Below are 57671 nucleotides of genomic sequence, written 5' to 3' on the forward strand. Positions count from 1 at the left end.
AATATGTTTCCAAAAGGAATCCTTACCCCCTCCAAAGGAAGAGGCACGGGATCAAATTGGCATTTGACATAGTGCACGCTGTTGAGTTCTCAAGAATCGGACGCTTCTCGTTTCCGGCCTATTCGACCATCTCCCGAGAGCAACCTCTCTAACCTACATCAGGTTTGGAACCTTGTCAACTTGGGCTGTGCGAGATTCGCAATTGCCACTGGACATTCCAGTTCCTGATGTTCAGTTTCGTTGTGCTCCTTCAAGCCGATTTCCCGGCCGCTCGGAAGCAACCTGTGTAACTTACCCTCGCGCCGATCCTGGGGTCAAACCAGGCCACACCCCGGGCGTGTCGCGCACCACACGAGTCACTGGCTCGGCCGTTGAGTGCCGAGCAGGAACGCCGAGCCAGCAGACGATGCCCGCATGACGGAGAGCGAGTCAGCCCCGAGAAGACGCATCCGCCCTCACGAGACCGTGGCGCGCAAATGCGTCGAAGATGCCGTTCTCCAGCACCGTTGACGTGACTTCATCCGCGAGCTCCTGCAGCTCAGGAGCAGCGTTGCCCATCGCGACTCCGACGCCGCACACCTCGAACATCTCGACGTCGTTCCAGCTGTCGCCGATGCCGATGGCATCAGCACGGTCGAGTCCGAGGTGCTCGAGCACCTTCTCGATTGCCGCGCCCTTCGTCGTTCCGCGCAACCCGATCTCGCCATCCGAACCACCAGGCAGGGGCATGCTCCCACGCACGATGTGGAACCGCTCGCCGAACTCCTGCCGCGCGCGCTCCACAGCACCGGCTTCCTCGGTGAAGAAGACGGCCTTCGCGATCTCGTCGAGCGGGGCGTCCTCGATCGGCTCTGCAGAAAAGCCGGCCTGCGGCGACGTCTGCGGCTCCGGCTTGTCGGCACGGGCAGCCGCGAGGTGCTCTTGGATTGCAGCTCGAGTACGGGCCGAGGCGTACACCCGCCGGTTGGTCTGCAGGAGGTAGTGGAGCTCGTGCTCCTCGAAGTGGGCGAGCAGCGCGTCGAGCTCTTCCCTCGGCATGGTCTCTCCGTGCACGAGCACGTCACCCACCATGGCGAACGCACCCCCGTTCGTCACGGCACCGTCGAAGCCGATCTCGAGAACCGACTCAGGGATGTGGCCCGCTGCTCGCCCCGTGCACAGGTAGACGAGATGGCCGGCGGCGCGAGCCTCCCGAATCGCTCGAACGGTGGAAGGCGCGATCCGGCGACCGTGGTCGAGGATCGTGCCGTCGACATCGAGGAAGGCGATCTTGGGAGTGGACGAGCGTTCTGGCATGTGACCTCACGATGATTCAGCGGAGAGGGGACTCGGCCACACAAGCCTATGCCGCCCGGAACGCAGAGGTTCCGGACGGAATGCCGAGGAGCGTGCCGGAACGCGACGCACTACGTCGGAATGCGGAAGTGCGGTCTCAATGCAGGAAGGCAACGAGTGCAGAAAGGCACCGGGAATGCAGAAGACGCGGAATGCAGAAGACCCGGCGGCCAGAAGGGCAACCGGGTCTTGATCTGTAGCTGGAGAGAGATTCGAACTCTCGACCTCACGATTATGAGTCGTGCGCTCTCACCAACTGAGCTACCCAGCCATGGGTGTCGAGGATGCTTTCGCACCCACGATCAGAGCCCCGAGTCGGGTTTGAACCGACGACCCCTTCCTTACCATGGAAGTGCTCTACCACTGAGCTATCGGGGCAAGATGCCAATCGAGCTTGTGGCTCGGAATGGCACCAGATGAGGATAGCACCTCACGGAACCCCGTGAGAACACCACCCCCGTGGTGTGCCGCGTGTTACGCGCCGGCGCTTTCGCCGGGCATCGTGACGACGGTGGAAACGTTGTTGAACTGCGTGAGGAACGCGATCGGGTCGATCTTGTTGCCGTCCGCCGTGTGCACCTCGAGGTGCAGGTGAGGGCCAGTCGATGCGCCCGTGTTCCCGACCTTGCCGAGCTCGTCGCCGACCTTGACGACGTCGCCGACCTTGACCCCGATGGAGCCGGTCAGCATGTGACCGTAGACGCTCTCGTAGCTCTGCCCGTTGATGACGTGCTGCACGATGACGTGCACGCCGAGGCCGCCGTTGTCGGTCGGGGTGACGCTCGTGACCGTGCCGCCGGCGATCGCGCCGATCGGCGTGCCCTGCGCAGGTGCGAAGTCGATGCCCATGTGGTTCGTGCTGCCGATGCCGCCGGGCGAGACGCGAGGACCGAAGTCGTCGGTGATGGCGACGCCGACCGGGAAGGGCCACTGGACCGTCGCGGACAGGTCGTTCTTGTAGGTGCCGCGGTCGACGAGGCTCATGAGGTTGGCCGCCGTGGCCGACCCCATGGTCGTGACGGCGTAGGCGTCTTCGCGCTCGACCGTGGTGGCTTCGCCGCCGGCGACCGTGAGGGTCTGGCCGGGGACCGAGGAGACGGCGTCGGCGAGCGCTGCTGAGCTGTCGCCTGCGACCTGGTCTTCCTGCGTGGAGGTGGCGTTCGCGGGCATCGTCGAGACGACGGCGATGGTTGCGGCGAAGCCGAGCGCCGTGACGCCAGCTGCACCGCGGAGGAGCGCGCCGCGCTTCTTGTGCGACTTCTCCGAGTTCTTGACGCGGACGAGTCCGCGACGGCCTGTCTTGCTGTCGACCTCGGGGCGGAGCGCCTCTTCGTTGCGAGCGAAGCTCAGCGGAACCTCGAGCACCGCGACCGAAGCCCGCTCGATGCGTGCCGTCGACTCGGTGTCGTCCGAACGGATCTGGGCAACCTCGGCGATGCTCGGCGTGGAGATGGATGCCGGGGCCGGAGCGGGTGCGGAGACGACCGGAGCAGTCTCGGCCTGGCCGGCCGAGACGATCTTCGGCGCGAGCGCTGCCGTGATGACTGGGGCCGACGCGACGGGAGCCGTCGTGCGCTCCGCCTCACGCCGAGCGCGGCGCGAGCTGAAGGCCTCTGGAGTTGCCGCCGGTGCGATGGTCGCGAGCGATGCGAGACGCTCTGCTTCGCGGAGTTCTCGACGGGTCATGGGCGCCGGCAGAGCCTGCTCCTGGCCCGATGTGAGAAGGGAAGTCAACGATTCATATCCTTACCGCGGTTTATAACGAACTGGTAAATAGTAACGCGCAGGTCACGGAAACTTCAAGGTCTCCAGGGAATCCTACGCGGTCATGGCCGACCGAGGCGACTGCACCCCGGGCCGTCTCGCCCGGAATCACGCGGGAGAGGAGCAGGACGGGACTCACCGGATCTCGTCCGAATTCACCCCGTACCCGGGCGAGCCGAGTTCAGTCTGGGCCGTTACCAACCATGCCGAGCCGTCAGGAGCCACGTGGAAGAGGGAGAGCTACTCGTCCGCCAGGACCGAGACGTAGCGCATCAGCTCCTGCTCCAACCCCGGCCTCGCGGCGATGATCAGCCGACGCCCTTCGCGCCCGAGCCCCTCACCCACGACGACCGCTCCAGCCTCACGGGCGACCAGAGCAGCTCCGGCGTGATCCCAGGAGTTCAGCCCCGACTCGTAGTACGCATCCAGCCGGTTGATCGCGATGTTGCAGAGGTCGAGGGAGGCGGCGCCCACGCGGCGCAGGTCGCGCACGCGTCCGGCCAGCGTCATCCACTGCTCCGCCTGCTGCACCCGGCGCTTGGCGGAGTAGCTGAACCCCGTGCCGACAAGCGCGAGCTCGAGAGGAGGGGCAGCATCCACGTGCAACCGCTCGCCGTTGCACCACGCACCCTGACCTCGCACGGCCGTGAAGGCTTCGCGCCCCTCAGGATTCACGACGGCCGCGGCGAGGGTCGTGAAGCTCGAGGGCTCCGACCCCGGGTCGCCGACGACCACGGCGACGCTCACCGCGTAGTTGGGGTACCCGTATAAGTAGTTGACGGTGCCATCGATGGGGTCGACCACCCAGGTGAGCCCCGTCGTGCTCGCAGACGCATCCGACTCCTCGCCGAAGAACCCGTCGCCGGGGCGCAGCCCCTCGAGACGACGACGGATGTGCGCCTCGGACTCCCTGTCGGAGGCGGTGACGATGTCGACCGACGACGACTTCGTGTCGGCGACGGCCACTCCCTCCCGACGGCGAACAGCGACGAGCTCGGCGGCCTCCGTCGCCACTGTCACCGCGATGTCGAGGAGCCCTCGGAGCTCTTCGGGAGTGAACTGGTCGGCGTCGTGAACGGTCTGAGCATCGTCGAGTTCTGGCACGCCCTGGAGCGTAGCAATGCCTGCCTCCCGTCCCATTTCTGTGTTTATCTTTGCTTCTCTTGTTTTACGTCCGTTTGCCGCGTACGCTCTCCACCAGAACCAACACCCGGATCGCACAGGAGCATCCATGTACGCAACGGAGCGGCACGCGCTCATCCTCGAACGCATCACGCAGCACGGGAAAGTCGCCGTGCGAGAACTCGCGAGCGACCTCGACGTCACCCCCGAGACAATCCGCCGAGATCTCGACCAGCTCGAGCTCGAGAGCCTCGTCAGGCGAGTCCACGGCGGCGCCGTCGGCAACTCCCTCGGCAGCCTCGCCGAGACCGCAGTCGCCGAACGCCAGCCCCTCAACCACGACGCCAAGGTCCGCATCGGCGAAGCCGCAGAGCGGCTCATCCCCCGCGGATTCAACGGATCCATCCTCATCGATGCCGGAACGACGACCGCCGAGATCGCCGCCGCCCTCGTCCGACGCCCCGCCGACGAACTCGCCAAGCTGCAGGTCATCAGCAACTCGCTCCCCATCCTCGCGCTCCTCGCCGCACGCAGCGAACTCACCACGATCGCCATCGGCGGTCGCGTGCGAGGCCTCACCAGCGCCGCCGTCGGCCCCAGTGCCCTCACGCAACTCGCCGCGCTCCGCCCGGACCTCGCCTTCATCGGCACCAACGGCATCAGCGCCGACTTCGGGCTCAGCACCCCGGACCCCGACGAAGCAGCCGTGAAATCCGCCATGTGCCGGGGCGCCAGACGCGTCGTCGTCGCCGTCGACGCCTCCAAGTTCGACCAAGACGCCCTCACCCACATCGCAGCGCTCTCCAGCGTCGATGCACTGGTCACGGACCAGCCCCCGCGAACGGCACTCGCCGCCGCGCTCACCGAGAACGACGTGGAAGCAGTGCTCGCATGATCGTCACCGTCACCGCCAACCCGGCAATCGACAGAACCCTCGCCCTCCCCCACGAGCTCGCTCGTGGGGACGTCCAGCGCCTCACCGGAAGCGAATCGCAGGCAGGCGGCAAGGGCATCAACGTGTCCCGCGCCCTCCGCGCCTCCAAGCTCGACAACCTCGCCGTCTTTCCGGCCTCCGCCGACGACGACTTCACGAACCTCGTCGAAGCCGAAGGCCTGCGGATGCTGCCCGTGCCCATCGAAGGCAGAGTGCGCACCAACTTCGCCATCACCGAGAGCGACGGAACCACCACCAAGCTCAACGAGCCAGGGCCCCACCTCAGCGCAGACGAAGCAGACGCCCTCGTCGCAGCTGTCATCGCAGCATCCCGCGACGCCGAATGGCTTGTCCTCGCAGGCTCGCTGCCACGTGGCCTCGACTCCTCCTTCTACGCAGCCCTCATCGAGGCCGTCCGCGCAGAGCTCGGCGAGGCCGCACCACGCGTCGCCGTCGACAGCTCCGACGCACCACTCAAGGCGCTCCTCGCATCCGGCACCCGCGTGCAGCTCATCAAGCCGAACGCCTTCGAGCTCGCCGAGCTGAGCGGCATCGCCGACGGAGACGCCCTCGAAGCCGACCCGCAGCTCGCCGCCGACGCGGCAGGCTGGGCCCTCGAGAACGGAGCCGACGCCGTCCTCGCCACCCTCGGCGGGGCAGGCGCCATCTACCGCGACGCAGCAACCAGCCTCTTCGCCGCCCCGCCACCCACTCGCGTGCGCAGCACCGTCGGAGCGGGCGACTCGTCGCTCGCCGGCTACCTGCTCGCGAGCGTCACCGGGGCACCCCCCGAACGCGCCCTCGCCCAAGCCGTCGCCCACGGAAGCGCCGCCGCTTCCCTGCCGGGCAGCGGAGTCCCCTCCCCAGAACAGACACGACCGGACCTCGTCCGCATCACCCACCTCGCAAGCAGCACCAAGGAGAACGCATCATGACCACCTACATCACGCCAGGGCTCGTCGCCCTCGACGTCGACCTGGGTGCGGACAAGACCGATGTCATCCGCAACCTGGCCGAACGCGTCGTCTCGCAAGGCCGCGCGACCGACGCAGCAGCGCTCGCCGCCGACGCCCTCGCCCGCGAGGAGCAGGGCGCCACGGGCGTCCCCGGCGGTATCGCCATCCCCCACTGCCGCTCCGGCGCCGTCACCGAGGCCACCCTCGCCATGTCGCGCCTCACGCCAGGCGTCGACTTCGGCGCTCACGACGGCCCGAGCGACCTCGTCTTCTTCATCGCGGCCCCCGACGGCGCCCACGACGAGCACCTCCAGATGCTGTCCAAGCTCGCCCGCTCCCTCATGGTCCCCGAGTTCAACGACTCGCTGCGCGCCGCGACCACCCCGGAAGAGATCGTCGCGATCGTCGAGAAGGCTCTCGAGCCGGAGGAAGAGAAGCCAGCAGCGGCAGCCGCACAGGCAGCCCCCGCCGCGGGCGGCGCATCCACCGGCCCCGTCATCGTCGCCGTCACCTCCTGCGCCACCGGCATCGCCCACACCTTCATGTCCGCGGATGCGCTCACGGCGAAGGCCAAGGAGATGGGCATCGAGTTCTACGTCGAGCCGCAGGGTTCCTCGAAGGTCACGCCGCTCGACCCCGCCATCATCAAGCGCGCCGACGCCGTCATCTTCGCCAACGACGTCGACGTGCGCGACCGGGGCCGATTCGCCGGCAAGCCCGTCGTGCAGTCGCCCGTGAAGCGCGGCATCGACCACCCAGACGAGCTGCTCAACGAGGCCGTCGCCGCCGCCAAGGACCCGAACGCGAAGCGCGTCCCCGCAGCGGACTCCAGCGAAGCCTCCCAGAACACCGCAAACGAGAGCGTCGGCGCCCGCATCAAGCGCTGGCTGCTGACCGGCGTCAGCTACATGATCCCGTTCGTCGCAGGTGGTGGCCTCCTCATCGCCCTCGGATTCCTCCTCGGCGGCTACGACATCGTCAGCGATGGCCGCAACACGGACATCATCCTGCAGAACTCCCTCTTCAACCTGCCCCCGGACGAGGCAACCCGCTCGGGCCTCCTCGTCTACCTCGGCGCCGTCGCATCCGCCATCGGGCAGGCCTCGATGGGCTTCCTCGTGCCAGCCCTCGCCGGCTACATCGCCTACGCCATCGCAGACCGGCCGGGTATCGCACCCGGATTCGTCGCCGGTGCCGTCGCAGGCATCATGGGCGCCGGCTTCATCGGCGGCATCGTCGGTGGCCTCATCGCAGGTGGCGCGGCCTACTGGATCGGCTCGTGGAACGTACCGCGATGGATGCGCGGCCTCATGCCCGTCGTCATCATCCCGCTGATCGCCTCCATCATCGCCTCCGGACTCATGGTCATCCTTCTCGGCGGACCCATCGCAGCCCTCACCAACGGCCTCAACAGCTGGCTCACGGGCCTCACCGGCGCAAGCGCGGTTCTCCTCGGCATCATCCTCGGCACCATGATGTGCTTCGACCTCGGAGGCCCCGTCAACAAGGTCGCCTACGCATTCGCCGTCGCAGGCCTCGGTGCGGGTTCGTTCGACAACCAGGCACCGTGGATGATCATGGCAACCGTCATGGCAGCCGGTATGGTCCCGCCGCTCGCCATGGCACTCGCGACTTCCATCGCGCCCCGCCTCTTCTCCCCCGTGGAGAAGGAGAACGGTCGCGCGGCCTGGCTGCTCGGTGCCGCCTTCGTCTCCGAAGGCGCCATCCCGTTCGCCGCAGCCGACCCGCTGCGCGTGATCCCCGCCAGCATGCTCGGCGGCGCGGCAACCGGCGCCATCACCATGGCCATGGGCGTCACCTCGCAGGCACCCCACGGCGGAATCTTCGTGTTCTTCGCCATCGGCAACCTGCTCTGGTTCGTCCTCGCCATCATCATCGGCATGGTCATCTCGGCGCTCACCGTCGTCGCCCTCAAGAAGTGGGTGCGCAAGGCGCCGGTCGACGCCGACGTGCCGGCCGCCGCATCGCTCCAGGGCGAGATGGCGCACTAGTCCACGACCGCCGGGTGCGGAGGCCAACGCCTCCGCGCCAGGCCCGCACGACTTCTCGGGATGGGTTTCTCGCTTCGGGATGGGTAGCTTCCCATCCCGAAGCGCGAAACCCATCCCGAGAGTCGTTGGTCACGAGGCCGGGCCCGCATCCACTGTCACGTGGATGCGGGCCCGGCCTGTCTCTGCTCGGAGCTCGGCGGTCAGCTCTCCCTGGTGTGCGGTTGCGCGTCACGCCCGTCGACCTGCGCGTCGATGGCGGCCTCGTCGGCTTCGCTTCCAATCGGCGTCCGGTCGATGTCGGGGATTCCGTCCTCGTTCATGTCGTCGTTGCGAGCGCGCTTCGCGTCGTGGCGCAGGGTGATCGCAGCCAGCACTGCCGCGAGGAGGCTGCCGCCGAGCACCGCGAGCTTCGCAGCCGCCGTGTGCTCCGAGTCGGGGAACGACAGCTCGGCGATGAGCAGGGAGACCGTGAAGCCGATTCCGGTGAGGAAGCCCACTGGGAGCAGGTCCCTGACGCCGATCGCGTCGGGGAGGCGGAGCGGTGTGAGCTTCACGACGAGTGCGGTCATGCCGAGCACGCCGATGAGCTTTCCGAGCACGAGCGCCGCTGCGATCGCGACGAACACGGGCTGGGAGAGCACCGCCCCGAGCCCATCTCCATCCACGATGTTCACTCCGGCGGCGAAGAACGCGAAGACGGGCAGTGCGAATCCCGAGGAGAACGGGCCGATCTTGTCGCCGAACCGGTGCGTGCGCGAATCGGCTTCACCGTGGATCTTTTTGGACGGCACGCAGAAGCCCAGGAGCACTCCCGCGATGGTCGCGTGCACGCCTGCCTCGTGCATGAGCACCCAGGCGACGAGGGCGATCGGCAGCAGCAGCCACCAGGAAGGCCGCTTGGAGCGGACGACCAGCAGGAAGACGGCGACGGCGACGAGCGATCCGAGCAGCGCGAGCAGGTTGATGCCCGCCGTGTAGAAGATGGCGATGATGACGATCGCAAGCAGGTCGTCGACGACGGCGAGCGTCAACAGGAAGGTGCGCACTCCGCGTGGAAGCCCTCGCCCGAAGATGGCGAGGACTCCGAGCGCGAAGGCGATGTCCGTCGCCGTCGGGATCGCCCAGCCGTGGAGCGCCGAGGTGTCACCGAGGACGGACACCGCGATCACGTAGAAGATGGCCGGCATCGCCATTCCCGCGACAGCGCCGAGAACGGGGACAGCTGCTTCCTTCGGCTTGCGGAGACTGCCCGAGACGAACTCGTGCTTCAGCTCCACGCCCACGGTGAAGAAGAAGACCGCGAGCAGGCCGTCGGCCGCCCACGTGGCGAGCGACAGGTCGAGGTGGATGGCGGCGGGCCCGATCGTGATCGCGCTGAGCGCCTCGTAGCCGCCGCGCCACGGCGAGTTGGCCCAGATGAGGGCGATTGCAGCGGCGAAGAGGAGAAGCGCTCCCCCAGTGGTCTCGCGCATGATCCACGCGTTCAGTCGCGCGAAGCCTGTCGGTCGTGTGGCAGGTGCAGTCATGGTTCTCCTGACGTCTGAGACCGGCCGGCGAATCCCGACTCGGCCGCCGACCAGACTTCCCGGCACACCGAGAGTAGATCCTACCGCCAAGCGCTGCCCGCCGAAGCGCCGCTCCGGAACACCTCGCCGGAATCGCTGCCAGCCGAAGTGCCGCTCCGAAGGCTGCGTGGAGGGCACTTCGGCGGGGAGTGATCGCCCTGGCGGGGCAGTCGCCGCGGCTAGAGGCCGCGCGTGAGGACCTCGTCGAGCGTCGCCACGAACCTGTCCGCGCTCTCCTTCGTGAAGCAGAGCGGGGGCTTCACCTTGAGCACGTTCCCGCGGTCGCCCGTTGGCTGCACGATGACGCCGAGCGCGAGCATCCGGTCGCAGAGCGCCTGCGTCTCGGACGTGGCGGGCTCGAGGGTCTCGCGGTCGCGCACGAGCTCGATGCCCTGGTAGAGCCCCCGCCCGTGCAGCGCGCCGATGAGCGGCTGCCGTTCGGCGAGCGCCACCAGCTGCTCCCGGAGGTAGCCGCCGACCTCGTGCGCGTTCTCCTGCAGGCGGTCGTCGCGCATGATGTCGAGCACGGTCACGCCGAGCTTCGCGCTCAGCGTCGAACCGCCGGCCGACGAGAAGAAGGTGCCCTGGTCGGCGAGGGCCTGCGCGATCTCGGAGCGCGTGATGACGGCACCGAGCGGATGCCCGTTGCCCATGGCCTTCGCGACGGTCACGACGTCGGGAACGATCGGATCGCCGCCCGGCCCCGCGTGCTGCTCGAAGCCCCAGAACACGTCGCCCTGGCGTCCGTAGCCGACCTGGACCTCGTCGGCGATGACGGCGCCCCCGCCGGCGCGTACGGCGTCGTAGACCGCGGCGAGGTAGCCGGCGGGCACCTCGATGGCGCCAGCGTTGCCGTTGCGGGGCTCGGCGATGAACGTGCCGATGGGGGTGCCGGCCTTGGCGAGGCGCTCGATCTCGGCGATCGCGTCGGCCGCATAGCGCTCGCCGGCGTCCGCTCCGCGGTGGGTGCCGCGGTACGCGTTCGGGGCGTCGAAGGCGTGCACCCAGGGGGCGCGGAGCTCGGCGGCGAGGGGGTTGTCGGAGGTGGAAGTCGAGACCGCATCCGAAGCGTAGGACCAGCCGTGGTACGACTCCTCGACGCAGGCCACGTCGTCGCGGCCCGTGTAGGCCTTCGTCAGCCGCAGCGCGAGGTCGACGGCCTCGGTGCCGCTGTTGACGAGCAGCACGGTGTCGAAGCTGTCCGGGAGCGTCTCGAGGAGGCGCTCGCTGAACTCGGCGACCGACGCGTAGTTGAACCGCGAGTTGGTGTTGAGCATGCGCCACTGCTGGGCCACCGTGTCGGCGAGCACGGGGTGCCCGTGACCGAGCGCCGTCACGTTGTTGACCATGTCGAGGTAGTGGCGGCCGTCGGTGTCGATGAGCATCTCGCGCCAGCCGCGCTCGATCTGCGGCGGATGCGCGTAGTAGTGGCCCTGCAGCGGCGCGTAGGCGTCGAGTCGCGCGCGGAGCGTCTCGTCGGCCCCGGCCCCGGCTGCGCCGACGCTGCTCGGAGCGAGCCCGATGAGTTCGCTCGGGTCGCCGAGGACGGCGAGCCAGGCCGGGAACTCCTCGGCCGTCACGAAGCGTGGCAGGGGCGCGGCAGCGGCATCCAGAGCGGAGACCTCGCCCGCCTGGAGCGTGACCTGCGCCCAGCCCGCGATCTCGGCGAACGGCTCGCCGGACTCGAGTCGAGTGGGCGCGGAGGCGCTCTCGCCGACCAGTGCTCTCGCTTCCGTGAGCCCGCGGGCTCCCGCGATGACGATGGTGCGCGCGCCGTCGGAGATGGTGACGTGGCCCTCCGCCGCGGAGACAAGACCGCTGAAGGGCGCCGTGAGCGCGAGGTCGCTCGCGCTGTACAGCTCCACCCCGGCCGCGACGTTGACGGGCGCATCGTGGGAGACGCCGAGCGAGCGCGTGAGGCGGGCTTCCCCGAAGCGGGTCGCTGCGACTCCGCCGCTGCGGGCGGCGAGCAGGAGCAGCTGCGCTTCCGCCTCGGCTCCTTCTTCCCCGAGCCAGGAGCCGTCGCGCAGCGCCGTGCTCGTGTGGTCGAGGGTGATGACGCGCGCGCGGCGGGCGAGGTCCGCGTCGAGGAGCGCGGCGCCGCCGTCAGGCGAGGAGATGGGGCCGGCTGCGGCCTCGCGGCCGAGGGCGCGGCGGATGGCGGCCGTCGCGACCCGCGCATCCAGGGCCGCAGGGACGGCGAAGATCGTCCATTCCCGTTCGAGGGCTGCCTCGGCGTAGTCGTTGCCCTCGTCGATGGAGACCTGCTGCAGCCCGCTGACGACGAGCGTCGCTCCGCGGAGCACGATGAGCGGCCAGAGCGCGTCGATCTCGGCGTCGGTGAGGGGCACGACCGCGTCGAACGCGCGGATGAGCGGCAGCACAGCGAGTGGTCGCGCGGGGTCGTGGTGGAACACGGCCGTGCAGGCCACGGCCAGCTCGGCGACGCGCCATCCGGTGCCGACATCGCCGAAGTCGATGATGCCGGAGAGCTCGGGGCGGCCGAGCACGCCGGAGGTCGCGACGAGGTTGTCGTCGGTGAGATCGCCGTGGATGGCCTGCAGGGGCAGCTCGTCCTTCAGCGGCGCCAGCGCCGCGGCGGTCGCCTCGAGCGCGGCGAGGACAAGCGCCTGCCGCTCGGGGTCGGTCACGTGGCCGATGAGTTCGTCGACGAGCCGCTCGCCGACACGAAGGTCCCACTGGAGCTCGCGGTCGAGGCCGGGATGCTCGAAGCCGTCGAGCGCCTGGACGACCTGGCCGACCAGCGTGCCCATGGCTGCGATGGTCGCCGCCGAGAAGTGCTCGAAGTCGATGAGCGGCGTCCCGTCGACGAAGGTCAGGAGGCGGATGCTGTGGGGAGCACCGTCGACGTCAGCCGTCTCGATGTCGAGGCCGGCGAGGCTGGCGACGGGGGCTGGCGACGGGTGGCCCGCGGCGTGCATGCGCCGCATGGCCTCGTTCTGCGCCTCGATCTCGTCGCGGCGCACCGCTCTGTTGCTGACCTTGAAGAGCACCCGACGGCCGGCCGGCTGCGCGGGCGAGGCGGGCTCGGTGAAGAGGAAGTTGCGGTCTTGCTGACTGCCGAGCTCGCGCACCTCGCCGGAGACCCCGTAGAGCTCAGCTGCGAGGCGCCGAACCTCGTCGATGGCGATGTTCGGGCGCGGCAGGCCCTCAGAGAACGATGAAGGACCTACGTGGGATTCGAGCATGGCTACTCCTCTTCGAGTCGGCGACCGGCGAGCGGTCGGATCAGTGCAGTGCGAGTGGATGGATGCGGGCGCCGCCGCGCGTGACGGAGGTCTTCACCGCGCCAGGCCGCGCACGAGTGCGGCGAGCCCGAGCTCGAAGGCCGGGCCGGCGACGGGGTCGTCGAGCCCCTCCTTGGTCACGCGCGCGACGGCGGAGGCGAAGGCGGGCACCTCGGTCTCCTGACCGCTCGGGTCGAAGAGCACGCTCGGGCCAGACATGTCGAGCACCGAGCCGAGGATGAACGACTCGTAGGCCGTGAGCATCCGCACGATCTCCTCCTCGGGCCAGCCCGCGGCGAGCGCGCCCTTCGTGAAGCTCTCGTGCACGCGGAGTATCGCGGGAGAGCGCACCTGCGACGACATGAGAAGGGGAATGCTGCGCGGATGCGCGGCGAACGCGTCGCGGTAGGAGTGCGCCCAGACGAGGACGGCGTCCTCCCACGGCAGCCGGTCGAACGCCTCGCCGTCGATGCGGCCGCAGATGCGCGTGCGCACCTCCTCGATGAGCTCGAGGCGCGAGCCGATGTGGTTGTAGAGCGACGAGGGGGCGACGCCGAAGTGCGACGCGATGCGGCGCATGCTCACTGCCTCGGAGCCTTCCCGGTCGATGAGGCGCACGGCAGCGTCGACGATGCCGTCTCTCGTCAGGATGCTCGTTGTGGGTCGCCCCATGTCTCCGCCTTTCGCTGCGTCGAGGCTCAGCGGCCTGTTCCGGGGCCCGTCTCGGCCGCACGCGTGAAGAGCGTGTTACGGCTTCGTTTCGAGGCCCGGATCCTGCGCATTCTCACTCTAGCGTCATGAAAACGAACGGTGTACGTTTACGTCACTCGTTCAACGGAGAAGGAGACCGATGCCTCACATCGAATTCACTGGCGGCACGATAGGCGTCCCCCACGGGGAGCCCGACGTGACGACTCTCGTCGTGCACGACGGCACGATCGTCACAGCGAACGGTGCGTCAGCTGCCGGGCGCACCGAGCAGATCGACCTCGCCGGCGGGTACCTCGGCCCCGCATTCGGAGACGGCCACGCGCATCCGCTCTTCGCCGGACTCGAGCTCCAGGGGCCGCAGATCCGCGGAGCCGCAAGCGTCGCCGACATCGTCGACAGCGTGCGGCTCTGGGCGGATGCGCACCCCGAGGCCACCTGGATCGTCGGCGGCAGCTACGACTCGACGCTCGCCCCACTCGGCCGCTTCGACGCGGCCTGGCTGGATGCCGCGCTGCCCGACCGCCCCGTCGTGCTGCGCTCCTGGGACTACCACTCCGCGTGGTGCAACACGGCGGCCCTCGAGGCGGCGGGCATCACGGCCGACACGGTCGACCCCGAAGACGGGGTCTTCGTGCGCCGGGAGGACGGCACCCCGCTTGGTACGCTCCTCGAGTCCGGGGCTGTCGAGCGTGTCCTCGGCCACGCCCCGCGGCGCCCCGTGACCGACGGAGTCGAGGCGCTGCGCGCATCCACCGCGGTCCTCGCCTCCCTCGGCATCACCTGGGTGCAGGAGGCGTGGGTCGAGCCGGCGGACATCGAGGTGTGGGTCACCGCCGCCGAGGCGGGCGCGCTCTGTGTCGACGCGGACCTCGCACAGCGCGCCGACCCGAAGGCGTGGCCGCAGCAGCGGATGCTCCTCCGCGAGCGCCGCACCCGCATCGAAGCGGCGCCCGGGCTCACGGCGCAGACCGTCAAGTTCTTCCTCGACGGCATCATCGAGAACCACACCGCGCACCTGCTCGAGGACTACGCCGATGCATGCACGCGCGGACTCCCCGTGTGGCACGACGGCGAGCTGCAGCAGGCGGCGCTCGACGCGCACGAGCTCGGCTTCGACCTGCACCTGCACGCGATCGGCGACGCCGGCGTGCGTTCGGCCCTCGACGCGGCGCGGCGCATCCGCGAGCGCCCGGACGGCGCCGACCGGCGCATCACGATCGCCCACGTCCAGCTGCTCGACGACAGCGACCTCGACCGTTTCACCCAGCTCGACGTGACCGCCTGCTTCCAGCCGCTGTGGGCCACCGCCGACGAGGTCATGGTGCAGCTCACCCTGCCGCTGCTCGGCCCGGGGCGGGAGCTGCACTACCGGATGCGGTCGCTGCTCGAGAGCGGTGCCCGCCTGAGCTTCGGCAGCGACTGGCCCGTCACGAGCCCGGACGTGCTCGCGGGCATCCGCACCGCCGTGACGCGGCAGAACCCGGACGGCACACCGCTCGGCGGGTGGCATCCCGCCGAACGGATCTCCGTCAACGCGGCCCTCGAAGCCGCGACGTCGGCCGTCGCCTACCAGGCGAGGGCCGAGACGACGCGGGGCACCCTCGCCCCTGGCTCCCGCGCCGACCTCGTCTGGCTCTCCGCAGACCCGCGCGACGTCGCCCCTGAGCAGCTCGGCGACATCACGGTGCTCGGCACCTGGCGCAACGGGCAGCGCACCTTCTGACCTCCTCGATCGACCCCTCACACCAAGGAACCCCATGACCGCGAACTCAGCCCCGCACTCCCAGGGCGTCACCCTGAAACGCGCCCTCGGCATCCCGGCGCTCATCATCTTCGGCCTGGCCTACATGGTCCCGCTCACGGTCTTCACGACGTACGGGCAGGTGACGAGCATCACCGAGGGGCACCTGCCCGCGGCGTACCTCATCACCCTCATTGCGATGCTGCTCACGGCGTGCAGCTACGCCGTGCTCGTGCGCGAGATCCCCCGCGCGGGCAGCGCGTACACGTATGCCCGGAAGGCGTTCGGCGGGCACGTCGGGTTCCTGACGGGGTGGACGCTCATGCTCGACTACCTCTTCCTCCCCCTCATCAACTACCTCCTCATCGGCATCTACCTGAACGCGCAGTTCACGGCGGTCCCGATCTGGGTGTTCACGCTCGCGTCGATCCTCATCGTGACGGCGCTCAACATCGTGGGCATCTCGATCGTGAAGAACGCGAACCTGTTCCTCGTCGGGGTGCAGCTCGTGTTCGTCGCCGTGTTCCTGGTCGTCGCGGTCGCCTACGCGGCGAACAACCCTGGCGCTTCTCTACTGCAGCCGCTCTACGACACGGGGATGAGCATCCCTGCCCTCGCGAGCGGTGCCGCGGTCATCGCCCTGTCGTTCCTTGGCTTCGATGCCATCTCGACGATGTCGGAGGAGGCGAAGGATGCGCGGCGCACGGTGCCGCGCGCGATCCTCATCACGACGGTGCTCGGCGGGCTCATCTTCACGGCCGTCGCCTACGCGGGCCACATCATCCAGCCGGCCTGGCAGGACATGGCCGACCCGGATGCCGCGGCCGTCGAGATCATGCGCATCGCGGCGGGCCAGTGGCTGGAGATCTTCTTCCTCGTCGCCTACATCGCAGGCTGTGTGGCCGCGGCCATGGCGTCGCAGGTGAGCGTCTCCCGCATCCTGTACGCCATGGGCCGCGACGGGGTGCTGCCGAAGAGGCTGTTCGGAGCGTTCAGCGAGCGCTTCCGCACGCCCATCGGCGCGACGCTCTTCGTCGCCGTCGTCTCGCTGCTGGCGCTCGTCGTCGACCTTGCGACCATCGCGTCGCTCATCAGCTTCGGCGCGCTGGCCGCGTTCTCCCTCGTCAACCTGTCGGTCGTGAAGTTCTTCCTCTTCGACCGCAAGGAGCGCGGCGGCAAGGCGGTGCTCGTCTACGGGGTGCTGCCCATACTGGGCTTCGCGATGACGGTCTGGCTCTGGACGAGCCTCTCGGGCCTCGCCCTCGTCGTCGGCCTCAGCTGGTTCGCGATCGGGCTCGTCTACCTCGCGTTCCTCACGCGAGGGTTCCGTCGCCAGCCGCCCGAGATCGACTTCGAGGCTGAGAACGCGGCACTGGATGCGGAGCACACGATGACGACGCGCGCCCCGATCGCGTAGACGGGCCGCTGCGGCGGTGGGGCGCGAGGCTCGCGAGGAGCTCCGCGCCCGACCGTCTACGCCAGTTCTTCCGCGAGCTTCCTGGCTCCGCGGACCGCGATGGCGACGCTCATGAGGGTGGGGTTCATGGTCGTCGCGGTCGGGATGAGGGCGTTGCCTCCGACGTAGAGGTTGTCGATGCCCCAGACGCGCGAGTACGGGTCGGCGACGGTGGTGCCGTCGTCGTTCGCCCCGGCGCGCATCGTGCCCTGGTAGTGCAGGCTCGAGCCGTTGGGGAGGAGGCGCGGCTCGGCGATGAACGTGCCGAGCGCCTCCCCGGCCCGGCGCAGGTGCGCCTCGCCGTCTGCGATCTCCGCCTTCTCGACGTCGGTGAGCGCGTACTCGACGGTCATGTTGGGGAAGCCGCGGTAGTCGAGCTCGTCGTCGTGGAACGTGATGCCGTCTTCGACGCGCGGGTGCTTGCGCATGCCGTACCCCATGTTGACGTAGCCCCAGCGGTTGCCGGCATGGGGGTGCGCGGGGTCGAGCGGGAATGGTGGGTTCTCGGCGTACATGACCTGCAGGGAGAAGGGGTGGTCTGGCTCGGAGAAGGGGATGCGGTTGACGGCACCGACGGGATCGGCCGGGTTGAGGGCGCGGCGGGCGAGCTCCTCCTCGAGGTCGGCGTCGGTGGCGAAGCGGCTCATGCCGGCGGGGTCGAGGGCGACGGTCGAGATGACGACGGGGTGCTCGGTGAGGTAGCGGCCGAGAGCTGCCGGGCGGATGCCGGATGCCCAGAGGAGCTGCGGGGAGCGGAACGCGTCGGCCGCGACGACCACGGCGTCCGAGGGGAAGAAGCTCGTCGCTCCGGTGCGGAGGTCTTCGACGGTGACGCCCGTGACGCGGGCGTCGGCTCCATCGCCGTCGCGCTCGACGCGGCGCACGAGGTGGAGGTCGCGCAGCTCGAAGCGCTCGGCGAGAGGGTTGCCCGCTTCGACGAGCGGCCCGAAGACGACGTCGGCGCCGGCCCAGCGGACGGTGCCGTCGGGCTGCGCGTCTCCCGCCACGGGGAGCGTGCCCGGGCCGAAGCCATCCGGCAGCTCGGCGGCGAACTCCTCGGAGAGGATCGAGCGGATGGCACCGCCGACGCCGGAGTCGGCGAACGCGGCGGACTGCACGTGCAGCAGCCGCTCTGCGTTCGCGAGCAGATCATCCCACTCGTCGCTCTCGATGAAGTCGACGCGTTCGCTGAACTCGGGGGCCGGGGTCGCGCAGGTCCAGTGCGCGCCCATGCCGCCGACGTTGGTCGACGCGGCCGCCGCGGGGAACGTGTCCGTGTGGGCCGACCCCTCGCCGCCGAAGTCGAGGAGGTGCGTGCCCTGGCGAGCCGTGAACATGCCCTCCACTACGGCCGATTTCGGGATGCCGAGCGAGTCGCGGAAGTCGCCGGCCTGCGGCCCCTGCGACCGCTCGCGGGCGCGCTCCTTCTCGTCGGGGTCGGCGATGTTGCGCACGCTCTCGCCCGGGATGTCGGTGAGCTGTGGGCCCGCCTCGAACATGGTGACGCGCACGTCCGGGTTCTGCTCGAGGAGGGTCCGCGCGTAGGCGGCCCCGATGGGTCCGCTGCCGACGATCGCGACGACTGGATTGGTGGTCATGTGCTTCCTCCTTGGAAGAGCGGCTGGTGAGTGGATTCGGCGGACGCGGTCAGGCGCGCGACGCCGGGAGGCTCTGCGGTTCGACGACGGGGATGCTCCCCGTCTCGTTGGACAGGCGACCGGGCGGCAGCAGCAGCGCCGCGACGAAGCCGACGGCGTAGGCGATCGAGAGGCCGATGAAGATGGGCGCGAACACGTCGCGGTAGATCTCCGCGACGGTCGCCTGGAAGGCGGGGTCGCTCGCGTGCACGAGCTGCGGGGTGAGGTTGGCGGCGTCGAAGCCGATGGGGAGCAGCGCCGCGACACCCGCGCCGATGACGCCGCCGATGATGGCGGTCGTCACGGTGGAGCCGACCTGGCGGACGATGTTGACGCTCGCGGTGACGGCGCCCGTCGCGTTCTTGGGGGCGGCGCTCTGCACGACGGCGACGATGAGGCTCATGAAGGAGCCCGTGCCGAGGCCGACGCCGAACATGACGACCATGGGCGCCCAGAGCGGAAGCCCGACGGGGAGCGTGGCCATGATGAGCAGGCCCACGGCGCCGAGGGCGGTGCCGACGACGGGGTAGACGCGGTAGCGACCCGATCGGCTGGCGAGGAAGCCCGTGAGGAGGTTGCTCACGAGCATCCCCATGACGGTCGCGATGGGCACGAGCCCGGAGACGGTCGCCGTTGTGCTGTAGGCCATCTGCACGTAGGTGGGCAGGTAGGCGGTGATGGAGAAGAGGCCGACGCCGATGATGGCGGAGAGTGCCGTGCCTGCCGCGACGGTGCGGTTCTTGAAGATGTGCAGGGGCACGACCGGGTTCTCGGCGCGCACCTCCGCCCAGAAGAAGAGCGCGAACGATGCCAGGGCGACACCGAACGCCGAGAGCGCCGACGTGAGGAGCTCGGCGTCGGAGACCCAGCTCACGCCGAGCACGAGCGCGACGAGCGCGATCGTGAAGGCGAGCGAGCCGAGCACGTCGAAGCGCGGGGCGGACGTGCGCGGGATGCTCGGGATCGCGACGAGCGCGAAGATCAGCGCGGCGACGCCGACGGGGAGGTTCACCCAGAACACCCACTGCCAGCCCCAGTTGTCGGCGATGAGGCCGCCGAGCAACGGGCCGATGAGGATGGCGACAGGGAACGCGGCTCCGATGACGGCCATGTACTTGGGCCGAGCCCTCGGGCTCGTGACCTGGGCGATGATCGTCTGCGACATGAGCTGCAGGCCCGCCGAGCTCATCCCCTGGAAGACGCGGGCGACGATGAGCAGGCCCATGTTCGGCGCGAAACCGCAGGCGAGCGAGGCGAGCAGGAAGAGCACGAGGGAGGTCAGGAACACCGCTCGGGGGCCGACGATGTCGCCGAGCTTGCCGAGCACGGGCAGGAGGACGGTGCTCGCGAGCGTGTAGCTGACGACGACCCAGCCCATCTGCTCGAGCGCGCCGAGGTCGCCGGCGATGGTCGCGAGCGAGGTCGACACGACCGTGTGGTCGAGCGCGCCCAGGAAGGAGACGGTGAGGAGGGAAGCAACAAGAAGGCGGAGTCTCGCCGGTGAGAGTGGCATAAAAGGGCCCGAACGATCGGACGATCTACGCGACATGGTGTGCCTCCGGTCGCTGCGTCGCGGCCGGTGACGGGTTCGTGGAACCCCTGCGTCGAGGTCAGCCTACCGAGGCTTATGTCTAAAATCAACTAAAGAATGTCCGCGAGCGGCAATTGCAGCGGTCACGCCGACGCGCACCCGTGTTCAATCCGCCGACTCAGTTCGAGATCTTCAAGCAAGCAGGACAGCTCATCGGGAGAGTCGGATGCACGCGGCGCCTCGATGGCACACCGCAGCTCCCGACGGGCACCGCCCTCGAACGCCTCCCGCACGCCCCGCTCCTCCTCCGCGGAGCGACTCGTTAGGCGTGCGACCCCAGCCCCAGGATCGATGGCGACCTCGACCTCGACCGCGCCGAGCGCCGAGACTCGCAGCCACGGCGCCCCCGCGGCCGGGAGCCAGGAGAAGAGGACGGGGATGCCGTCGTGCGATTCGAGCAGAAGGGACACGGTCGGGCCACTCTCGTTCTCCGGAAACACGGATCCCAGCCCGAGCTCGCCCCCACCGGTCAGCACACGCGCCCAGCCGAGCGCGTCCCGCAGCACCCCGCTCGAGGATGGACCACCGGCCTCGACCGTGACGAGGACAGCCTTCGACCCGGACGGGGCCACGAGCGCCCGAGCCGCTTCCACCAGATCCCTCGGGAGGAAGCAGCGCGCGGCCAGAACGTGCGCGCCACCTGCTGGCAGCCGATCGCGGCGACCGGCGTCGGGCACGACGGCCTCGTCGACGACCACGCCCCGGGCGCCGTCGGCCAGCGCCGCCTCGACCGCGCACAGCCAGCCCCCGGAACCGCGAGCGTCGATCACGACGACCGCGCCGGTCGCGCTCGAGGAGAGCTGCGCACTCAGCGGCAGCTCGGCAACCGCGACGCGATAGGGCGCGAGCCGGTCACCGTCCGCCCCTCGCGCGCCCGGCGCACTCGACACCAGGACCGGAATTCGAAGACTCACGACGAAGCTCCCTCGATGTGGGCGGCGACTGCCTCGGCGAGCACGATGGCGTAGCGCGTGTCCTCGAGCTGCTCCTCGTACTCGAGCGGCGCCTCCCCCGAGAGCAGCTCGGCAAGCGCCAGCCATTCCGCCTCGTAGCCGTCGAGGTGCGACCTCGGGGGCACCATGACGCCACCCTCCGACCCGCGAACGACGACACTCGCCGCGCCGTCGTGCACAAACGCCGGCGGGAAGTCGACGTCGACGCGCGACTCCCCCGCCGAGACCGTGAGGCGCCAGCGAGCATCCGCCCCTTCTGCGCGCATGACGGCACCGAGCTGCACCCGGGCGCAACCAGCCCGGTACCCGACTGCGTAGCCGAGCGGTGCGACGAAGCGAGCGAAGTCGACGCCATCGAATCCCGGCACGAGGTCGCGGATGGCGGGCAGGTCATGCACCGCGAGGCCGGAGACGAGCTGCCGCACGATGCCGGCCTGCACGTGTGCGGGCAGTCCAGATGGGGGATGACGCACGGGAGCCCCGGCACCCTCGGCGAACTCGGTGACGAGCCGGTGGTACCGCCCGTTCGGCGGGAGCGACAGCGTGACCCGCACGCTGTCGACGGGAGCCCGCAGCTCGCCGATGAGTCGTCGCGCCTGCACCCAGCCGGGGTCATAGAGGTGGTTGGTGCCGATGAGCAGCGCCACTCCCCGATCCCGGCAGGCGACGACCAGTGCTTCCGCCTCGGCGACGGTCGTCGCGAGCGGCTTCTCGCACAGAATGCCCGCGACCCCCGCATCGAGCGCGGCCCGCACGTGGCTCGCGTGGTCGGCGGGTGGGGAGCAGATCAAGGCGAGCTGCACCCGCTCGTCCTGGAACACCTCGCCGATGCCGGAGCTGCTGCGCGCGCCGATGCGCCGAGCGAGCTCCTCCGCACGGCCGCTCCCGGAGTCCGCGATGTGCACGACCCGGAACAGTTCGGGGAAACGCGCGAGCGTGGGGAGGTGGAGCGCGGAGACGCCCGGCCCGGCCCCGATGACGCCGACTGACCACATGCGACCACTTCCTCGTGCGCTTTTGTGTGTTTGATACGAAAGTTTGCTGTGCACGAACGTATCTGGGCGTTCTCTGCGGCGCAAGGTCGACATATTGGGTACAGTTCGGCCATGAGAGAGTCAACGTTGCGCTTCGGTGCCCAGACCGATGAGGTCACGAGCCTTCTCCGAGTCGTCAACCTCGTGCGGATGGGCGAGGCACTGACCCGCCCGCAGATCGGCACCGTCACCGGCCTCGGCCGCGGCGTCGTCACCCAGCGCGTCGAGCAGGCCATCAGCATGGGCTACCTCGAAGAGGGCGATGTCGGCCCTTCCTCGGGAGGGCGGGCGCCACGCACGCTGCGCTTCCGCGGAGAGAACGGACTCATCGTCGTCTGCGCCCTCGGCGCGCTGCACATCCACGTCGGCCTCGCACAGCTCGAAGGCGATGTCATCGCACAGGCGCACCTCGACTGGGAGATCTCGCGCGGACCAGCCGCGACCCTCGACGCAGCTCTCGGGCTCGTCGAAGAACTCCTCGCCGCAGACACGAAGAGCCGAGGCAGCGAGCTCCCCGTCTGGGGCATCGCGGTCGGCGTCCCCGGCCCTGTGGACTTCGAGTCCGGCAGGCCCGTTGCACCGCCCATCATGCCCGGGTGGAACGGCTTCGACATCCGCCGCCGCTTCGAGCAGCGCTTCGACGCGCCCGTCTGGGTGGACAACGACGCCAACCTGCTTGCGCTCAACGAGCGCACCAACCGCCAGGTCCCGTCGGTCGATCTCATCTACGTCAAGGTCGGCTCGGGAATCGGCGCCGGCCTCGTCTCGCGGGGGCGCATCCACCGTGGCGCGAACGGCGCGGCGGGAGACATCGGGCACGTGAAGGTGTTCGGGTCGACCTCGCAGTGCCGTTGCGGGAAGATCGGCTGCCTCGAGGCGGAGGCCGGCGGATGGGCCCTCGTTCGGGATGCCCAGCTCGCGATCGAAGCGGGCGACGACGGACTCCTCGCGCGGCGCTCGAAGGAGGGGGAGGAACTCAACCCGGAGCTCATCGCACTGTGCGCCGAGGACGGCGACGCGCTGGCGATCCAGCTCGCGCAGCGCTCGGCGAAGATCATCGGCGAGTCGATCTCCGCGCTGGTCAACATGTTCAACCCGAAGGTCATCGTCGTCGGCGGCGCCCTCGCCTCGGCCGGCGAGATCTTCCTCGCCGAGGTCCGGCAGCGGGTCTACGAGCACTCACTCCCGCTCGCGACCCGCGACCTCAACATCGTGGTCTCCGCGAACGATGTCCGCGAACCACTGCGCGGGGGCGCCGCGATGGTGCGTGAACAGCTCTTCGAGGAGACGTTCACGCGCTGGTTCGCGGATGGGCGCCCCACGATCGCGGGGCTCGCCCTCGGCCGCTGACACCGGTACACAGCCGGGCACATTCGGCACTTCTTCCGATTTTCGACATAAGCCTGTAGGTTCACTCCTAAAGCCGATATCGGCCGTCACAAAGGAGTGTCATGCCCAGAATCGACCCGTGCAGCCCCGACCGCCGGGGAGCACGCCCGTGAGCCTCGCGATCCTGCTCGACGACGCCCTCCGCAGCGATGGCGACGGCTTCTCGCTGCGCGTCTCCCTGCCCTGGATCCGATCCCTCCCCCTCGCCAGCCTCCACGAGCTGCGCGTCACGATCGACGGACAGAGCGCACCGCTCCCCGAGCTGGCGCCGAGCCCCACGTGGTGGTTCGTGCAGGACCGCATCGTCGTGCACTCGAACGTGCGGCTCGAGCCCGGCCAGCACGAGGTGCTCGTGGGCTTCAAGCTCCTCATCCCCAATATGGGCGCAGGCCCGAACCAGCCGCTCATCCTGCCCTTCGCCGCCGCCCGTCGCCTGGAGCTGGACGCGCCGCTGGCCGCGCCGCGCGCATCCCGCGACCTGCCGCTCGAAGCCGTCGGGAACCCCGCGTGAGCACGCAGCTGCCCGAGGGATGGACGCTCGCCGCCTCGGCGTTCAACTGGTCGCCCGAGCTCATGGTCGCCGACCGCACCTCCCCCGAGATCGCGGCCTCCATCGGGGCATCCGGCGTCGCGAACGTCATCGAGCTCGAGGCCGCCCAGACGTGGCGCACGTTCCCTGATCCGACGGATGCGGAGACCTCCAGCATCCGCTCCGCCCTCGACGCCACGGACACCTCGGTGAGCATCGTCGGCGCGAGCCTCGACGACTGGCTCACGGCCACCACACGCCGCTCGGAGGATGAGCGCTACGAGTTCCTGCTCCCCCAGCTTCGGGCAGCGGAGCGGCTCGGCGCGGAGGGCATCCGGCTTCCGCTGGGACAGGCGGGCCCTGCCCTCCTCGAGCGCCTCCTCCCCCGCCTGCACGAGCACGGCCTCACGCTCTACGAGGAGCTGCAGGGCCAGCAGTCGCTCGACAAGCCGCAGAACGCGGCTGCCGTCGAGGCCGTCGCGGCGATGGACGACACGAGCATCCGCCTGCTCCTCGACATCAGCATGCTCATGCCGTCGCTGCCGCCCAGCTACCTCGCGAGGCTGCGCGCGGGCGGGGTGGATGCGTCACTCGTGGACGCGCTCGAGCACGACTGGCGGAGCCCGGCGACGCTCGACGCCGTCCAGGCCTCGCTCCGCCGCGGGACCGTGCCGCCGCAGGTGCACACCCTGTTCATGAACCTCGTCATCCGATTTGGGCGGTCGGACGCGCGCGAGCTGCGGGAGATCCTGCCCCTCGTCGGCGGCGTGCACCTGAAGTTCTGGGACCTCGACGACACCGGTGGCCGCATCTCGAACCCCATCCGCGAGATCTCCGCCGAGCTTGCCGCCGTCGGCTTCACGGGCACGCTCTGCAGCGAGTGGGGCGGCCACGAGTGGATCGACTCGCTCACGCCGGAGCAGGCAACCCGCGCCCACCTGGCCCTCGCCCGCGAGGCCATCTCGGAAGGCGCCTCCGCGCCGGCGCCTGCCTGAGCTGCCCAGCCCACGCAGAGAAGTGCGGCAGATGCAGGCTCCCATTCTCGGGAGCACGCATCTGCCGCACTCTTGTGGCCGGGCAGGGGCTGCCTAGTCCTGCTTCGTGGAGAACGCCGAGTCGAACGCCGCCTCCGACGGACGATACGTCGACAGCGTGCGCACGAACCCCAACGCCTCCGGAGCACCCACGAGACGGTCCATGCCCGCGTCCTCCCACTCCACCGACAACGGCCCCTCGTACCCGATCGCGTTCAACATGCGGAAGCAGTCCTCCCACGGCACATCCCCGTGCCCGGTCGAGATGAAGTCCCACCCCCGCCGCGGATCCGCCCACGGCAGATGCGACGACAACCGCCCGTTGCGGCCGTTGCTGAGGCGCTTCTTCGTGTCCTTGCAATGCACGTGATAGATGCGGTCCTGGAAGTCCCACAAGAACCCCACCGGGTCGATGTCCTGCCACACCATGTGCGACGGATCCCAGTTCAGGCCGAACGACTCCCGATGCCCGATCGCCTCCAACGCACGCTTCGTGGTCCAGTAGTCATACGCGATCTCGGACGGATGCACCTCGTGCGCGAACCGGACCCCGACCTCCTCGAACACATCCAGGATCGGGTTCCACCGGTCGGCGAAGTCCTGGTACCCCGCATCCACCATCGCCTCCGTGGCAGGAGGGAACATCGCCACGTACTTCCAAATCGACGAGCCCGTGAAGCCGGTCACGGTCTTCACACCCAGCGCCGCCGCCAGGCGGGCCGTGTTCTTCAGTTCCTCCGCCGCCCGCTGCCGCACCCCCTCCGGCTCCCCGTCACCCCACACCCGGTCTGACACGATGTCCCGGTGCCGCTGATCGATCGGGTCGTCACACACCACCTGCCCCTTGAGATGGTTCGAGATCGTCCACACCTTGAGACCATTGCGCTCGAGGACGTCGAGCTTGCCCTGGACGTACTCGGCGTCATCCCACCGCCACGGGTCGAGGTGATCACCCCAGCAGGCGATCTCCAAGCCGTCGTAGCCCCACTCCCCCGCAAGACGGGCGACCTCCTCGAACGGCAGATCGGCCCACTGACCGGTGAACAACGTGACAGGACGAGACATGCTTCTCCTCTTAATTAACGTTCTCGAATGCTGAACTAACGTTCTCGAATGCTTGGGCCGCGCTGCTCAGACAGCGACGGCGGAGCGGGTCTCGACCCACGCGCTCTCCGCTGCCGAGCTGCGCTCGACGGCGTCGAGCACACGCTGCACGCTGAGCCCCTCTTCGAAGCTCGAGTGCAGCGGGGTGCCGTCTGCGATGGCGGTGACGAGGTCGACGACCTGATGCGTGAAGCCGTGCTCGTAGCCGAGCATGTGACCGGCCGGCCACCAGGCTGAGACGTACGGATGCTCGGGCTCGGTCACGAGGACCTGCGCGAATCCCTGCGCCCGGCTGTCCGCCGTACGGTCGTAGTACTGCAGCGAGTTGAGGTCCTCGAAGTTCCAGGCGAGGGCGCCGAACTCGCCGGAGACCTCGATGGCGAGCGCGTTCTTGCGGCCCGTTGCGAAGCGGCTCGCGTCGAACGAGGCGAGCGCCCCGCCCGAGAGCCGTCCGGTGAAGATCGCGATGTCGTCGACGGTCACCGCCCCAGTGCCAGAGCCGTCGGCGAGCGGACGCTCGGCGATGATCGTGTCGATCGTGCCAGAGACCCGGTCGACGCTCTGGCCCGTGACGAACTGCGTGAGGTCGATGGCGTGCGCCCCGATGTCGCCGAGCGCGCCCGAACCCGCGAGCTCCTTCTGCAGGCGCCACGAGAGCGGTGCGTCCGGGTCGACCAGCCAGTCCTGCTGGTAGGACGCACGCACCCGGTGGATGCGCCCAATCCTGCCCTCGGCGATGAGGTCGCGGAGCAGGGTGACGGCCGGCACGCGGCGGTAGGTGAAGCCGACCATCGACCTCACGCCACGCTCTGCTGCACGCGCAGCAGCATCCGCCATCGCCTCGCCCTCGGCGACCGTGTTGGAGAGCGGCTTCTCGACGATGACGTGCTTGCCCGCCTCGAGCGCCGCGATGGCGATCTCGGCGTGCGAGTCACCAGGCGTGACGATGTCGACGATGTCGATGTCGTCTCGCGCGATGACCTCACGCCAGTCGGTGGCCGACTCCTGCCAGCCCCACTGCTTCGCGGCCTCCGCGACCGCGTTGCCGTTGCGCCCGACCACAACCGCCATCTCGACCTCGGCTGGTAGGCCGAAGACGCGAGGCGCCTGCCGCCAGCCGACCGAGTGAGCGGCTCCCATGAAGCCGTAGCCGATCATGGCCACGCGCAACGGCCGGGTCATGCGAGGACCACTTCGCGCTCGACGGGGACGCGGTTGGTGACATAGCGGCCCGGCGCGATCTGCATGTAGAGGAGTCGCATCGTGAGCACGACCTCGACCGTGAGCTTGTCGCCGGCGGCCGGCGCCTCATCCAGCTGGATGGCGATGTCGGGCCGGTCGGAGAGGAACCAGAGGGTCTCCGACTGCTCGGGCAGCTCGTCGATCGTGTACGAGCGCCCGGCGAGGTCGAAGCGCAGCTTGTCCTTCGGGACGGACACCCCGTTGACGTTGACCTCGACGTTGTCGACGGCCGACAGCCACAGGCTGCGGTACCAGGGGATCTGCACGGAGACGCTGATGCCGTCCTCGCGGCGGGTGACGTCCTTCTCGGCGAAGAGCGAATTGTGTGTTGCCATGTTTCTGTTCCCTAGCCTCAGGCGACCGTGAGGCTGTTCGCCTCGGCCGCGGTCTCTTCGATGGCACGGCGCATGAGCGCGTGCTGCTGACGCACCTGCTCGACCGGGTCGCTCTCGCCGAGGTCGGCGAACGCGTGGCCCTCCCACTCGCTGGAGAGGTAGCCCTGGTAGCCGCCCTTGACGAACTGGCGCACGATGCGCGCCGTGTCCATGGCCGGCTCCTCGCCGTGCTCGTCGATGTCGTAGAACTTCGCGTGCACGTGGAACATCTGCGGCATGATGTCGAGCCATTCCTCCGGCTCGACGAGGCCGTGCATGTTGAAGGCCAGGCGCGTGAACGGGCCGAGGCGGGCGAAGTCGAACTTCTCGGCCGTGAGGAAGTCCTCGAAGGCCTGGTTGCGCACGTGCATCGGCTGCGGGCGGCGCCAGATCTCGTCCATGACGGGGAAGTACTCCTCCGGCATGCCCATGCTGCTCAGGGTGCGCAGCAGCCGCGGCGAGAGGCTGTGCATCGTCGAGCTGAAGTCGGCGGTGAAGCCGAGGCGGTCGCTGCCGAGGTCCTCGTACATCTCGCGGATCGCGTGGATCTGCGGGGCGTTCGGGCCGGAGGGGGCGTGGATCTCGTAGCCGAGGCGCTGGTCGTACTTCTCTGCGAGCGGCAGGAGTCGCGCGAGCAGCTCCTTGCCCGCCGAGCGGATGACGACGGTGCGGAACCCGAAGTCGTTGGCCGTTGCGAGCTGGCGAGCGAAGAACTCATACTCCTCGTCCGGCGTCATGTCGCGGTCCTTGCGGCGCCCCATGTCGAGGTTCGTGCCGACGGCGCTGGGCTCCAGCTCGTAGCGCTCGAGGGTGTCGCGCCAGAACTTCACGAACTCCTTGTCGGTGTCCGGGTAGGTGCGCAGCAGCTGCGCGATGTTGAACTCGACGCCAGTGCCGAGGCCCTCCTTGTGCACCGCCTCGACAAGCGTCTCCGGCGTGTAGAGGCCGGCCGCGAACTCCGAGGTCAGCGAGTAGAGGGTGATGCCGAGCTTGATGCCCGTTCCTGCGATTCCATCTGTCATGGTGTTCTCCTTCTGGTCCCGGCGGTCAGCTGCGTACGGGCAGCGCATGGTGGGCGGCGAGGATGCGGCGCGCCTCGGCGGGGTCGGTGATCATGCGCGATCCCGCATCCACTGCCGCGGAGCGCTGCACGGCGTGCTCGGCGCGGATGATGTCGAACGGGCTCTGCCAGTGGTTCCAGTGCCAGCCCTCGTACTCGCTCGAGACGGCGCCGGAGTAGCCCTGCTCGACGAGCAGCGCGATGAGCTCGCGGACGGGAACCGAGGGCTCCTCCCCGTTCTCGTCGATGCCGAAGAACTTGCCGTGCACGTGCTTGACCCACGGCATGATCTCGAGCCAGTCCTCGACGCGGGCCGGGCCGAAGAGGCCGGTGCCGTTGATGGCGAAGTCGATGCCGAAGTCTGGACGGCCGTGCTTGGCGGCGAGGCCGATGAACGAGCCGAAGCGCTTGCCGTGCACGCCCTGGTCGGCCGGCGGGCCCTCGGCGTAGTAGCCGTCCCACAGCTCGACGAGCTCGGCGAGCAGCTCCTCCGAAGCGCCGCGGCGGCGGTAGGCCTCGACGGCCGATGGGGCGAACGCCTTGGTGGTGGCGCCCCAGTCGGCGGTGAAGCCGAGGAACGGGGAGCCGACCTGCTCGAAGCGGTCGCGCAGCGCGAGGATGCGCGGGTGCGAGGCGTACTGGTCGGCGTGCACCTCGAGCGCGAGGGTCACGCCGTGCTTCTCGGCGATCGGCGCGAGCTGCTCCATCGAGTCCGGCGTGATGGAGATCTGCACGCGGGCGACGGGGAAGCCGAGCTTCGCGGCCGCCTCGATCTGGCGCGTCATGTACTCGACGAGCTCATCCTGCGACAGCAGGCGGTCGCGGTGGATGCCGATGTCGGCGTTGACCGCGAGCGAGGTGCGCACGAGGTCGAGCTCCTCGACGAGGTCCGAGAACCAGCCGGCGAACTCGTCGGTGATGTTCGGGAAGCCGCGGATGCTCGAGAAGCCGATGAGCTCGAGGCCCGGCCCGAAGCCCTCGGCCGCGACCTTGCGGAGGAGGCCTTCGAGGTCGTACTCGCGCCCGTGGAACGCGCGGGTGAAGCTGTACAGGGTGACCCCCTGGATGGGGGTGCCGAGCTCGCTGCTCATTCGGAGACCGCCTTCATCGTCTTGGAGTTGTGTTCTTCGATGCGGAGCACCCCGTGGTCGGTGATGATGTACGGGATGTAGAGCTTCAGGTCGACGTCGACCGTGTGGTCTCCGTCTCCCGCCGTGATGGGGATGTCGCCTTCGACGACAACCGAGTCGGTCGGGAACCACCACTCGCTCGTGTCGCCGGCGAGCTCATCCGGTGCGTAGGTCCTGCCGTTCATGGTCCAGCGCAGCGACTCGAGCGGGGCGGCGATGCCGTCGACCGAGAGGCCGAACTCGGAGATGCAGGATGCGGGCAGCGAGCGGTACCAGGGCAGGCGCACCTCCACCGAGGTGCGTGTGCCGTTCGTCTTGAGCGTGTCCTGCTCGATGATCCGATCAGGAATCATGGTGGCCTCCTAGCCAGTTGTCAGTCATGGTCAGTGCTCGGTCGTCTGCGACGCGAGCGCTGGTGCGGTGGTGAGCCTCGCCGCGACGTCGCGGGCGCCCTTCACGGCGAGCGCAACGCTCGTGAGGGTGGGGTTGCAGGCGGTCGAGGTCGGGATGACGCCGTTGCCGGCGACGTAGAGCCCCGGCACGCCCCAGACCTCGCTCGTCGGCGAGCAGACGCTCTCGCCGTCGTCGGTCTCGCCCATGCGGGTTGTGCCCTGGTAGTGCAGGGATGCGCCGAAGGGGAGGCGGATGACGCGCTCGTCGAGGGGTTCGCCGACGGCGTCGCCGAGCACGCGCAGCTCGGCCTCCGCCGCATCCATCACCGCTCGGTCCTTGTCGGTGGCGGTGTAGTGGATGCGCACGGCGGGCATCCCGTAGCTGTCCAGGTGCCCTTCGGTGAAGAGCACGCGGTCGTCGCGCTGCAGCTCCTTCGCGCAGAACATGCCGAGCCCCACGATGGAGCCGGGGATGACGGCGTCGTCGACCGCGACCGGCACGGGGGACGCGTCGAGCTGCATGATCTGACCGTGGAACGGCTTCGCGTCGGTGTACGGCACCCAGCTGACGCCACTCGTCTCGCTGATGGCGCCAGCGGCCTTGTCCTGCACCGCTGTTGCCGATGCCCCCGGCGCTTCGATGCCCGTGATCCGGGCGGCGAAGACGACCTGCGACTGGTCGTTGAGGTAGCGGCCGAGCGCGTCAGGTCGGATCCCGGAGGCCCACAGGACCTGCGGGGTGCGGAGCGCGTCGGCGGCAACGACGACCACTCGGGCCGCGACCACGCTGAGCTGCGCTGCGCCGGCCTCGCTGAGGTCGCGCACCTCGACTCCCGCGACCGCGCCGTCGTCGCCGAGCACGGTCCGGGTGACGAGGGACTCATCGAAGAGCTCGAAGTTGGGGTTCTCGCGCGTCACGTCGCCGAGGACGACGTCGGAGCCCGACCAGACGAGGCGCCCGTCGTCGCGGCGCCGCACGGCGAGCGGCATCCGCTGCACGCGGGCGGCAGGCTCGCGGCCCCCGTCGACCACCGGCGAGAGCCGGTCGCGGATGAGCTGACTGAAGGGGGCCCCCTCGAACGCATCGGTCGTGACGCCGAGCAGGCGCTCGGCCTCGCCGAGGAGTTCGTCGAGCTCGCCCGTCGCGTCGAGGAAGCCGATGCGCTCGCTCTCGCCCGGGCGCGGGCAGGCGCCCGTCCAGTGGGCAGACATGCCGCCCACATTGCTCGACATGGCCGCGACGGGCATCCCGTCCCCGCCGTCGACCGAGAAGTCGCCGTCGGGAAGGATGTACGTGCCCGGGCGCGACTGTCGCTTCCCCTGCGCGAGGGCGACGGGGCTGTTGAGCTTGGAGGCCGCTTCGCCCGGCCCCTCGGAACGCCGCTGGGCGGAGCTCCGAGCTTCGAGGTCCTCGATGTTCTTGACGTGCGCGCCTGGCGGGTTCGAGACGGTCGGCCCGACCTCGAACATCGCGATGCGCAGCTCGGGTGCCGTCTCGCTCAGGATGCGCGCGTAGCTCGCGCCGGCTGGTCCGCTGCCGACGATGGCGACGTCGACGCGCTCCGGGTAGCGGCTCATGCCGACGCCGCGGCTTCCTTCACGAAGGCCACCGATGCCGCCGACTCCGTGGTCGGGTAGTACTCGAGGCCGACCGGGCCGTCGTAGCCGGATGCACGGAGCACCGAGAACTTCTCGGCCCAGTCGAGCGAGCCGCTGCCAGGCTCGCCGCGGCCCGGCGCATCCGCCAACTGCACGTACTTGACGATGTCTCCGGCGTTGGCGAGCTCGGCCGCCATGTCCTCGCCCTCGACGGCAGAGTGGTAGATGTCGTAGAGCACGCCGAAGTTCGGGGAGTCGACGCCGCGGGCGACGTAGACGGCCTCCGAGGTGCGGTCGAGGAGCGAGCCGGGGTGGTCGACGCGGACGTTGACCGGCTCGAGCACCAGCGTGATGCCGGAGCCCTCGATCTGGGTGATGGCCTTCTCGTAGATGGCGATGAGCTCGTCGAGCTGCGTCTGACGCTTCGAGCCGCCGAAGCCCGTGCCGCTGCCGACGACGATGCGCGGGCAGCCGAGGTCCTGCGCGATGGCGACGCCCTCGTCGAGGCACTGGTAGAAGAAGGAGTGGTCCTTCGGCGGGATCATGAACTGCGTGCGCGGCTCGGCGAGCTGCGCCGTGAGCTGCGTGCCCGTCTCCTCCAGCGCCGCCTTGAGCGCGGGGAGGTCCTTGGGCTTGGCGGGTGCATCCTTGCCCGTCGGCCCCCACATCTCGACGGCGTCGAAGCCGGCAGCCGAGGCGGCGCGGACTCGGTCGTGGTAATGGCCGGCTTCGGTGAAGAGGAGTTCGATGTTCGGTGCGAGCTGGTACATGGCTGGTCCTTTGCGGGGTTCGAAGAGTGAGGGGTCGACGCGTGGAGGTCGAAGCCCGAGGCGGGCGATGCGCTAGAGGCGATCGGCGAGCTGACGGATGAGGGAGTGCTGGCGGCGAACCTGCTCGATGGAGCGCCACGGTTCGCGCTCGCCCTCGTATTCGCTCGAGAGGTAGCCCGTGTACCGGGCGTCCTTGAGGGCCTTGAGCACCGGCTCCCAGGGGATCTGCTGATCCTCGAGGCGCTCGTCGATGTCGTGGAACTTGGCCTGGATGAACACGACGTGCTCGATGATTCCGGCGATGTCGGCCGGGTCGACGCCGATGCCGTCGAGGAAGTCGGGGCGCTTGCCCGGCAGCTCGCCCGGACGCAGCGGGATCGGCCGGTCCTGGAAGATGCCGGTGTCGAGGAGCAGCCCGAAGTGCTTCGTGCCGGTGCGCGTGATGAGCGCGATGTAGTCATCCACGACCTCGTGCTTGATGGGCGTCGGCGAGTGGATCTCCGGGCAGATGATGACGTCGAGTTCCTCGGCGAGGGGAAGGCTCAGCTCGACGGCTTCCGTCCAGCTGTGGTGCGGCACGAGGTCGCTCGTGACGACCCCGATCTTCGGGCGCACGAACCTGAAGCCGAGCCGCTTGGCAAGGCGCAGGTCGCGCTGCAGGATCTCGGCGCCCTCCGCCGCGGTGAGGTCGCGCGCCTGGGTTCCGCTCGAGAAGAGCCGCGTGTCGATCCAGGAGCCGTAGTTCGTCGGCTCGAGCGAGTACTTGTCGAGCAGCGCGAACCACTCGTCGACCCACTCGTCGCTCGGGTTGGGGTAGTTGGGGATGTGCCCCTCGCCGAGGATCTCGACGCCGGTGGCGCCGAGGTCGGCGATCGAGCGCAGCGCGGTCTCGAGGTCCATGACGGTGCCGTAGTCGCCCATGTAGCTGTAGAGGGAGACGCCGTATGCGAACTGGGCACCTTCTGCCTCGGGCGTGAGGGTGACGTGCTTCGTCACCTGGTAGCGGCTTGGCTGGTGCTCGAGCGGGATGTACGACATCCGCAGGCGCAGGTCGACCGAGAGCTCGTGCACGCCGTCCGGCAGGCCACCCTCGAGGGGGACGGTGACGGTGGCGGGCTCGTCGAGCTGCCAGCGCACATCCTTCGACACCCACAGCTCCTCGAGCGTGTACGTGTTCCCCTGGAGCGTCCAGAGCGGGACGGTCGGGTCCACGTCGACGACGCCGGGGATCTCAACGCCGACCCCGTCGATGAGCGAGGCCGCCATGCCGCGGTACGACGGCATGCGGAGCTGGAACTGGAATCCGGTGACCGTGTCGTCCTCGCGCACGTTGCGGAAGCCGACGGACTGGATGAGGTCTCTCTCGAGAAGCATCGTTGCTCACTCTCTGTGTCTGTGCGTCCACTCTACGCACTTATGTCGGTTTCAGTCATAAGAAAGACTGATGCGCGCCTTAGGTGCTGCGGATGCGGGCGGGCCGGCCGCAAGAGCGGCGCCCGAGCATCCGGAATCCGCCGCCGCACGGCCGCCGCACGGCCGCCCTCGCCTCAGTCGGTCCGCACACCTGGGGCTTGTGCACCTGCGGGCACTCTTCTGCCTGCGCAACCCCCAGGTCTGCGCAGCACCCCGCCCACGCCCGCGCGCCCCCATCCACGCGCCCACAGACCTGGGCCCTGCGCAGCTTCGGGCACCCCTCCGCCTCCACAACCCCCAGGTCCAAGCAGAACCCCGCCCGCGCGCCCACAGACCTGGGCCCTGCGCACCTTCGGGCACCCCTCTGCCTCCACAATCCCCAGGTCTGCGCAGAACCCCGCTCACGCGCCCACAGACCTGGGCCTTCCGCACCTGCAGGCACCCCACCGCCTGCACAACACCCAGGTCTGCGCAGAACCCCGCCCACGCACGCGCCTCCCCGCGCCCACGCGCCCACAGACCTGTGCCTTCCGCACCTGCAGGCACCCCTCCGCCTCCACAACCCCCAAGTCTGCGCAGGTCCCTGCCCGCGCGCGCGCCCAGCAGACCTAGGCCACGCGCACCTACGCGCGCCCCACAGCCTGCACAACCCCCAGGTCTGCGCGACGCCCGAGACCACACATCCCTGCACCTCCACCCACTCCCCGCGCACCCCGCGCACCCTGCGCACGCCACGCACCCTCCAAGCGCAGATGTGGGGGTTGCGCATGTGAATCAACGGATTCACGTGCGCAACCCCCACGTCTGCTCAGCTCAGAGCGCGGCTGGCGGCTCAGGCCAGCGCCTGCACCTCCCGCATGCTGCGGCGGATGAGCGCGTGCTGGCGCTGCACGAGCACAAGCGGGTCGACCTCGCCGAGGTCAGCGAAGGCGTGGCCCTCCCATTCGCTCGACATGTAGCCGGAGAAGCCGCCGCGCACGAACTCCTCGGTGATCGCGCGGTAGTCGATCGCCGGCTCGTCGCCGTGCTCGTCGATGTCGTAGAACTTGGCGTGCACGTGCAGGATCTGCGGCATGATGTCCGACCACTCGCGCACATCCACGCGGCCCTGCATGTTGAAGGACAGGTGCGCGAGCGAGCCGAGGATGCCCGGGTTGATGCCCCGCCCCTCGAGGTACGCGATGAACGCCTGCTGGCGCTCGCGCATGGGCACATCGGTGCGCCAGATCTCCTGGAGCTTCTCCACCGCGGCGTCGTCGAGGCCGCGCTTCTTCACCGAGCGCAGCAGCGTCGGCGCCATGCTGTGCATCGTCGACGAGAAGTCGGCGACGAAGCCGAGCAGCGGGGAGTCGAACTCCTCGAAGACCTCGCGCACCTTCACGATGGGCTCGGCGTTCGGCCCGAGGGGAGCGTGGATCTCGTAGCCGAGCTTGAGGTTCAAGCGCTCCGCGATGGGCAGGATGCGCCGCAGCAGCTCCGGTTTCGCGCTCTGGATGCGCACGAGCGGGAAGTCGAGCTTCTTCGCCGACTGCAGCAGCGTCTCGGTGAACTCGAACTCCTCATCGAGGCTCATGTCGCGCGACCGGTTGCGGCCCATGTCGAGGTTCGCGCCGAACGAGCTGGCGTCGAAGCCGTACTTGTCGAACGCGCTGCGCCACTTCGCGACAAACTCGTCGGAGACGTGCGGGTACGTGGGCACCATCTGGGATGCGACGATCTCGATGCCCGGCCCGACGCCGAGCTCGGCGACGCGCGCCAGGAGGGAGTCGAAGTCGTACCAGCCGGCCGCGAACTCGGCCGTTGCCGAGTAGAGGGTGAGGCCGAGCTTGAAGGGGTCGCTGTCGCGGGGCTCGGCGAACTCGCCGAGTGCATCCGCCGCCGACGCCTCGAAGTACGGGGTGGTCGCAGCCTCGACGGCCTCGCTCGCGACGAGCGTGCGGGTCACGTCGACGTGGTTCGGGACGTAGAGGCCCGGCTCGATCTCGCTACCCGGCTTGATCTGCATGTACGGCAGTCGCAGGTCGGCGACGAGGCGGACCTCGTGCTCGCTGCCGTCCGCGATCGGCTCGTCGAGTTCGACGACGAGCCGCGGGCGGTCCTGCAGGAACCACAGCACCTCCGACTGCTCGGCGATGTCGTCGAGGCGGTAGCTCTCGCCCCGGTGCTCGAGGCGCAGCTTCGAGGCGTCGATCGCGGCGCCGTCGATCTCGAGCGCGAGGCCCGTGACCGAGGAGAGCCACACGCTGCGGTACCAGGGCAGCTGCAGGCTGAGCGCTGCGCCATCCGGGTGGGGGAAGAGGCTCTGCTCGCTGAGCAGGGTGTCTTGCGTTGCCATGTGGGGTCTCGATTCCTAGTGCTTGAGTCCGCCTGCGAAGCCCTGCATGAACTGCTTCTGGGCGACGAGGTAGAAGATGAGGATCGGCACCATCGAGATGATGACGATGGAGAAGATCTGGTTCCACTGCGAGACGAGCGCGCCGACGTAGTAGTACATCGCCACGGGCAGCGTCTGGAAGTCGGAGCCGCCGAGGAAGATGAGCGACGTGAAGAAGTCGTTCCACACGATGAGGCCGGCGAGGATCGCGACCGTTCCGGTGGCCGGCGCCATGAGGGGCAGGATGATCTGGAAGAACACCTGCGTGGGGCTCGCCCCGTCGAGGGCCGCAGCCTCCTCATAGTCGGTGCCGAGTCCGCGGAAGAAGTTGGCGTACAGGAAGATCGCGAGCGGGAGGAGCATCCCCGTGTAGAGCATGATCATGCCCCACAGCGAACCGGTCAGGCCGAGCGCGCGGGCCCCCATGTAGAGGGGAACGGTGCCGAGCTGCGTGGGCAGGATGATCGCGATGAGGAAGATGTAGTACGACACCTGGGTCCAGCGGCGGGTGCTGCGCGTGATGACGTAGCCCGCGAGCGCCCCGAGGATCACCATGCAGACGATCGTGCCGCCCGTGATGATGATGCTGTTGAGCAGGCCGATGAGCACGTTCGACTGCCCCGTCGCCGTCATGACGTTGGCGAAGTTCTCGACCGTCCACGTTGCGGGGAGCTCGGTGGCCGACGTCGAGAAGACCTCCTGGTCGCTCTTGAACGCAGTGATGACGAGGAAGTAGAACGGCAGCAGGAACACGATGGCGACGAGCCAGACCGCGACTTCCCTGATCAGCGTGAACTTGGTGTACCTGAACATGTCAGCGTCCCTTCTCGGGGCGTTCGGCCGTGAGCTTCTGCTGGAGGACGGCGAAGATGAGGATGATGACGGTGAGGATGAGCGCGAGCGCCGCTCCGTAGCCGAAGTTGCCGAGCGAGAAGGTCTGCTTGTAGACCTCCGTCGCGAGCGTCTCCGTGGCGCCTGCCGGCCCTCCGCCCGTGAGGGCCATGACCTGGTCGAAGATGCGCAGCCCGTTGACGAGTCCGAGCGTCGTCGCGATGGCGACGGCCGAGCGGATCGAGGGGAGCGTGATGTACCAGAAGCGCTGGAGCATGCTGGCGCCGTCGATGGCGGCGGCCTCTTCGATCTCGACGGGCACACTGGCGAGGCCGGCGATGTAGATGACCATCGTGAAGCCCGTGTTCTGCCAGACGATGACGATGAGGACCGCCCAGATCGACCACTGCGGGTCTGCCAGCCAGGCCTTCTGGTATTCGGCGAAGCCGAGCATCCCCAGGAACGCGTTGAGCGGGCCGTTGAACTCGAAGATGAACTTCCAGATGTAGGCGACCGCGAGCGGGCTGAGCACCACCGGCATGAAGAACAGGGTGCGGAGGATGTAGCGCGTCTTGAGCCCGCGGTTGAGTGCGAGGGCCAGGATGAGGCCGGCGATGTTGGTGAGGATGACCGAGCCGAACGCGAGGAACAGCGTGTTGCCGACGGCGCCGATCTTGCTCGGGTCGGCGAAGATATCCGCGAAGTTGTCGAACCCGACGAACGTGAACGAGCCGATGCCAGACCAGTTCGTGAACGCGAAGAAGCCTCCGGCGGCCGTCGCGGCGTAGTGGATGAACGCCACGAGCACGAGGCCGGGCAGCACCCACCACCAGTGACCGAATTGGAGAAGGGGACGCCCCTTGCGGGGGAGGGCGGCTTTCTTGCCACCCTCCCCCGTGGGCGACTGGTCTTCAGCAGCTGACTCGGTCTTGCCGTCGCTGTGCAGTGTCGCAGTCATGAACTGGCTCCTTTGCTACGTGTGGATGCGGTGGGTGCCTGACCTTGGAGGTCAGCTGTCCCAGGCCGCATCCATTGCCGAGAGGACGCCGTCGACCGTGGTCTGACCGGTGAAGAGACCCTGGACGCCCTTCTGCAGCTCGTCGTAGACGGCCTGGTTCGGCCAGAGGCTGTTCGGCAGCGGCGTGTAGGAGCCGTCGGTGAGGACCTGCTCGACGCTGGCGTACGCGGAGCCTTCGAATTCGTAGTTCTCGATGCCGGAGACGGGGAGCGCGCCGGACACGTCGGAGAAGAGCTTCGCGCCCTCATCGCCCGCGACCCAGTCGAGGAACGCCTGGGCGGCTTCCTGCTTGTCGCTCGCCGCGTTGATGGAGAGCGAGTAGTTGGAGCTGGCGAGCACGTACGGCTTGCCGCCGTCAGCGGACGGGAAGGGCTCGATGGAGAAGTCGAGGTCCGGGTTGGCCTCGGCCAGCTCGTTGGCGGAGGAACCGGGGAGGAAACCACCGAGCGACGTGCCCTGCGTGATGTTGTTCGTGATGACGTCGAAGCCAGCACCCTCGGCACCAGGCTGGAAGCAGCCCGCATCCTTGAGGTCGATGATCGTCTCGAGCGTGTCCTTCCAGCCCTGCGAGTCGGCGAAGGTGACGTCGCCGGCTTCGCGCTGCTCGTTCCAGTCGGGGGTCTCCGCGTAGACGCGGGTGGCCGAGATCGACATGGCGGTCATGCCCGTGTTGGGGCCTGCGGCTCCGGCGATGACGATCATCGACTTGCCCTGCGAGGTGAGGTCGCCGCACTTGCCGATGAGCTCGGCCGTGTCGGCGGGGTAGCTGGTCACGCCAGCGGCCTCCGCCGAGGAGTTGCTGTAGACGAAGCCTGCGACGGTGAAGTCGACTGGCTGCGCGAGCACCTGGTCCTCGTAGGTGTAGAGCGCCTCGCTGCCGTCGGGGATGACACCGGATGCGGTCTCGCCGAGGGGTGCGAGGAAGCCCGCCTCGCCGAGGCTGAGGACCGCCTGGCCCTGGCCCGATCCGGGGGCCGTCTGGATGACGTCCGGGGCGTTGCCCGCCTGGAGCTGCGTGCGGAGCGTCTCGCCGTAGCGGTCGTTCGGCTGCGGGTTGAGCGTGATCGTCACGTCGGGGTTGGCTTCCATGTACGCATTCGCGAGCGCCTCGTACGGGTTCTCGAGGTTGTTCGAGGTTGCGTAGGTGAGGGAGAACTCGGTGGCGCCGCCGCCTGCGGTGTCGCCGCCGCCGCCGCTTGCGCAACCGGAGAGAGCGAGGACACCGGCAACCGGGAGGGCGAGTGCTGCGCTGAGGCGCATCCGCTGGTTACGGGAGTGAGACATTTTTTGCCTTTCTTGACAGCGTTGTCGAAGATCCTCCGGCCGTACCGGAGCTGGGTTCAGTCTGGCAGGCTTGTGCGCAAAACACACATAAGTAGTTGCGATGCTCCGCATAACTCACGGCCCGGAACCCGCCGAGCGCATCACCGAGACGGATATGCTGGCGCCACACCCCCGATCCGGAGGCACAACGACGTGACCACAGAAACACCGCTCTCCAGGCTCGACCTCAACCTGCTCGTCTCACTCGACGCCCTCCTCACGGAACGCAGCGTCACCAGAGCGGCAGAGCGACTGCACCTCAGCCAACCCGCGCTCAGCGCATCCCTCGGTCGTCTTCGCACGCACTTCAACGACAAGATCCTCGCCCGCACCGGCAACACGTACGAGTTGACGCCCCTCGCCGTGCGCCTCAGCGAACTCACCGCCACAGCCCTCGACTCGGCCAGGCGCGTCTTCGACAGCCAAGCCGAATGGAACCCGACGCAGTCGACCCGCGAGTTCACGGTGCTCGGCTCCGACTACGGCTTCGCGACCATCGGCGCCGCCGTCTCCAAGCTCGCCGCCGAGACCGCCCCAGGCGTGCGCTTCCGGTTCCGGATGCACAACCCCTCCATCGTCGAGGACGCCATCGCGCAGCTCCGCTCGGTCGACGCCATGATGATCCCCCACGGCTTCCTCAGCGACCTCCCCTACAACGACCTCTTCACCGACGAGTGGCGCATCATCTGCACCGACGACAACCCGCACGTCGGCGAGCAGATCACGATGGAGAACATCGCCGAGCTGCCATGGGTGTTCAACTACCTCTCCCGGTCGGCGTTCACCTCGGCGAGCAGGCAGATCCGCGAACTCGGCATCGAGCCGACCGTGGCCGCCGTCGTCGAGGGCTTCCACGTGCTCCCCCACTTCGTCGAAGGCACCAACCGGCTCGCCCTCATGCAGAAGCGGCTCACCGACGTGCTCATCCCGAGCGAGGGATTCCGCGTGCTCGAGCCACCCTTCGACGCGACCCCCATCTCGGCCGCCCTCTGGTGGCACCCCACCCACAACAGCGACCCCGAGCACGCGTGGATGCGCCGCCTCTTCGCGCAAGCTGGCGAGGCCATGCAGGCGGAGGTCGGCGCGGCGTAGGCGGCAGGCCGGCGCGGCGGCGGCGCGGCGGCGCGGCGGCGCGGCGGCGCGGCGGCGCTCATTTCGGGATGGCTTCCACGCACGCAGATGACTTGCAAGCCATCCCCAAGCGCGAAAACCATCCCGAGGTTCGCTCGCCAACGTCAACCGCGCGGCAACTCCTCGGCATGGGATCCTCACCTCGACGCAAGAAGGCCACCCGCACGAAGCGCCAAATCCATCCCGAGACTTGCTCAGCCACTCCGCCAGCACCCGCCCCCATTCTCGGGATGGCTTCCACGCCTACAGATGGCTTGCAAGCCATCCCGAAGCGCGAAACCCATCCCGAGGTTCGCTCGCCTAGGTCAACACCGCGCGGAAACGCCTCGGGATGGGATCCTCACCTCAGCGCAAGAAGATCACCCGCACGAAACGCGAAGGCCATCCCGAAAATCGCTCAGCCACTCAGCCACTCAGCCAGCACCCGCCCGCGGTCTCGAGATGGCTTCCACGCACGCAGATGGCTTGCAAGCCATCCCGAAGCGCCAAAGCCATCCCGAAACAGGAGTAGTCAGCGGATCGGCGGAAACACGGGGCAACGGGGCACCCCGTCAGCGCGCCGCGGACCAGCGGACCAGCGTCAGTTGGGCTGCCGCCAGCGGATCGGCGGATCGGCGGATCGGCGGATCGGCGGATCGGCGGATCGGCGGATCGGCGGGTCAACGGGTCAACGGGTCAGCGGGTGACCGGATCGGCGGATCGGCGGATCGGCGGGTCAGCGGGTGACCGGGTGACCGGGTCGGCGGGTCACCGGGTCAGGATGAGGGCGTCGCCCTGGCCGCCTCCGCCGCAGAGGGCGACGGCAGCCGTGCCACTGCCTCGGCGGGCGAGCTCGTGCACGGCGTGCACGACAACTCGGGCACCGGATGCTCCGATCGGGTGGCCGAGGGCGATCGCGCCGCCGTGCGGGTTAACCACCTCGTCGGACACACCGAGCTCGGCTTGCGACTGGACGACAACCGCGGCGAAGGCCTCGTTGATCTCGATGTGATCCAGCGAGGAAGCGGCGATCCCCTGCTTCTCGCAGGCGCGGGCGATTGCGCGGGACGGCTGCGATTGCAGCGACGCGTCAGGGCCGGCGACCTGGCCAGCGGCGCCGACCACGGCGAGCACGCCGTAGCCGTGCGCGTCCGCGAAGGCGCGGGTCGTGAGCACAACCGCCGATGCACCGTCGGAGATAGGCGAGGCGTTGCCGGCCGTGATGGTGCCGTCTGCCGCGAAGGCCGCCCGGAGCCCGGCAAGCGACTCAGCCGTGGTCGAGGGGCGGATGCCCTCGTCGCGCGTCACTCGCACGGGCTCGCCGCGGCGCACCGGCACGTCGACGGGGACGATCTCGGCGTCGAAGAGGCCAGCATCCACGGCCGCAGCGGCACGCTGATGGGAGCGCGCGGCGACGGCGTCCTGCGCCTCGCGCGTGATGCCGAGGCTCGTGTTGTGCTGCTCGGTGAGCAAGCCCATGCTCTGGCCGGAGGCCGCATCCGTCAGCCCGTCGTGGGCCATGTGGTCGAGCGCCTCGACAGAGCCGTAGGCCCAGCCTTTGCGGGAACCGGCGAGGAAGTGCGGCGCCTGGCTCATCGACTCCATGCCGGCTGCGACGACGAGCTGCGCATCGCCCGTCTTCAGCAGTCGAGCGGCGTCGATGACGGCGGTCAGGCCCGAGAGGCACACCTTGTTGATGGAGGCGACGTGCGCCGAGGCCGGGATGCCCGCGGCGAGCGCCGCCTGACGTCCAGCGTTCTGCCCGACGCCGGCGGACAGCACGTGCCCGATGAGGACGGCGTCGACCAGCGAGGCGTCGATGCTGGCCTGTGAGAGCGCACCGCCGATCGCGGCGGCACCGAGCTGCGGAGCGGTCAGCGTCGAGAGCTGCCCGTTGAGCTTGCCCTGCGGGGTGCGCGCGGCGGCGACGATGACGATGTCGCTCGGACTCGGAACGCTCGTCTTCCCGGCCGCGGAAGGACCGCCCGCGCTGTCGTCGGGGCCGCCGACTTCGCCGCCGATCGCACCGCTCCGGAGCGAGCCGCCTGCGTCCAATCCGTCGTCTCGGTTCGTGCTGCTCATGCGCTGACGCGTCCTCTCGTTCGTGCCCGCGACGCCGCCCGGGCGCGCGGGACCGGCACGGCTTCCACGGCCGCGCCGATGACATTGCTGACCTCGCCGATGCGCTCGACGCGCAGCTCGACGACGTCGCCCTCCGCGAGCGGGGGTGGAGTGAGCGTGCCCGCGCGGCCCCACAGCTCGGCGAGGCACCCGCCATTGCCAGCGGTGCCGGAGCCGAGCACATCGCCAGGCACGACCCGTGAATTGCGGGACGCGTAGACCAGAAGCTGAGGGAAGGACCAGCCCATGTTCGAGAGCAGGTCGCTGCCGATCAGCTCGCCGTTGACCAGCACCTGCAGCTCGAGTTCGAGGAAGCCGTCGGCGTCGTGTGCGTCCGAGAGCTCGTCTGCGGTGACGATCCACGGGCCGAGCGTCGCGGCGAAGTCCTTGCCCTTGCAGGGTCCGAGGCGCACCTTCATCTCGTGCGACTGGATGTCCCTGGCCGACCAGTCGTTGAAGACGCTGTAGCCGAAGACGTGCCCGGCGGCGCTGGCCTCGTCGAGGTTCGCCCCGTCGCTGCCGTCGACCGCGCCGACGATGACGGCCACTTCGAGCTCGAAGTCGAGCCGCTGCGTCACCGGCGGGCGGATGCTCGCCCCGCTGCCCACAAGCGAGTGCGGGTTCGTGAAGTAGAAGGTTGGGGCGTCATACCACTCGGCGACGACTCCCGAGTCGCCGTCGATGGACTTCACGACGCCCTCGACGTGCTCCTCGAACGCCACGAAGTCGCGCACGCTCGGCGCTTCGATGGGCGCGAGGAGTTCGACGTCGGACACCGACGGCGCGAGGCCGAGCGAGCCATCCGCCCAGGCCCGCTCGATGAGCGAGGTCGCGGCCGCGTTGGCGCGCTCGAGCCCGAGCCTCGTCGCGCCGAGCACGGTGAGCCCGTCGGCAAACGCGAGCAGCCGGTCGCCACCCTCGTGCGCGACGACGACCCCGTCGTGGGTGCTGCCGTCGTGCATCCACCTGGCGTATCTCACCGGGTCGCCTCCACGGTGTTCCAGACGCGAGGCAGTCGCGCGGCGTTGCCGAATAGGACCTGCGCCTCGTCGTCGACGCCGAGCTCCGCGTCGTGCACCCGCTCGACGGGGTTCTCGACGCCCATGTCGAAGGGGTAGTCGGAGCCGAGGAGCACCCGGTCGGCACCGACGGCGGCGACGAGGTTCCGCAGCGCGTCGGGCGTGTGCACGAGCGAGTCGAAGCTCAGCTGCCGAAGGTACGTGGACGGCGCGCGCAGGCAGGTGCGCGCCTCGGGCCGAACCTCCCAGGCGTGGTCGGAGCGGCCGATGAACGTCGGCAGGTAGCCGCCGCCGTGCGCCGCGATGAGCACGAGGTTCGGGAAGCGGTCGAGGACGCCGCCGAAGATGAGGTGCGAGATCGCGGCCGCGTTCTCCGCGGGCTGGCCAACCGTGTTGGAGAGGTAGAAGCGGTCGAGGCGCTCGTCGAGGCTGCAGCCGAACGGGTGCAGGAACACGATGGCCTCGAGCTCCTCGGCGCGGCGCCAGAAGTCGTCGAGCCGTTCGTCGCTGAGCTCGACGTCGCCCGCGAACGACGACAGCTCGACGCCGGCGAGGCCGTTGGCGAGCACGGCGTCTTCGAGTAGCTCGACGAGGCGGTGCGGATGCTGGAGCGGCACGAGGCCGAGCCCGCGGAGGCGGTCGGGAGCACCGGCGACGTGCGCGGCGATGGCCGCGTTGGCCTCCTTCGCCGCCCAGACGGCGAGCTCCTCGCCCGCCCACGGGTAGTAGTGGCTCGGCGAGGGGGACACGAGCTGCATGTCCACGCCCTGCGCATCCATGACCGCGAGGCGCTCTTCGAGCGAGACGAGCTTCGGGAAGCGCGACTTGATCATGGCGCCCGAAGCGGCGAGGCTCTCTGGCCCGTTGCGCTTGGCTTCGAGCTCGCCGGCGGCGGCGAAACCCTCCGGGTCGCGTCCCTGAACGGCGCCCTGGAGTGCGGGGAGGAGGAGGTGCGCGTGCACGTCGACGATCTGGCCGGCAGCGCCGGAAGCACGGCCGGGAACGGTCGCGGCGGTCATGCCGGCACCGCCACGAGCTGCGCGACGCCGCCCATGAGGGCGGGCACGTTGCCGTCGCGCTTGCCGTCGAGCTGCCACTGGCCGAGGGTCGTGGACGCCTCGACGACGTGGGCCGCGCGAGGGAGACGGCGGGCGTGGAAGTCGTCCCAGAACGGCTGGTCAAGCTGCTCGCGCTCAAGCAGCATCGTGGCGAGCACGAGCCCGTCCTCGGCGGCCTGGGCCGCGCCCTGCGCGATCGTGGGAGGGCAGCTGTGGGCGGCGTCGCCGATGACGACGACCCGGCCGCGGTTCCATGCGTCCGGCACGACGTGCGAAGTGAAGAGCGTGTAGTGCACGCGGGCCGACTCGGTGAGCGAGTCCCGGATCTCCTGCCACGGTCCGCCGTAGCTGCCGGCGAGCTCGCGCATGATCTCGACGCTCTCGGCGGGCGTGAGGCCGCTGCGGTCCTGGGCCTTCTCGACGAGGTACGCGTAGATGCTGTTCTCGCCGGTCGGGCAGTAGCCGGCGATGAAGCAGCGGCCGCCGTAGTAGAGGTCGGTGTGGGTGACCTCGGCGGGGCGGGCCACGAAGGCGCGCCAGATGCCCATGCCGGTGCGCTCGGGCTTCGTCTCGATGCCGATGAGCGATCGGGTCGGCGAGTTGAGGCCGTCGGCGCCGATGACGAGGTCGACGCGCGACGTGTCGCCTGCATCCGTCGTGAGGGTCACGCCGTCGGCGTCCTGCTCGAGGCCCGTGACCGTGGTGCCGTAGTGGATGCGCGCACCGACTTCGAGGGCGCGCTCGGCGAGGATCTTGGCCAGGTCCGGGCGGTACATGCCGGCCGTCGCGGGGTACTCGGGGCCGCCCGTGCGGGTCTCGGTGAGGCTCGCGATGACGGTGCCCGCTGGGTCGGGGGCGCGCATGCTGACGTCGTCGAACGAGTAGGACTGCTCCTGGATGCGCTCCCAGACGCCGACCTGGTCGAAGACGCGCAGGGCGTTGCCCTGCAGGGTGATGCCGGAGCCGAGGGCCGTGATCTCGGACTTCGCCTCGTAGACGTCGACCTCGACTCCGCCGTCGGCGAGGATGATCGCGGAGACCATGCCCGCGACTCCGCCTCCGACGATGGCGACCTTGGAAACTGCACTCATGATGGTCCTGCTTTCTGCGTCTGCGTTGACGATGAAGGTGTCTGGGTCAGCGGCGGCGGGGTTGCCTCTGAGATGGACGAGTGGGTGCTCAGCGGATGGCGATGGGGTTGACGGGCGACCCGACGGCCCCCGTGATGGGCAGCGGCGGTGCGACGAGGAGGAAGTCGTACACGCCGTCGGCCTGGCACGCGGATGCGAGGGCTTCGAGGTCCCACATCTCGCCGATGGTGAGTCCCATGTTGGGGATGACCACCTGGTGGAGGGGCTGGAAGGCCTCGTCGAACTCGTTGGGGCGCACCTCGAAGCCCCACGTGTCGGTCGCTATGGCCGCGATCTCGGAGCGGTGCAGCCAGCCGGCCGTCGTGAACGACAGCCCGGCGCTCGGCCCGCCGGCGTAGCCGTTCCAGCCGTCGCGTTGCGCGCGAGCGTAGCGGCCAGTGCGCACGAGCACAATGTCGCCGCGGCCGACCGCCGCCGTGGCGCCCTGCGCGTGGATGCACGCTTCGAGGTCAGCGGTCGTGATCGCGTAGCCGTCCTCGAGCTCTCCGCTGTCACGCAGGTGCCTGCCGAGGTCGAGGAGCACGCCGCGGCTCACGATCTCGGCCGCTGTGTGCTCGATGCCCGTCACGAGGTCGCCCTCGCTCGTCACGACCTCGCCCGATCGGCGGCCGTTCCACGCGTAGCCGTGGTCGAAGATGTGGCCGAGGCCGTCCCATTGGGTCGAGCACTGCAGCGGCATGGCGATGACGTCGTCGGCCCCGCCGAGACCGTGCGGGAACCCCTGGTTCGCGAGCTGCGCATCCGTGCCCGTGTCGAGCATCGTGTGCACGGGGTTCGTGCGGCGCCGCCACCCCATCTGGGGGCCGTTCATGTCGAAGGGCTGCGAGAGCGAGAAGCTGCGGCCCGCGCGCACGAGCTTCGCCGCGGCGGCGCGCTTGGCGTCGTCGATGAAGTTGAGCGTGCCGATGCGGTCGTCGTCGCCCCAACGGCCCCAGTTGCGGAAGGCCTTCGCCGCGCGGGCGACCTCGGTGGTGGGGTCGGTGCGGTCGAGCTCGGCAGGGTTCGCGGTTGGGGCTCCTGTGACTTCAGGGGCTCCCCCGGCGTCGGCGGTGCCTGTGGTGTCGACAGTGCCAGTGAGGGAGGTCACGAGGAGACCGCTTCTGCGCGCACCCGCGTCGTCTGCGTCCCGAGACCCTCGATGACGCTCACCATGACGTCGCCATCACGGAGGAGGCGGCCGTGCACGATGCCGTTGCCGGCCGGGCTGCCGGTGAGGAGCAGGTCTCCGGGGAGGAGCGGCATGGTCTCGGATGCGGCCGAGATGAGCGCGGGGATGTCGAAGAGGAGGTCGTCGCTGACGGCGTCCTGCATGGTGTCGCCGTTGAGCGTGAGCTTCAGCGTGAGCGAGTGCGGGTCGGTCACGAACTGCGCTGGCACGAGGAAGGGTCCCGTCGGGAGGAAGCCCGGCGCGTTCTTGCCTCGGTACCAATCCGTGCCGATCTCCTTCATGTCCTTCCGGAAGATGAGGTCGCGCGTCGAGATGTCGTTGACGATCGTGTACCCGGCGACGTGGCCGAGGGCATTTTCGCGGGAGACGCGGTGTGCACGCTTGCCGATGACCACGGCGAGCTCCAGCTCCCAGTCGTGCTGGTCGCTGTAGCCGGGCAGCTCGAGCTCGGCGTCGACACCGGCGACGGCCGTGGGGAGGCCGATGAAGAAGTACGGCTCGCCGTCCCTGGCGCGTGCATCCATCATCTCAGCCGCCCACTCGCGCAGCTCCTCGATGGGGCGCGGGTCGTTCTTCGCCCGGCCGGCGGCGACGAGGTCGATGACGTGCGTGCGGTAGTTGGCGCCCGTCTGCAGCACCTGGCGTGGCTCGACGGGTGCTTCGAGAGTGACGTCGTCGAGGGCGAGCCAGTCGGCGCCATCGCGTGCTGCTGCGAGCTGCGCGAGGCGGTCCCACGAGGCGGGCGCTTCAGCGAGGAAGTCGTTGAGGGAGTCTGCGCCGAGCTCCTCGCTGCTCAGCGGGCGGATGCGGCCGGCCGCGACGAGTCCGAGCTGCGGCTTTCCCTCCCCCACGCTGAAGCGGGCAAGAGCGAAGTCGGCGGTCAGGCCTTCGGACGACGATGTCACGGTTGGTCTCCAATTCACGACGCTTCGGTGCGTTCGTGACATAAGTCAACCGTGTCCGGCGCCATCAGCCAAGCGGGGATCCGTTATCCAGGGCATCAGGGCTGGTGATGGGGCAGCTCACGCTCTCGATCCAGGGGCGAACGTCGACGATCCCCTCCGGCAGAAGGTCTCTTCGAGTCGAAACGAAAGCGGGCGATTCGGCACTTGGGATCGGCCCACTGGCGAGGATTCTTCTCCTCGCGGGCAAGGGCCCACCCAGGCGAGTGAGCCTGCCTGCGTCTGCCTTTGGTGAGATCAGCTGATCGCGCGGGCGATCGGGAGGCCGACGCCGTGCGAGGTGAGGCCGCCGTCGATCGCGAGCTCGGCGCCCGTCACGAATGATGTCTCGGGCGCGAGCAGGCTCGCGATGACGTCGGCGACCTCGGCCGCCGATCCCGTCCGGCCAAGCGGTGTCAGCTCGATGTTGATGTCGCGGAACACCGCCGAGGCGCTCGCCGTCATTGGCGTCTCGATGTACCCGGGATGCACGATGTTCACGCGGATCCCCCGCGGCCCCAGCTCCATCGCCGCGGTCTTCGTGATGCCTCGCAGCGCCCATTTGCTCGCCGCGTACGCCACCGCGTAGTGGGCCGTGACCGCTGCCGCGGAACCGACGTTGACGATGGATGCGCCGCTCGCCATGAGCGGGGCGAGCGCCTGGATTCCGAGGGCTGGGCCCGTCGCGTTGACCGCGAAGGCCAGCTCGAAGTCCTCCGCAGTTGCTGCCTCGAGCCGGGCACGCCTCGTGATGCCGGCCGCGTTCACGAGACCCGCGAGCGCGCCGGTGGTCGCGGCGAGCTCGGCAAGCGACGCCCAGCCCTCCGGGTCGCGCACATCGAGGACAACGCGTCGCACGCCCGACGGTTGGGTGACATCCGCGGGCCATGCCAGGTCGGCGGCGATGACCGGGACGTCGCCCTCGAGGAGCCGCTCGACGACGGCCGCGCCGATGCCGGAAGCAGCCCCCGTCACGACGACGGCTGCGGCGAACGCGCTGGTGGTCTCAGGCACGGGGCTCCTCTCGGCGCGCGGCTCTGCGCATCCACCTCAACTCAAGCAGGGAGCGCGGCAGGCGGACAGCGGCAATCGCTGATCCGGCCCATCCGCCCCCTGGATGCGACGGCGACGGTCACGGCCAGCCCCGATTCGGGATGGGTTACACGCCTCGGGGTGGGTTGCAACCCATCCACAAGCGAGGAACCCATCCCGAGACCGCAGTGGGCAGGCAGCGAAACGAAGGTGGGCTGGGAAGGCAGACAAGGAATCCATCCCGAAACGGGTGGGCAACCAGGCCACGCACCGCCACCTCAACCTTCCGGGATGGGTTACACGCCTCGGGATGGGTTGCAACCCATCCGGAAGCGCGAAACCCATCCCGAAACCGCAGTGGGCAGGCAGCGAGACGAAGGTGGGGGTGGGAAGGCAGACGAGGAATCCATCCCGAAACGGGTGGGCAACCAGGCCACGCACCGCTACCTCAACCTTCCGGGATGGGTTACACGCCTCGGGGTGGGATGCAACCCATCCGCAAGCGCGAAACCCATCCCGAAACCGCAGTGGGCAGGCAGCGAGACGAAGGTGGGGGTGGGAAGGCAGACGAGGAATCCATCCCGAAACGGGCGCAGCCAGACAACGCGCCCCACCTCAGCTTCTCGAGATGGGTTACACGCCTCGGGGTGGGATGCAACCCATCCGCAAGCGTGCAACCCATCCCGAAACTGCAGTGGGCAGGCAGATGAGGGATCCATCCCGAAACAAAAGTGGGTGGGCCCCGCAGCCCCGGCGCCCCGCCGCAGCCCCGTGACGAACCCCGCGCCCCGCCGCGCGCCCTACACGCGCTCGAAGACGGCGGCGAGCGCTTGGCCTCCGCCGATGCACATGGTCTCGAGGGCGAGGCTGGCGTCCAGGGCCGGCAGCTCGTTCGCGAGTGTCGCGAGCATGCGGATTCCGGTGGCGCCGATGGGGTGGCCGATGGAGATGCCAGAGCCGCGCGGGTTGAGGCGCGGGTCTTCGGCGTCGATGCCCCAGTCGGCGAGGCACGCGAGCACCTGCACGGCGAAGGCCTCGTTGAGCTCGATCACGTCGAGGTCCGCCAGGCCGATGCCTGCGCGCGACAGCGCAAGGGAGGTCGCCGGCACTGGTGCGACGCCGAAGAGGCGCGGGTCGTTGCCCGCTACCGCCCACGAAACCAGCCGAACCGAAGGCGTGAGGCCAAGCGCAGCCGCCCGCTCTGGGGTCGTTACGATGCAGGCGGCGGCCGCGTCGTTCTGCCCGCTCGAGTTGCCGGCCGTGACGGTGGATGCCGGGTCCTTCTTTCCGAGGATCGGCCGGAGGCGGGCGAGGGCCTCGAGCGACGAGTCGGCGCGCGGATGCTCGTCCCGGTCGACGAGCACGTCGCCCTTCCGGCCTGGCACGGTGACGGGCACGAGCTCGGCGTCGAACGCGCCCGATTCCTGCGCGGCGACGGCGCGCTGGTGCGACTGCAGGGCGAAGCGGTCCTGCGCCTCACGGCTGATGCCGTACTCGGAACGCAGCAGCTCGGCGCTGCCCACGTTGCCGTCGGGGCTCGGGTAGTTGACGCCGCCGACGGTCTCCCGGCCGCGGGCGAGGGCATCGTGGAGCATGAGGCCGGCGGGCGGGGTGCCGCGGCGTCCCTGCTCCGTATAGAGGGGAGCGTTCGACATCGATTCGGCGCCGAGGGCGACGACCACGTCGGCGACCCCCGTCTGCACTTCCATCGCGGCGTTCATGACGGCCTGCAGCCCCGAGCCGCAGCGGCGGTCGAGCTGGTACCCCGTCGTGGTGATGGGGAAGCCCGCATCCAGTGCCGCGACCCGCCCGAAGGCCGGCGACTCCATGGAGGGGTACCCCTGCGCGCCGATGACGGAGTCGACGGCGGTGACGTCGAGCCCGCTGCGCGCGACGAGCGCCTCGAGGACGGCGACGCCGAGCGCCCGCGCGTCGAGCGGCGCGAGCGATCCGCCGAGCCGCCCGACGGGCGTGCGGAGCGGTGAGCAGATGACGACCTCGCGGAGCTCGGTCATGCCGAGACCTCCTGCAGGGAATCGGCGACCGTGAAGGCGGCCCCGGTTGCGTCCCGAACCTCGTCGACCGTCACGCCGGGCGCGAGCTCGACGAGCACGAGCCCGGAGTCCGTCACGTCGAGGACGGCCAGGTCGGTGATGATGCGGTCGATGCAGCCCTTGCCGGTGAGGGGCAGGGTGCACTGCTCGACGATCTTCGGCGAGCCGTCCTTCGCGACGTGCTCCATGACGACGAGCACGTGCTCGGCGCCGTTGACGAGGTCCATGGCTCCGCCCATGCCCTTGACCATCTTGCCGGGCACGGCCCAGTTGGCGATGTCGCCCTGTGCGGAGACCTGCATGGCGCCGAGGACGGCGTTGGTGACGCGGCCGCCGCGGATCATGCCGAAGCTCGCAGCCGAGTCGAAGAAGGACGCGCCGGGCAGCACGGTGACGGTCTCCTTGCCGGCGTTGATGAGTTTCGGGTCTGCCTCACCCTCCCACGGGTACGGGCCGACGCCGAGGATGCCGTTCTCGGAGTGCAGCACCACCTCGATGCCGTCGTCGATGTAGTTCGGGATGAGCGTCGGCAGTCCGATGCCGAGGTTCACGTACGAGCCGTCCTTGAGCTCCTTGGCGGCGCGGGCGGCCATCTCGTTCCTGGTCAGCGGCATCAGGCGTGTCCCCTCGAGTCGGTGGATGCGGTCGTTGCGGCGGTTTCGCGCGGCCGGACGGTGGTCTTCTCGATGGGCAGCTCACCGGACTGCTCCGGCGTGAGCACCACGACCCGGTCGACGTAGATGCCGGGCAGGTGGATCTCGTCGGGGTCGAGCTCGCCTGGCTCGACGAGTCGGTCGACTTCGGCGATCGTGATGCGCCCGGCCATACCGGCGAGGGGGTTGAAGTTGCGGGTCGACTTCTCGAAGCGCAGGTTGCCGTGGCGGTCGCCGACGGCGGCGCGCACGAGCCCGAAGTCGGTGCTGATGGCGGTCTCGAGCACGTACTCCTTCGCGGCCCCGAACACGTCGAAGGGGCGCTGCTCCTTGGGGTCGCTCACGAGGCCGACGGTGCCGTCGGGGTTGTAGCGGATGGGCATCCCACCCTCGGAGACCATGGTGCCGGCCCCGGTCGCCGTGTAGAAGGCGGGGACCCCGACGCCGCCAGCGCGCAGGCGCTCGGCGAGGGTGCCCTGCGGGGTGAGCTCGACCTCGATCTCGCCGGACAGGTACTGGCGCGCGAACTCCTTGTTCTCGCCGATGTAGCTCGCGATGACGCGGCGGATGCGCCCTTCGGAGAGCAGCTCGCCGAGGCCCCAGCCGTCGACGCCGCAGTTGTTGGAGACGACCTCGAGGCCGTCGACGCCGAGCGCCTGGATGGCGCGGATGAGGGTGATGGGCACGCCGGAGAGGCCGAATCCCCCGACCGCGAGCGATGCACCCGCCGGGATGTCGGCGACGGCGTCAGCCGCCGAGGCGTAGGTCTTATCCACGTTCTGCTCCTTCGTTGGGGCTGGATTCTGGGGTCTCTGCGGTGTCCGCGGTGCCGTCGGCACCGGCGGCGTCGAGGTCCGCGAAGACCCCCTTGGCGATGCCGAGGGCCCCGTTGGCGGGAGGCAGCCCGGCGTAGAGCGCGGTGTGCAGGATGACTTCGGCGATCTCGGCGCGCGTGAGGCCGTTGGTGAGGGCGGCGCGCACGTGCATCCGGATCTCTGCCTCGTGCGATCCGGTGACGAGGCTCGCGAGCGTCGCGATGGACCGCTCGCGGCGGGACAGCTCGTCGCGCGCCCAGATCTCGCCCCACGCGTAGCGGGTGATGAAGTCCTGGAACGGTGCGGTCTCTGCGGTCGTTCCGGCGACGGCGCGGTCGACGTGCGCGTCGCCGAGCACCTCGCGGCGCACGCGCATGCCCTGCTCGTGCGCGCTCGTCGCACCGGGCTGCGCCGGCGAGACGGATGCGCGCAGGTGCGTCGTGAGGAGGCGGGCCGCGGCGTCCGGGTCTTCGAGCGCGGCGAGGTGGGCGGTGCCGGCGATGGTCGAGTGGTAGCCGTTCGGGATGCGCTCGGTGAGCGTCTGCATGGCTTCCGGCGTCGTGACGGCGTCGTGTTCGCCGCTCACGACGAGCACGGGTGCGCGCAGCGAGCCGAGCGATGCGGTGCGGTCGAAGGCGGCGAGCGCCTCGTTGCAGCGCGCGTACGACTCGTCGTCGATGTCGATGAGCGTCGAGAGGGATCGCGCGGCCGGAGAGAGCGGGTGCTGCTCGAGGAAGCCGGGCGCGAACCACCGTTCGGCGCTGCCCGTGACGAGCGACGCGGTTCCGGATGCGCGCACCGCGGCGGCCCGCTGCTCCCATCCCTCGGTGGTGCCGATCTTCGAGTCGGTGCAGAAGAGCGCGAGGCTCTTGACGCGCTCGGGGTGCGCGAGGGCCAGCTCGAGGGCGATGGCGCCGCCGAGGGAGAGACCTGCGAGGTGGAATGCGCCGCCGCCGGCTTCCTCGACGACCCCGAGGACTGCATCCGCGAGCTCGGCGATCGTGAATGGCTCGGTGACGGCGGGGCTGGAGCCGTGGCCGGGGAGGTCGACGCGCAGGATGCGGAGCGTGCTGCCGGGTGTCGAGGCGCGCAGAGCTTCGACGGTGCCGTCCCAGAGCGCCATGGTGGTGCCGAGCGATGGGAGCAGCACCAGCAGTTCGTTCTGGGCCGCGGGCTGCGTGCCGGGGGCGAAGGCGCCCTTGAGCCGTGGGATCGTCATGCCGTCTCCTCGCTGTTCGTGCTGTCGTCTGCGTCGCTGTCGCTGTCCGCGTCGGTGTCGGTGTCGCTATCGCGATCCTGGCTGGCGTCCTGGTAGAGGAACCGGCTGATTGCGGCGTTGACGACGCGGTTCGCGGCCTGCAGCGTGACCTGGTCGGCGCCCGCGACGGCGGAGTCGGCGAGGTGGTGCCGCGCCGTCTCACGCTCGACGGTGACGCGGTCGAGGGATGCGGCGAGGCGTCGGGCAGACACGCTGGCGAGCTCGAGGAGGCGGCGCAGCGCATCCCATTCGGCGTGCCATTCGCCGGCCGGTCGTTCGTCCTGGGAGATGGCGGCGGAGGCAACGGTCGCGAGGAGGCCGGGCGCCTGGAGGGCGTTCGAGACGACGACGATGGGGGCGACGGGGTTCTGCTTGTGGGGCATCGCCGAGGAGGCCCCGCCGCCGGCGAGCGACAGTTCGCCGACGCGTTCGCCGGAGGAGGTGACGAGGTCGCGTCCGATGCGCCCGAGGGCTGTGCACACGGCAGTCGCGGCGCTCGCGACGGCGAGCACCGGGGTGCGCTCGGCGTGCCAGGAGCGGCGGGGGTCGTCGAGGCCGAGGCCCGCCGCGAGGTGCGCCCGCAGGATGCTCGTGGTCTGCGCGCCGGACCCGAGCCGGTCGGCTGCCTCGCCGGTGCCGACGGCGCCGCCGAACTGCACGGGGTAGTCGAGGGCGTCGATGGCCGCGATGGCGGAGGTGACGCCGTCGAGCCAGCCCGCGAACTGCACGCCGAGTGTGCTCGCGGCGGCCTGCCGGCCGAGCGTGTAGGCGACGCGGGGCGAGCGGCGTTCGGCGTCGGCGAGGCCCTGGAGGCGGGTGCCGGTCGCGGCGAGGTCGGCGCGTACAGCGGCGAGCGCGTCGCGCGCGTGCAGCATGCTGGCGGAGTCGACGATGTCCTGGCTCGTCGCACCCGCGTGCAGGCGTGGGGCCTCGACGCCGGCGGTGGCGAGCGAGGCGCGCAGCTGGCGCACGAGCTCCGGAACCATCACGCCGTCCGACTCGAAGCCGTCGCGCAGCCCGTCGGCATCGAGGTCGGCGGTCTCGACGGCACGTGCGGATGCGGTGGCGTCCTTCGTCTCGAGCGCCGCCCACGCGAGCAGCAGCTCGGCTTCGACGCGGAGCATGCCATGCACGAGTGCGCCCTGCTCGTCCCCACCTTCCCGGCGCACGGTCACAGCTCCTGGCCGAAATCGAAGAAGACCGTCTCGCCGTCGCCCTGGAGGCGGATGTCGAAGCGGTAGCTGCCGGGCGCATCCGGTGTCGCGATGAGGGTGGCGCGGCGCTCGGGGGCCAGTCCGGCGAGCACGGCGTCTGTCTCGTTCTCGGCGGGCTGGTCGCCGAAGTAGGCGCGCGTGAAGAGGTGGTGGAGGAGGCCCCGCGCGAAGATCGTGACGAGCAGGTAGGGGGCGGCTCCCGCATCCCGTCGCCCTGGCTTGATGGTCGTGAACGAGTAGTGGCCGTCGCGGTCGGCTGGTGCGCGGCCGAAGCCCGTGAACGTGTAGCCGTCGCGTTCGAGGCTGCCGCGCTGCGCGACCGGCTGGCCGTCGGCGTCGAGCCCCCACAGCTCGAGGATCGCATCGGGTACCGTCTCGCCCGCACCGTCGGTGACGGTGCCGTGGAGGCGGATCGCGTCGGGTCGCCAGGGGGCGGCGATCTCGCCGCCGCGCTCGTAGGGCAGGGCGTAGCCGTAGAAGGGCCCGACGGTCTGGGACGGCGTCTGGCCGAGCGGTGCCGCCTCGGTGGTGGTGGGTTCAGGCATGGTCGGTGTCCTCCGGTTCCATCCACGTGGACTTCGAGCCGGTGAGCACGATGTCCCACTTGTAGCCGATCGCCCACTCGTGCTCGCTGACATCGTGGTCGTAGTTCGCGACGAGTCTTGCGCGTGCGGCTGGGTCGACGATGGACTGGTAGATGGGGTCGAGCGCGAAGAGCGGGTCGCCGGGGAAGTACATCTGCGTGATGAGGCGCTGCGTGAACTGCGTGCCGAACAGCGAGAAGTGGATGTGCGCGGGGCGCCACGCGTTGCGGTGGTTCTTCCACGGGTAGGCGCCCGGCTTGATGGTGGTGAGCCGGTACTCGCCGTCGTCGCCCGTGATGATGCGGCCGACGCCCGTGAAGTTCGGGTCGAGGGGGGCGGGGTGCTGGTCGCGCTTGTGCACGTAGCGTCCGGCGGCGTTGGCCTGCCAGATCTCGACAAGCTGGCCACGCACGGGGCGGCCTTCACCGTCGAGGATGCGGCCGGAGACGATGATGCGCTCGCCGATGGGTTCGCCGTTGTGCTGGATCGTGAGGTCGGATTCTTCGGCGGCGACGTCGGTGTGTCCGAACGCGGGAGAGACGAGTTCGATCTCCTCGGGGTCGGCGCGCACGAGTGCGTGCGTGGGGTGGCGCAGCGCGACGGATCGGTAGGGCGCAAAGTCGCGCAGCGGGTGGCTGCGGGTGTCGTCGGCGTGCGCGGTGTGCATGTCGGCGATCTGCTGCGAAATGTGCGCCTGGGTGACCAGCGAGTCGACGGGGCCGTCGAGCTGCTCCGGCTGTTCCTGCGGGGCGCTCATCGTGCATCCACGAACGGGAGGCCGGCGTACTGCTCAGCGAGGCTGACCTGGGCGGCGTGCGAGGAGGTGACGTAGCGGATCTGCCCGAGCTGGCGTTGGAAGTCGAAGGCGCTCTGCTCGGCGGATCCGTCGGCGGGGTGCACGTGGAGCATGTCGGTCATCCACTGCGAGAAGTGCTGCACCTTCCACTGCCGGTCGAGCGCTTTGTCGCTGTACTGCTCGAGACCGGTGTCGTCGCCCGCGTAGTGGGCTTGGAGGGCTTCGGCGAGCAGGGCGACGTCGGCGATGGCCGAGTTGAGGCCTTTCGCGCCGGTCGGGGGCACGATGTGGCCGGCGTCGCCGACGAGGTAGAGGCGGCCGTAGTTGAGGGTGGAGACGACGAAGCTGCGCATGGGCAGGATCGATTTCTCGGTGATGGGGCCTTCGGTGAGGGTCCAGCCTTCGGTGCCGAGGCGCGTCTGGAGGGCTTCCCAGATGCGCTCGTCGCTCCAGTTGGCGATGTCGTCGTCGGGGCTGACCTGCAGGTAGAGGCGCGAGACGGTGGTGGAGCGCATGGAGTGCATGGCGAAGCCGTCGCGGTGGAGCGCGTAGATGAGGTCGTCGGTGGAGGGGGCGACGTCGGCGAGGATGCCGAGCCACGCGAAGTCGTAGACGCGCTCGGCGACCTCGAGGGTGCCCTCGGGGAAAGCCTGGCGGCAGACGCCGTGGTAGCCGTCGGCGCCGATGATGTAGTCGCAGTCGAGGGTGATGCGCTCCCCGTTCGGGGACGTGTAGGCGACGGATGCGCGTTCCCCGTCGATCTGCGTTGCGTCGGTTTGCGCCGATTCGAACTTCGTTGATTCGATCTGGGTCGGCTGAACGTCGGTGGCTTCGAAGATGAGCTGCGAGCCGAGCCGCTCGTGTTCGGCGACGAGGTGGTGGACGAGCGCCTGCTGGCCGTAGACGGTGACGGTGCGGCCGGTGAGCTCGGCGAAGTCGATGTGGTGGCGTTCGCCCTCGTGCTGCAGGTAGATGCCGTGGTGGGTGAGGCCGTTGGCCTTGAGGTCGGCGTCGAGGCCGTACTTCCCGAGGAGGTCGACGGAATCCTGTTCGAGC

At 69.4% G+C, this 57671-nt stretch carries 47 protein-coding genes and 2 tRNA genes (1 of these 49 running past the window's edge); 9 read left to right on the forward strand and 40 right to left on the reverse strand.

Annotation, left to right across the window (positions count from 1 at the left end; genetic code table 11):
- Window positions 1-429: 429 nt before the first annotated feature.
- From C5E07_RS13500 to C5E07_RS13520, 5 genes are all read right to left on the reverse strand, one after another.
- A complete protein-coding gene (locus C5E07_RS13500) occupies window positions 430-1296 on the reverse strand; it encodes a Cof-type HAD-IIB family hydrolase (protein ID WP_104299885.1) in 867 nt (288 codons plus the stop codon).
- A gap of 236 nt (window positions 1297-1532) precedes the next feature.
- A tRNA-Met gene (locus tag C5E07_RS13505) sits at window positions 1533-1606 on the reverse strand.
- Between the two features lie 35 nt (window positions 1607-1641).
- Window positions 1642-1713 (reverse strand) — tRNA-Thr (locus C5E07_RS13510).
- A gap of 96 nt (window positions 1714-1809) precedes the next feature.
- Window positions 1810-3069 carry a M23 family metallopeptidase gene (locus C5E07_RS13515; protein ID WP_146080600.1) on the reverse strand — a complete coding sequence of 420 codons (1260 nt, stop codon included), beginning with the start codon at window positions 3067-3069 and terminating at the stop codon, window positions 1810-1812.
- Window positions 3070-3339: 270 nt separating this feature from the next.
- Window positions 3340-4203 carry an inositol monophosphatase family protein gene (locus C5E07_RS13520; RefSeq protein WP_258063955.1) on the reverse strand — a complete coding sequence of 288 codons (864 nt, stop codon included), beginning with the start codon at window positions 4201-4203 and terminating at the stop codon, window positions 3340-3342.
- A gap of 127 nt (window positions 4204-4330) precedes the next feature.
- Between C5E07_RS13520 and C5E07_RS13525 the strand changes: the two genes are divergently transcribed.
- From C5E07_RS13525 to C5E07_RS13535, 3 genes are read left to right on the forward strand one after another with little or no spacing between them, the layout of a single operon-like run.
- Window positions 4331-5116: a DeoR/GlpR family DNA-binding transcription regulator gene (locus tag C5E07_RS13525; protein WP_104299890.1), complete on the forward strand. Its 786-nt coding sequence runs from the start codon at window positions 4331-4333 to the stop codon at window positions 5114-5116.
- Entirely contained in the window at window positions 5113-6090 is a 978-nt protein-coding gene (locus C5E07_RS13530; protein ID WP_104299892.1) for a 1-phosphofructokinase family hexose kinase, read from the forward strand. The genes C5E07_RS13525 and C5E07_RS13530 overlap by 4 nt, the downstream gene beginning before the upstream one ends.
- On the forward strand, window positions 6087-8123 hold the full coding sequence (locus C5E07_RS13535) for a fructose-specific PTS transporter subunit EIIC (RefSeq protein WP_104299894.1): 2037 nt from the start codon (window positions 6087-6089) through the stop codon (window positions 8121-8123). The genes C5E07_RS13530 and C5E07_RS13535 overlap by 4 nt, the downstream gene beginning before the upstream one ends.
- A 200-nt stretch (window positions 8124-8323) precedes the next feature.
- On the opposite strand, the gene nhaA is transcribed toward C5E07_RS13535, so the two are convergent.
- The 3 genes from nhaA to C5E07_RS13550 all read right to left on the reverse strand — a co-directional run bounded on the left by nhaA (window position 8324) and on the right by C5E07_RS13550 (window position 13608).
- Window positions 8324-9649 carry a Na+/H+ antiporter NhaA gene (gene nhaA, locus C5E07_RS13540; RefSeq protein WP_104299896.1) on the reverse strand — a complete coding sequence of 442 codons (1326 nt, stop codon included), beginning with the start codon at window positions 9647-9649 and terminating at the stop codon, window positions 8324-8326.
- A 218-nt stretch (window positions 9650-9867) separates the two neighbouring features.
- Window positions 9868-12897: an aminotransferase gene (locus tag C5E07_RS13545; RefSeq protein WP_104299898.1), complete on the reverse strand. Its 3030-nt coding sequence runs from the start codon at window positions 12895-12897 to the stop codon at window positions 9868-9870.
- A gap of 93 nt (window positions 12898-12990) precedes the next feature.
- Complete coding sequence (locus tag C5E07_RS13550; RefSeq protein ID WP_104299900.1) at window positions 12991-13608, reverse strand: TetR/AcrR family transcriptional regulator; 618 nt, start codon at window positions 13606-13608, stop codon at window positions 12991-12993.
- 178 nt (window positions 13609-13786) lie between these two features.
- Between C5E07_RS13550 and C5E07_RS13555 the strand changes: the two genes are divergently transcribed.
- Window positions 13787-15370 carry an amidohydrolase gene (locus tag C5E07_RS13555; RefSeq protein WP_104299902.1) on the forward strand — a complete coding sequence of 528 codons (1584 nt, stop codon included), beginning with the start codon at window positions 13787-13789 and terminating at the stop codon, window positions 15368-15370.
- 34 nt (window positions 15371-15404) lie between these two features.
- Window positions 15405-16805: an APC family permease gene (locus tag C5E07_RS13560; RefSeq protein ID WP_104299904.1), complete on the forward strand. Its 1401-nt coding sequence runs from the start codon at window positions 15405-15407 to the stop codon at window positions 16803-16805.
- A gap of 56 nt (window positions 16806-16861) precedes the next feature.
- Here the strand turns inward: C5E07_RS13560 and C5E07_RS13565 are convergent, their stop codons facing one another.
- The 4 genes from C5E07_RS13565 to C5E07_RS13580 all read right to left on the reverse strand — a co-directional run bounded on the left by C5E07_RS13565 (window position 16862) and on the right by C5E07_RS13580 (window position 22020).
- Window positions 16862-18442: a GMC oxidoreductase gene (locus C5E07_RS13565; RefSeq protein WP_104299906.1), complete on the reverse strand. Its 1581-nt coding sequence runs from the start codon at window positions 18440-18442 to the stop codon at window positions 16862-16864.
- Between the two features lie 49 nt (window positions 18443-18491).
- Entirely contained in the window at window positions 18492-19994 is a 1503-nt protein-coding gene (locus C5E07_RS13570; RefSeq protein ID WP_104299908.1) for an MFS transporter, read from the reverse strand.
- A gap of 161 nt (window positions 19995-20155) precedes the next feature.
- Window positions 20156-20986: a hypothetical protein gene (locus C5E07_RS13575; protein ID WP_146080601.1), complete on the reverse strand. Its 831-nt coding sequence runs from the start codon at window positions 20984-20986 to the stop codon at window positions 20156-20158.
- The gene (locus C5E07_RS13580; protein ID WP_104299913.1) at window positions 20983-22020 is read right to left on the reverse strand and encodes a Gfo/Idh/MocA family protein; all 1038 of its coding nucleotides are present in this window, start codon (window positions 22018-22020) and stop codon (window positions 20983-20985) included. The genes C5E07_RS13575 and C5E07_RS13580 overlap by 4 nt, the downstream gene beginning before the upstream one ends.
- A gap of 111 nt (window positions 22021-22131) precedes the next feature.
- Between C5E07_RS13580 and C5E07_RS13585 the strand changes: the two genes are divergently transcribed.
- The 3 genes from C5E07_RS13585 (at window position 22132) to C5E07_RS13595 (ending at window position 24972) form a co-directional block, all read left to right on the forward strand.
- The gene (locus C5E07_RS13585; protein ID WP_104239779.1) at window positions 22132-23409 is read left to right on the forward strand and encodes an ROK family protein; all 1278 of its coding nucleotides are present in this window, start codon (window positions 22132-22134) and stop codon (window positions 23407-23409) included.
- 148 nt (window positions 23410-23557) lie between these two features.
- A complete protein-coding gene (locus tag C5E07_RS13590) occupies window positions 23558-23959 on the forward strand; it encodes a hypothetical protein (protein WP_104299915.1) in 402 nt (133 codons plus the stop codon).
- The gene (locus C5E07_RS13595) at window positions 23956-24972 is read left to right on the forward strand and encodes a restriction endonuclease subunit R (RefSeq protein ID WP_104299917.1); all 1017 of its coding nucleotides are present in this window, start codon (window positions 23956-23958) and stop codon (window positions 24970-24972) included. Before C5E07_RS13590 ends, C5E07_RS13595 begins: the two co-directional genes overlap by 4 nt.
- 93 nt (window positions 24973-25065) lie before the next feature.
- On the opposite strand, the gene C5E07_RS13600 is transcribed toward C5E07_RS13595, so the two are convergent.
- The 13 genes from C5E07_RS13600 to C5E07_RS13665 all read right to left on the reverse strand — a co-directional run bounded on the left by C5E07_RS13600 (window position 25066) and on the right by C5E07_RS13665 (window position 39602).
- A complete protein-coding gene (locus C5E07_RS13600) occupies window positions 25066-26076 on the reverse strand; it encodes a sugar phosphate isomerase/epimerase (protein ID WP_104240086.1) in 1011 nt (336 codons plus the stop codon).
- A gap of 66 nt (window positions 26077-26142) precedes the next feature.
- Window positions 26143-27297, reverse strand: coding sequence for a Gfo/Idh/MocA family protein (locus tag C5E07_RS13605; protein ID WP_104299919.1), 1155 nt, complete (start codon window positions 27295-27297; stop codon window positions 26143-26145).
- Window positions 27294-27692 carry a DUF6379 domain-containing protein gene (locus C5E07_RS13610; protein WP_104299920.1) on the reverse strand — a complete coding sequence of 133 codons (399 nt, stop codon included), beginning with the start codon at window positions 27690-27692 and terminating at the stop codon, window positions 27294-27296. Before C5E07_RS13610 ends, C5E07_RS13605 begins: the two co-directional genes overlap by 4 nt.
- Window positions 27693-27709: 17 nt before the next feature.
- Window positions 27710-28753 (reverse strand): sugar phosphate isomerase/epimerase, encoded by a 1044-nt coding sequence (locus C5E07_RS13615; RefSeq protein ID WP_104299922.1) that lies wholly within the window; start codon window positions 28751-28753, stop codon window positions 27710-27712.
- A 25-nt stretch (window positions 28754-28778) separates the two neighbouring features.
- Window positions 28779-29882: a sugar phosphate isomerase/epimerase gene (locus tag C5E07_RS13620; protein WP_104299924.1), complete on the reverse strand. Its 1104-nt coding sequence runs from the start codon at window positions 29880-29882 to the stop codon at window positions 28779-28781.
- Window positions 29879-30274 carry a DUF6379 domain-containing protein gene (locus tag C5E07_RS13625; protein WP_104299926.1) on the reverse strand — a complete coding sequence of 132 codons (396 nt, stop codon included), beginning with the start codon at window positions 30272-30274 and terminating at the stop codon, window positions 29879-29881. Before C5E07_RS13625 ends, C5E07_RS13620 begins: the two co-directional genes overlap by 4 nt.
- Before the next feature lie 30 nt (window positions 30275-30304).
- Window positions 30305-31891, reverse strand: a complete 1587-nt coding sequence (locus C5E07_RS13630; protein WP_104299928.1) for a GMC oxidoreductase — start codon at window positions 31889-31891, stop codon at window positions 30305-30307.
- Window positions 31888-32682 carry a TIM barrel protein gene (locus C5E07_RS13635; protein WP_104299930.1) on the reverse strand — a complete coding sequence of 265 codons (795 nt, stop codon included), beginning with the start codon at window positions 32680-32682 and terminating at the stop codon, window positions 31888-31890. The genes C5E07_RS13630 and C5E07_RS13635 overlap by 4 nt, the downstream gene beginning before the upstream one ends.
- Before the next feature lie 72 nt (window positions 32683-32754).
- Entirely contained in the window at window positions 32755-34056 is a 1302-nt protein-coding gene (locus C5E07_RS13640) for a DUF6379 domain-containing protein (RefSeq protein ID WP_104299932.1), read from the reverse strand.
- Between the two features lie 871 nt (window positions 34057-34927).
- Window positions 34928-36430: a DUF6379 domain-containing protein gene (locus tag C5E07_RS13650; protein ID WP_104299937.1), complete on the reverse strand. Its 1503-nt coding sequence runs from the start codon at window positions 36428-36430 to the stop codon at window positions 34928-34930.
- A 15-nt stretch (window positions 36431-36445) separates the two neighbouring features.
- Window positions 36446-37282, reverse strand: coding sequence for a carbohydrate ABC transporter permease (locus C5E07_RS13655; RefSeq protein WP_104299939.1), 837 nt, complete (start codon window positions 37280-37282; stop codon window positions 36446-36448).
- Window position 37283: 1 nt separating this feature from the next.
- Window positions 37284-38258 (reverse strand): carbohydrate ABC transporter permease, encoded by a 975-nt coding sequence (locus C5E07_RS13660; RefSeq protein ID WP_104239793.1) that lies wholly within the window; start codon window positions 38256-38258, stop codon window positions 37284-37286.
- 51 nt (window positions 38259-38309) lie between these two features.
- On the reverse strand, window positions 38310-39602 hold the full coding sequence (locus tag C5E07_RS13665) for an ABC transporter substrate-binding protein (protein ID WP_104239794.1): 1293 nt from the start codon (window positions 39600-39602) through the stop codon (window positions 38310-38312).
- A 192-nt stretch (window positions 39603-39794) separates the two neighbouring features.
- Here C5E07_RS13665 and C5E07_RS13670 point away from each other — a divergent pair, with 192 nt between their 5' ends.
- Window positions 39795-40733 (forward strand): LysR family transcriptional regulator, encoded by a 939-nt coding sequence (locus C5E07_RS13670; RefSeq protein WP_104239795.1) that lies wholly within the window; start codon window positions 39795-39797, stop codon window positions 40731-40733.
- Window positions 40734-41519: 786 nt separating this feature from the next.
- Here C5E07_RS13670 and C5E07_RS13680 read toward each other — a convergent pair.
- From C5E07_RS13680 to C5E07_RS13750, 15 genes are all read right to left on the reverse strand, one after another.
- Window positions 41520-42833, reverse strand: coding sequence for an acetyl-CoA C-acetyltransferase (locus tag C5E07_RS13680; protein WP_104299941.1), 1314 nt, complete (start codon window positions 42831-42833; stop codon window positions 41520-41522).
- Window positions 42830-43852: a fumarylacetoacetate hydrolase family protein gene (locus C5E07_RS13685; RefSeq protein ID WP_258063956.1), complete on the reverse strand. Its 1023-nt coding sequence runs from the start codon at window positions 43850-43852 to the stop codon at window positions 42830-42832. The genes C5E07_RS13680 and C5E07_RS13685 overlap by 4 nt, the downstream gene beginning before the upstream one ends.
- Window positions 43849-44910, reverse strand: coding sequence for an amidohydrolase family protein (locus C5E07_RS13690; RefSeq protein ID WP_104299945.1), 1062 nt, complete (start codon window positions 44908-44910; stop codon window positions 43849-43851). Before C5E07_RS13690 ends, C5E07_RS13685 begins: the two co-directional genes overlap by 4 nt.
- Entirely contained in the window at window positions 44907-46040 is a 1134-nt protein-coding gene (locus C5E07_RS13695; RefSeq protein ID WP_104299948.1) for an FAD-dependent monooxygenase, read from the reverse strand. The genes C5E07_RS13690 and C5E07_RS13695 overlap by 4 nt, the downstream gene beginning before the upstream one ends.
- A gap of 88 nt (window positions 46041-46128) precedes the next feature.
- A complete protein-coding gene (locus C5E07_RS13700) occupies window positions 46129-47187 on the reverse strand; it encodes a cyclase family protein (protein WP_104299950.1) in 1059 nt (352 codons plus the stop codon).
- On the reverse strand, window positions 47184-48173 hold the full coding sequence (locus tag C5E07_RS13705; protein ID WP_258062980.1) for a fumarylacetoacetate hydrolase family protein: 990 nt from the start codon (window positions 48171-48173) through the stop codon (window positions 47184-47186). The genes C5E07_RS13700 and C5E07_RS13705 overlap by 4 nt, the downstream gene beginning before the upstream one ends.
- A gap of 294 nt (window positions 48174-48467) precedes the next feature.
- Complete coding sequence (locus C5E07_RS13710) at window positions 48468-49223, reverse strand: SDR family oxidoreductase (protein ID WP_219820084.1); 756 nt, start codon at window positions 49221-49223, stop codon at window positions 48468-48470.
- 818 nt (window positions 49224-50041) lie between these two features.
- Complete coding sequence (locus tag C5E07_RS13715) at window positions 50042-51256, reverse strand: acetyl-CoA C-acetyltransferase (protein ID WP_104299952.1); 1215 nt, start codon at window positions 51254-51256, stop codon at window positions 50042-50044.
- Window positions 51253-51909: a CoA transferase subunit B gene (locus C5E07_RS13720; RefSeq protein ID WP_104239807.1), complete on the reverse strand. Its 657-nt coding sequence runs from the start codon at window positions 51907-51909 to the stop codon at window positions 51253-51255. The genes C5E07_RS13715 and C5E07_RS13720 overlap by 4 nt, the downstream gene beginning before the upstream one ends.
- Window positions 51909-52724: a CoA transferase subunit A gene (locus tag C5E07_RS13725; protein WP_104239808.1), complete on the reverse strand. Its 816-nt coding sequence runs from the start codon at window positions 52722-52724 to the stop codon at window positions 51909-51911. Before C5E07_RS13725 ends, C5E07_RS13720 begins: the two co-directional genes overlap by 1 nt.
- The gene (gene pcaC, locus C5E07_RS19935; protein WP_104299954.1) at window positions 52717-53982 is read right to left on the reverse strand and encodes a 4-carboxymuconolactone decarboxylase; all 1266 of its coding nucleotides are present in this window, start codon (window positions 53980-53982) and stop codon (window positions 52717-52719) included. Before pcaC ends, C5E07_RS13725 begins: the two co-directional genes overlap by 8 nt.
- A complete protein-coding gene (locus C5E07_RS13735) occupies window positions 53979-55190 on the reverse strand; it encodes a lyase family protein (RefSeq protein ID WP_146080602.1) in 1212 nt (403 codons plus the stop codon). The genes pcaC and C5E07_RS13735 overlap by 4 nt, the downstream gene beginning before the upstream one ends.
- A 2-nt stretch (window positions 55191-55192) precedes the next feature.
- The gene (gene pcaG, locus C5E07_RS13740; RefSeq protein WP_104299958.1) at window positions 55193-55780 is read right to left on the reverse strand and encodes a protocatechuate 3,4-dioxygenase subunit alpha; all 588 of its coding nucleotides are present in this window, start codon (window positions 55778-55780) and stop codon (window positions 55193-55195) included.
- Entirely contained in the window at window positions 55773-56576 is an 804-nt protein-coding gene (gene pcaH / locus C5E07_RS13745) for a protocatechuate 3,4-dioxygenase subunit beta (RefSeq protein ID WP_104299960.1), read from the reverse strand. Before pcaH ends, pcaG begins: the two co-directional genes overlap by 8 nt.
- A protein-coding gene (locus C5E07_RS13750; protein ID WP_219820085.1) for a 4-hydroxybenzoate 3-monooxygenase crosses the window boundary here: on the reverse strand, window positions 56573-57671 show its 3' portion. It continues 206 nt past the right edge of the window; only the last 1099 of its 1305 coding nucleotides appear in the window; the start codon falls outside the window, past its right edge; it ends in the stop codon at window positions 56573-56575. The genes pcaH and C5E07_RS13750 overlap by 4 nt, the downstream gene beginning before the upstream one ends.

Source organism: Pseudoclavibacter sp. RFBJ3 (assembly GCF_002931375.1).
GTDB lineage: Bacteria > Actinomycetota > Actinomycetes > Actinomycetales > Microbacteriaceae > Pseudoclavibacter.

What these genes read in the sequence shown, in the direction of transcription:
- C5E07_RS13610 (WP_104299920.1), bottom strand. Translation starts at nt 27,692, where the DNA reads ATGGCAACACACAATTCGCTCTTCGCCGAGAAGGACGTCACCCGCCGC.
- C5E07_RS13530 (WP_104299892.1), top strand. Translation starts at nt 5,113, where the DNA reads ATGATCGTCACCGTCACCGCCAACCCGGCAATCGACAGAACCCTCGCC.
- C5E07_RS13665 (WP_104239794.1), bottom strand. Translation starts at nt 39,602, where the DNA reads ATGTCTCACTCCCGTAACCAGCGGATGCGCCTCAGCGCAGCACTCGCC.
- C5E07_RS13650 (WP_104299937.1), bottom strand. Translation starts at nt 36,430, where the DNA reads ATGGCAACGCAAGACACCCTGCTCAGCGAGCAGAGCCTCTTCCCCCAC.
- pcaC (WP_104299954.1), bottom strand. Translation starts at nt 53,982, where the DNA reads ATGACGATCCCACGGCTCAAGGGCGCCTTCGCCCCCGGCACGCAGCCC.
- C5E07_RS13625 (WP_104299926.1), bottom strand. Translation starts at nt 30,274, where the DNA reads ATGATTCCTGATCGGATCATCGAGCAGGACACGCTCAAGACGAACGGC.
- C5E07_RS13640 (WP_104299932.1), bottom strand. Translation starts at nt 34,056, where the DNA reads ATGCTTCTCGAGAGAGACCTCATCCAGTCCGTCGGCTTCCGCAACGTG.
- C5E07_RS13680 (WP_104299941.1), bottom strand. Translation starts at nt 42,833, where the DNA reads ATGAGCAGCACGAACCGAGACGACGGATTGGACGCAGGCGGCTCGCTC.
- C5E07_RS13635 (WP_104299930.1), bottom strand. Translation starts at nt 32,682, where the DNA reads ATGTACCAGCTCGCACCGAACATCGAACTCCTCTTCACCGAAGCCGGC.
- C5E07_RS13615 (WP_104299922.1), bottom strand. Translation starts at nt 28,753, where the DNA reads ATGACAGATGGAATCGCAGGAACGGGCATCAAGCTCGGCATCACCCTC.
- C5E07_RS13525 (WP_104299890.1), top strand. Translation starts at nt 4,331, where the DNA reads ATGTACGCAACGGAGCGGCACGCGCTCATCCTCGAACGCATCACGCAG.
- pcaH (WP_104299960.1), bottom strand. Translation starts at nt 56,576, where the DNA reads ATGAGCGCCCCGCAGGAACAGCCGGAGCAGCTCGACGGCCCCGTCGAC.
- C5E07_RS13715 (WP_104299952.1), bottom strand. Translation starts at nt 51,256, where the DNA reads ATGACCGAGCTCCGCGAGGTCGTCATCTGCTCACCGCTCCGCACGCCC.
- C5E07_RS13605 (WP_104299919.1), bottom strand. Translation starts at nt 27,297, where the DNA reads ATGACCCGGCCGTTGCGCGTGGCCATGATCGGCTACGGCTTCATGGGA.
- C5E07_RS13580 (WP_104299913.1), bottom strand. Translation starts at nt 22,020, where the DNA reads ATGTGGTCAGTCGGCGTCATCGGGGCCGGGCCGGGCGTCTCCGCGCTC.
- C5E07_RS13500 (WP_104299885.1), bottom strand. Translation starts at nt 1,296, where the DNA reads ATGCCAGAACGCTCGTCCACTCCCAAGATCGCCTTCCTCGATGTCGAC.
- C5E07_RS13620 (WP_104299924.1), bottom strand. Translation starts at nt 29,882, where the DNA reads ATGAGCAGCGAGCTCGGCACCCCCATCCAGGGGGTCACCCTGTACAGC.
- C5E07_RS13560 (WP_104299904.1), top strand. Translation starts at nt 15,405, where the DNA reads ATGACCGCGAACTCAGCCCCGCACTCCCAGGGCGTCACCCTGAAACGC.
- C5E07_RS13720 (WP_104239807.1), bottom strand. Translation starts at nt 51,909, where the DNA reads ATGCCGCTGACCAGGAACGAGATGGCCGCCCGCGCCGCCAAGGAGCTC.
- nhaA (WP_104299896.1), bottom strand. Translation starts at nt 9,649, where the DNA reads ATGACTGCACCTGCCACACGACCGACAGGCTTCGCGCGACTGAACGCG.
- C5E07_RS13535 (WP_104299894.1), top strand. Translation starts at nt 6,087, where the DNA reads ATGACCACCTACATCACGCCAGGGCTCGTCGCCCTCGACGTCGACCTG.
- C5E07_RS13570 (WP_104299908.1), bottom strand. Translation starts at nt 19,994, where the DNA reads ATGCCACTCTCACCGGCGAGACTCCGCCTTCTTGTTGCTTCCCTCCTC.
- C5E07_RS13600 (WP_104240086.1), bottom strand. Translation starts at nt 26,076, where the DNA reads ATGTCTCGTCCTGTCACGTTGTTCACCGGTCAGTGGGCCGATCTGCCG.
- C5E07_RS13565 (WP_104299906.1), bottom strand. Translation starts at nt 18,442, where the DNA reads ATGACCACCAATCCAGTCGTCGCGATCGTCGGCAGCGGACCCATCGGG.
- pcaG (WP_104299958.1), bottom strand. Translation starts at nt 55,780, where the DNA reads ATGCCTGAACCCACCACCACCGAGGCGGCACCGCTCGGCCAGACGCCG.
- C5E07_RS13655 (WP_104299939.1), bottom strand. Translation starts at nt 37,282, where the DNA reads ATGTTCAGGTACACCAAGTTCACGCTGATCAGGGAAGTCGCGGTCTGG.
- C5E07_RS13695 (WP_104299948.1), bottom strand. Translation starts at nt 46,040, where the DNA reads ATGAGTGCAGTTTCCAAGGTCGCCATCGTCGGAGGCGGAGTCGCGGGC.
- C5E07_RS13690 (WP_104299945.1), bottom strand. Translation starts at nt 44,910, where the DNA reads ATGACCGCCGCGACCGTTCCCGGCCGTGCTTCCGGCGCTGCCGGCCAG.
- C5E07_RS13545 (WP_104299898.1), bottom strand. Translation starts at nt 12,897, where the DNA reads ATGCTCGAATCCCACGTAGGTCCTTCATCGTTCTCTGAGGGCCTGCCG.
- C5E07_RS13660 (WP_104239793.1), bottom strand. Translation starts at nt 38,258, where the DNA reads ATGACTGCGACACTGCACAGCGACGGCAAGACCGAGTCAGCTGCTGAA.
- C5E07_RS13585 (WP_104239779.1), top strand. Translation starts at nt 22,132, where the DNA reads ATGAGAGAGTCAACGTTGCGCTTCGGTGCCCAGACCGATGAGGTCACG.
- C5E07_RS13555 (WP_104299902.1), top strand. Translation starts at nt 13,787, where the DNA reads ATGCCTCACATCGAATTCACTGGCGGCACGATAGGCGTCCCCCACGGG.
- C5E07_RS13550 (WP_104299900.1), bottom strand. Translation starts at nt 13,608, where the DNA reads ATGGGGCGACCCACAACGAGCATCCTGACGAGAGACGGCATCGTCGAC.
- C5E07_RS13630 (WP_104299928.1), bottom strand. Translation starts at nt 31,891, where the DNA reads ATGAGCCGCTACCCGGAGCGCGTCGACGTCGCCATCGTCGGCAGCGGA.